Source organism: Asticcacaulis sp. (assembly GCF_051956075.1).
Taxonomy (GTDB): domain Bacteria; phylum Pseudomonadota; class Alphaproteobacteria; order Caulobacterales; family Caulobacteraceae; genus Asticcacaulis.
Genome location: NZ_JBQCGA010000003.1, coordinates 1 through 57,671 on the forward strand (window position 1 = coordinate 1; position 57,671 = coordinate 57,671).

The 57,671-nt window shown below is 60.9% G+C and carries 51 protein-coding genes and 1 other annotated feature (1 of these 52 running past the window's edge); of the genes, 19 read left to right on the top strand and 32 right to left on the bottom strand.

Annotated elements, in window-relative coordinates; all coding sequences use genetic code 11:
* The 3 genes from ACTHLA_RS00510 to ACTHLA_RS00520 form a co-directional block, all read right to left on the bottom strand.
* The coding region (locus tag ACTHLA_RS00510) for a glycoside hydrolase family 3 protein (RefSeq protein WP_440184037.1) at positions 1–1,371 on the bottom strand (1,371 nt) is incomplete at its 3' end.
* A gap of 153 nt (positions 1,372–1,524) precedes the next feature.
* Positions 1,525–2,124, bottom strand: a complete 600-nt coding sequence (wrbA, locus tag ACTHLA_RS00515; protein WP_440184039.1) for an NAD(P)H:quinone oxidoreductase — start codon at positions 2,122–2,124, stop codon at positions 1,525–1,527.
* A gap of 47 nt (positions 2,125–2,171) precedes the next feature.
* Positions 2,172–3,035: a pirin family protein gene (locus tag ACTHLA_RS00520; protein WP_440184041.1), complete on the bottom strand. Its 864-nt coding sequence runs from the start codon at positions 3,033–3,035 to the stop codon at positions 2,172–2,174.
* Positions 3,036–3,122: 87 nt separating this feature from the next.
* Here ACTHLA_RS00520 and ACTHLA_RS00525 point away from each other — a divergent pair, with 87 nt between their 5' ends.
* The 6 genes from ACTHLA_RS00525 to ACTHLA_RS00550 all read left to right on the top strand — a co-directional run bounded on the left by ACTHLA_RS00525 (position 3,123) and on the right by ACTHLA_RS00550 (position 7,943).
* The gene (locus ACTHLA_RS00525; protein WP_440184044.1) at positions 3,123–4,037 is read left to right on the top strand and encodes a LysR family transcriptional regulator; all 915 of its coding nucleotides are present in this window, start codon (positions 3,123–3,125) and stop codon (positions 4,035–4,037) included.
* A gap of 80 nt (positions 4,038–4,117) precedes the next feature.
* Positions 4,118–4,312: a hypothetical protein gene (locus tag ACTHLA_RS00530; RefSeq protein WP_440184046.1), complete on the top strand. Its 195-nt coding sequence runs from the start codon at positions 4,118–4,120 to the stop codon at positions 4,310–4,312.
* A gap of 11 nt (positions 4,313–4,323) precedes the next feature.
* On the top strand, positions 4,324–5,193 hold the full coding sequence (locus ACTHLA_RS00535; protein ID WP_440184049.1) for an SPFH domain-containing protein: 870 nt from the start codon (positions 4,324–4,326) through the stop codon (positions 5,191–5,193).
* 3 nt (positions 5,194–5,196) lie between these two features.
* Positions 5,197–5,373, top strand: a complete 177-nt coding sequence (locus ACTHLA_RS00540; RefSeq protein WP_440184052.1) for an Arc family DNA-binding protein — start codon at positions 5,197–5,199, stop codon at positions 5,371–5,373.
* A 298-nt stretch (positions 5,374–5,671) separates the two neighbouring features.
* Positions 5,672–5,726 (top strand) — a sequence feature (sul1 is cis-regulatory element that is thought to sense ions involved in sulfur or methionine metabolism; They are found in Alphaproteobacteria).
* A 74-nt stretch (positions 5,727–5,800) separates the two neighbouring features.
* Positions 5,801–7,282 (top strand): SulP family inorganic anion transporter, encoded by a 1,482-nt coding sequence (locus ACTHLA_RS00545; RefSeq protein WP_440184054.1) that lies wholly within the window; start codon positions 5,801–5,803, stop codon positions 7,280–7,282.
* A 133-nt stretch (positions 7,283–7,415) separates the two neighbouring features.
* Positions 7,416–7,943, top strand: coding sequence for a low affinity iron permease family protein (locus ACTHLA_RS00550; RefSeq protein WP_440184056.1), 528 nt, complete (start codon positions 7,416–7,418; stop codon positions 7,941–7,943).
* Between the two features lie 34 nt (positions 7,944–7,977).
* Here ACTHLA_RS00550 and ACTHLA_RS00555 read toward each other — a convergent pair whose 3' ends face one another.
* Complete coding sequence (locus ACTHLA_RS00555; protein ID WP_440184058.1) at positions 7,978–9,714, bottom strand: SLC13 family permease; 1,737 nt, start codon at positions 9,712–9,714, stop codon at positions 7,978–7,980.
* Positions 9,715–9,887: 173 nt separating this feature from the next.
* Positions 9,888–10,343, bottom strand: coding sequence for a hypothetical protein (locus ACTHLA_RS00560; RefSeq protein ID WP_440184060.1), 456 nt, complete (start codon positions 10,341–10,343; stop codon positions 9,888–9,890).
* Between the two features lie 575 nt (positions 10,344–10,918).
* Between ACTHLA_RS00560 and cyoA the strand changes: the two genes are divergently transcribed.
* From cyoA to cyoD, 4 genes are read left to right on the top strand one after another with little or no spacing between them, the layout of a single operon-like run.
* A complete protein-coding gene (gene cyoA, locus ACTHLA_RS00565) occupies positions 10,919–11,878 on the top strand; it encodes a ubiquinol oxidase subunit II (RefSeq protein WP_440184063.1) in 960 nt (319 codons plus the stop codon).
* A 5-nt stretch (positions 11,879–11,883) separates the two neighbouring features.
* Entirely contained in the window at positions 11,884–13,878 is a 1,995-nt protein-coding gene (gene cyoB / locus ACTHLA_RS00570; RefSeq protein ID WP_440184066.1) for a cytochrome o ubiquinol oxidase subunit I, read from the top strand.
* 3 nt (positions 13,879–13,881) lie between these two features.
* Positions 13,882–14,511, top strand: coding sequence for a cytochrome o ubiquinol oxidase subunit III (cyoC, locus tag ACTHLA_RS00575; RefSeq protein ID WP_440184068.1), 630 nt, complete (start codon positions 13,882–13,884; stop codon positions 14,509–14,511).
* The gene (gene cyoD / locus ACTHLA_RS00580; RefSeq protein WP_440184071.1) at positions 14,511–14,882 is read left to right on the top strand and encodes a cytochrome o ubiquinol oxidase subunit IV; all 372 of its coding nucleotides are present in this window, start codon (positions 14,511–14,513) and stop codon (positions 14,880–14,882) included. The genes cyoC and cyoD overlap by 1 nt, the downstream gene beginning before the upstream one ends.
* 113 nt (positions 14,883–14,995) lie before the next feature.
* On the opposite strand, the gene ACTHLA_RS00585 is transcribed toward cyoD, so the two are convergent.
* From ACTHLA_RS00585 to ACTHLA_RS00605, 5 genes are all read right to left on the bottom strand, one after another.
* Positions 14,996–17,938 (bottom strand): TonB-dependent receptor, encoded by a 2,943-nt coding sequence (locus ACTHLA_RS00585; protein ID WP_440184074.1) that lies wholly within the window; start codon positions 17,936–17,938, stop codon positions 14,996–14,998.
* A 590-nt stretch (positions 17,939–18,528) separates the two neighbouring features.
* Positions 18,529–19,284, bottom strand: a complete 756-nt coding sequence (gene kduD / locus ACTHLA_RS00590) for a 2-dehydro-3-deoxy-D-gluconate 5-dehydrogenase KduD (protein ID WP_440184077.1) — start codon at positions 19,282–19,284, stop codon at positions 18,529–18,531.
* Between the two features lie 29 nt (positions 19,285–19,313).
* Positions 19,314–20,177 (bottom strand): 5-dehydro-4-deoxy-D-glucuronate isomerase, encoded by an 864-nt coding sequence (gene kduI, locus ACTHLA_RS00595; protein WP_440184080.1) that lies wholly within the window; start codon positions 20,175–20,177, stop codon positions 19,314–19,316.
* Between the two features lie 120 nt (positions 20,178–20,297).
* Positions 20,298–21,725, bottom strand: coding sequence for a glucuronate isomerase (gene uxaC, locus ACTHLA_RS00600; RefSeq protein WP_440184083.1), 1,428 nt, complete (start codon positions 21,723–21,725; stop codon positions 20,298–20,300).
* Positions 21,726–21,882: 157 nt separating this feature from the next.
* The gene (locus ACTHLA_RS00605; RefSeq protein WP_440184085.1) at positions 21,883–23,004 is read right to left on the bottom strand and encodes a LacI family DNA-binding transcriptional regulator; all 1,122 of its coding nucleotides are present in this window, start codon (positions 23,002–23,004) and stop codon (positions 21,883–21,885) included.
* Positions 23,005–23,231: 227 nt separating this feature from the next.
* Between ACTHLA_RS00605 and ACTHLA_RS00610 the strand changes: the two genes are divergently transcribed.
* From ACTHLA_RS00610 to ACTHLA_RS00635, 6 genes are all read left to right on the top strand, one after another.
* Entirely contained in the window at positions 23,232–24,752 is a 1,521-nt protein-coding gene (locus ACTHLA_RS00610) for a UxaA family hydrolase (RefSeq protein WP_440184088.1), read from the top strand.
* Complete coding sequence (locus ACTHLA_RS00615) at positions 24,749–26,194, top strand: mannitol dehydrogenase family protein (protein ID WP_440184091.1); 1,446 nt, start codon at positions 24,749–24,751, stop codon at positions 26,192–26,194. The genes ACTHLA_RS00610 and ACTHLA_RS00615 overlap by 4 nt, the downstream gene beginning before the upstream one ends.
* Before the next feature lie 76 nt (positions 26,195–26,270).
* Complete coding sequence (locus ACTHLA_RS00620) at positions 26,271–27,611, top strand: pectate lyase family protein (RefSeq protein ID WP_440184093.1); 1,341 nt, start codon at positions 26,271–26,273, stop codon at positions 27,609–27,611.
* Positions 27,612–27,841: 230 nt separating this feature from the next.
* On the top strand, positions 27,842–28,843 hold the full coding sequence (locus tag ACTHLA_RS00625; RefSeq protein WP_440184096.1) for a DUF2254 domain-containing protein: 1,002 nt from the start codon (positions 27,842–27,844) through the stop codon (positions 28,841–28,843).
* Entirely contained in the window at positions 28,836–29,102 is a 267-nt protein-coding gene (locus tag ACTHLA_RS00630) for a hypothetical protein (protein ID WP_440184099.1), read from the top strand. The genes ACTHLA_RS00625 and ACTHLA_RS00630 overlap by 8 nt, the downstream gene beginning before the upstream one ends.
* A gap of 266 nt (positions 29,103–29,368) precedes the next feature.
* Positions 29,369–31,342 carry a methyl-accepting chemotaxis protein gene (locus tag ACTHLA_RS00635; protein ID WP_440184101.1) on the top strand — a complete coding sequence of 658 codons (1,974 nt, stop codon included), beginning with the start codon at positions 29,369–29,371 and terminating at the stop codon, positions 31,340–31,342.
* A 19-nt stretch (positions 31,343–31,361) separates the two neighbouring features.
* Here the strand turns inward: ACTHLA_RS00635 and ACTHLA_RS00640 are convergent, their stop codons facing one another.
* The 11 genes from ACTHLA_RS00640 to ACTHLA_RS00690 form a co-directional block, all read right to left on the bottom strand.
* Positions 31,362–31,964, bottom strand: a complete 603-nt coding sequence (locus ACTHLA_RS00640) for a hypothetical protein (protein ID WP_440184104.1) — start codon at positions 31,962–31,964, stop codon at positions 31,362–31,364.
* Complete coding sequence (locus tag ACTHLA_RS00645) at positions 31,961–32,977, bottom strand: L,D-transpeptidase family protein (protein WP_440184107.1); 1,017 nt, start codon at positions 32,975–32,977, stop codon at positions 31,961–31,963. Before ACTHLA_RS00645 ends, ACTHLA_RS00640 begins: the two co-directional genes overlap by 4 nt.
* A gap of 20 nt (positions 32,978–32,997) precedes the next feature.
* Positions 32,998–33,486: a murein L,D-transpeptidase catalytic domain family protein gene (locus ACTHLA_RS00650; RefSeq protein WP_440184109.1), complete on the bottom strand. Its 489-nt coding sequence runs from the start codon at positions 33,484–33,486 to the stop codon at positions 32,998–33,000.
* Positions 33,487–33,735: 249 nt separating this feature from the next.
* Positions 33,736–35,238, bottom strand: coding sequence for a hypothetical protein (locus ACTHLA_RS00655; RefSeq protein ID WP_440184112.1), 1,503 nt, complete (start codon positions 35,236–35,238; stop codon positions 33,736–33,738).
* Between the two features lie 196 nt (positions 35,239–35,434).
* Positions 35,435–38,434, bottom strand: a complete 3,000-nt coding sequence (locus ACTHLA_RS00660; RefSeq protein WP_440184115.1) for a beta strand repeat-containing protein — start codon at positions 38,432–38,434, stop codon at positions 35,435–35,437.
* Between the two features lie 212 nt (positions 38,435–38,646).
* Positions 38,647–40,245, bottom strand: a complete 1,599-nt coding sequence (locus ACTHLA_RS00665; protein WP_440184119.1) for a carboxylesterase/lipase family protein — start codon at positions 40,243–40,245, stop codon at positions 38,647–38,649.
* Positions 40,246–40,255: 10 nt separating this feature from the next.
* Entirely contained in the window at positions 40,256–41,851 is a 1,596-nt protein-coding gene (locus ACTHLA_RS00670; RefSeq protein ID WP_440184121.1) for a glycoside hydrolase family 28 protein, read from the bottom strand.
* Between the two features lie 144 nt (positions 41,852–41,995).
* Complete coding sequence (locus tag ACTHLA_RS00675; RefSeq protein WP_440184124.1) at positions 41,996–42,466, bottom strand: hypothetical protein; 471 nt, start codon at positions 42,464–42,466, stop codon at positions 41,996–41,998.
* 247 nt (positions 42,467–42,713) lie between these two features.
* The gene (locus ACTHLA_RS00680) at positions 42,714–43,127 is read right to left on the bottom strand and encodes a DUF1398 family protein (protein WP_440184126.1); all 414 of its coding nucleotides are present in this window, start codon (positions 43,125–43,127) and stop codon (positions 42,714–42,716) included.
* Between the two features lie 76 nt (positions 43,128–43,203).
* Positions 43,204–43,659, bottom strand: coding sequence for a MarR family winged helix-turn-helix transcriptional regulator (locus ACTHLA_RS00685; protein ID WP_440184129.1), 456 nt, complete (start codon positions 43,657–43,659; stop codon positions 43,204–43,206).
* A 78-nt stretch (positions 43,660–43,737) separates the two neighbouring features.
* Entirely contained in the window at positions 43,738–45,060 is a 1,323-nt protein-coding gene (locus tag ACTHLA_RS00690; RefSeq protein WP_440184132.1) for an MFS transporter, read from the bottom strand.
* 196 nt (positions 45,061–45,256) lie between these two features.
* Here ACTHLA_RS00690 and pelA point away from each other — a divergent pair, with 196 nt between their 5' ends.
* From pelA to ACTHLA_RS00705, 3 genes are all read left to right on the top strand, one after another.
* Entirely contained in the window at positions 45,257–46,561 is a 1,305-nt protein-coding gene (gene pelA, locus ACTHLA_RS00695; protein WP_440184135.1) for a pectate lyase, read from the top strand.
* 159 nt (positions 46,562–46,720) lie between these two features.
* Positions 46,721–47,149, top strand: coding sequence for a c-type cytochrome (locus ACTHLA_RS00700; protein WP_440184242.1), 429 nt, complete (start codon positions 46,721–46,723; stop codon positions 47,147–47,149).
* A 2-nt stretch (positions 47,150–47,151) separates the two neighbouring features.
* On the top strand, positions 47,152–47,838 hold the full coding sequence (locus ACTHLA_RS00705) for a cytochrome b/b6 domain-containing protein (protein ID WP_440184138.1): 687 nt from the start codon (positions 47,152–47,154) through the stop codon (positions 47,836–47,838).
* A 130-nt stretch (positions 47,839–47,968) separates the two neighbouring features.
* Here ACTHLA_RS00705 and ACTHLA_RS00710 read toward each other — a convergent pair whose 3' ends face one another.
* The 11 genes from ACTHLA_RS00710 to ACTHLA_RS00760 all read right to left on the bottom strand — a co-directional run.
* Positions 47,969–48,094 carry a hypothetical protein gene (locus ACTHLA_RS00710; RefSeq protein ID WP_440184141.1) on the bottom strand — a complete coding sequence of 42 codons (126 nt, stop codon included), beginning with the start codon at positions 48,092–48,094 and terminating at the stop codon, positions 47,969–47,971.
* 22 nt (positions 48,095–48,116) lie between these two features.
* The gene (locus ACTHLA_RS00715) at positions 48,117–48,344 is read right to left on the bottom strand and encodes a HipA domain-containing protein (protein ID WP_440184144.1); all 228 of its coding nucleotides are present in this window, start codon (positions 48,342–48,344) and stop codon (positions 48,117–48,119) included.
* A gap of 80 nt (positions 48,345–48,424) precedes the next feature.
* Positions 48,425–49,042 carry a GTP cyclohydrolase II gene (ribA, locus tag ACTHLA_RS00720; protein ID WP_440184147.1) on the bottom strand — a complete coding sequence of 206 codons (618 nt, stop codon included), beginning with the start codon at positions 49,040–49,042 and terminating at the stop codon, positions 48,425–48,427.
* On the bottom strand, positions 49,036–50,310 hold the full coding sequence (locus ACTHLA_RS00725; protein WP_440184150.1) for an ATP-grasp domain-containing protein: 1,275 nt from the start codon (positions 50,308–50,310) through the stop codon (positions 49,036–49,038). The genes ribA and ACTHLA_RS00725 overlap by 7 nt, the downstream gene beginning before the upstream one ends.
* Before the next feature lie 3 nt (positions 50,311–50,313).
* Positions 50,314–51,342: a formylglycine-generating enzyme family protein gene (locus ACTHLA_RS00730; protein WP_440184152.1), complete on the bottom strand. Its 1,029-nt coding sequence runs from the start codon at positions 51,340–51,342 to the stop codon at positions 50,314–50,316.
* Complete coding sequence (locus tag ACTHLA_RS00735) at positions 51,339–51,962, bottom strand: NADPH-dependent FMN reductase (protein WP_440184155.1); 624 nt, start codon at positions 51,960–51,962, stop codon at positions 51,339–51,341. The genes ACTHLA_RS00730 and ACTHLA_RS00735 overlap by 4 nt, the downstream gene beginning before the upstream one ends.
* The gene (locus ACTHLA_RS00740) at positions 51,944–53,665 is read right to left on the bottom strand and encodes a WD40 repeat domain-containing protein (protein ID WP_440184158.1); all 1,722 of its coding nucleotides are present in this window, start codon (positions 53,663–53,665) and stop codon (positions 51,944–51,946) included. The genes ACTHLA_RS00735 and ACTHLA_RS00740 overlap by 19 nt, the downstream gene beginning before the upstream one ends.
* A gap of 65 nt (positions 53,666–53,730) precedes the next feature.
* Positions 53,731–54,108 (bottom strand): hypothetical protein, encoded by a 378-nt coding sequence (locus ACTHLA_RS00745; RefSeq protein ID WP_440184160.1) that lies wholly within the window; start codon positions 54,106–54,108, stop codon positions 53,731–53,733.
* Between the two features lie 371 nt (positions 54,109–54,479).
* A complete protein-coding gene (locus ACTHLA_RS00750; RefSeq protein WP_440184163.1) occupies positions 54,480–55,316 on the bottom strand; it encodes a 2-keto-4-pentenoate hydratase in 837 nt (278 codons plus the stop codon).
* Between the two features lie 10 nt (positions 55,317–55,326).
* On the bottom strand, positions 55,327–56,493 hold the full coding sequence (locus ACTHLA_RS00755; RefSeq protein ID WP_440184166.1) for a glycoside hydrolase family 88/105 protein: 1,167 nt from the start codon (positions 56,491–56,493) through the stop codon (positions 55,327–55,329).
* Positions 56,490–57,671, bottom strand: partial view of a glycoside hydrolase family 28 protein gene (locus ACTHLA_RS00760; RefSeq protein WP_440184168.1) — the 3' portion only. Its footprint extends 363 nt past the window's final position; only the last 1,182 of its 1,545 coding nucleotides appear in the window; its start codon lies off the right edge, out of view — the gene reads right to left on this strand; the stop codon is at positions 56,490–56,492. The genes ACTHLA_RS00755 and ACTHLA_RS00760 overlap by 4 nt, the downstream gene beginning before the upstream one ends.

The following is a 57,671-nucleotide window of genomic DNA, read 5'->3' on the forward strand; positions in this document are numbered from 1 at the left end:
ACTGATCTTCGCCTTGGGCAGTTCGGATTTCAGCGCGGCCAGCGGCGCGGACGCCATCCAGATCGCCGAGCCGGGCCAGCCTTTTTCCACCGGCAGGGCGCTGCCGCCGACCGGATGCACGCCCGACGAGCCGCCGCCGGACAAGACGCCCTTGTCGGCGTGGCCGCCGATCACGGCCAGGGTTTTCACCCCGGCCAGCGGCAGGAGGCCGCCGTCGTTCTTCAAAAGGGTCAGCGACTGGTCGGCGGCGTTGAGCGACACTTGCGCATCGGCCCTGAAGTCGATCGGACCGGCCTTGACCGGATCGTCGATGACGCCGTACTTGAACAGGGGCCACAGGACGCGCGTCGCCATGTCGTCGATGCGCTCTTGCGTGATCTCACCCGCCTTGAGCGCGGCCTCGATGCGCGGCGCATTATAATAGGGAACCTTGTCGCCGCAGCACGGCCAGCCGGTCATCTGATCGAGGCCGCCATTGACCGCATCGACGGTCGAATGCACTGCGCCCCAGTCGGACATGACATAGCCCTTGAAGCCCCAGTCGTGCTTTAAGACCTTGTTTTGCAGATATTCGTTTTCGCAGGCCCAGCGCCCGTTGACCAGATTGTAGGAGCACATGACCGAGCCGGGATGGCCCTTTTCATAGACGAATTCGAAGGCCAGAAGATCGGACTGGCGCGCCGCTTCGGGCGAGATGGTGGCGTCAACCGTGGTGCGCTGGCTTTCCTGATCGTTGATGGCGAAGTGTTTCATGGTCGAGACCATGTGGGTCGATTGGATGCCCTCGATCAACGAACCGGCCATCTGGCCCGCCAGCCACGGATCTTCGCCGACATATTCGAAATTGCGCCCGTTGCGCGGCTCGCGCGCCAGATTGGCCCCGCCCGCCAGAAAGGTGTTGAAGCCCGACAATCTGGCCTCATGTGCGATCATCACACCGCCCGCATAGGGCACGGACGGGTCGAACGAGGCGGCGGTGGCGAGCGACGAGGGCAGGGCGGTGCGCTCCATGCCTTCGACGCGCACGCCGATCGAGGCGTCGGTCTGCCACTGCGACGGTATGCCAAGGCGCGGCACGCCCGGCACATAGCCGGCGGCCCCGTCAATGGCGTGGGCGGCGACATCGGCCTTCAACGCGGGCGAGACATCGGCGTCGGACTGCTTGGCCAGGCTCTTGGGGTCGGTATAGCCCATGATGAGCGAGAGCTTTTCGTCCTCGGTCATGGCCGCAACGGCGGCCTTGGCGCGATCCTCGGCGGATCTGGTCTTGTCCATCCAGGGCTGGCCGGTCGGAGCCTGACTCGTTTGGGCTTGAACGCCGCCCGCGATCAGGGCCAGGGCCGCTGTCGCCAGAAGAAGGGACGCTTTCATGAGATTTCCTCGCTGTTTTTATGATTGGGGGCAGATTAGGCCGAAAGCGCTTCCAAGGGAAGAGATTTGGTTGCAGGCGCGGGCTGTAAAAAGCGTAAAGCCGCCACCCTCATATGAGGGCGGCGGCTTTTCGTGCAGCGGGATAAGGGGCGTTTAACCGTGCAGCTTGATGGCCGTTTCGGCGATCTTGCGGCCCTGATAGCGGGCGCCGGTCAGTTCGTTTTCGCTGGGCATGCGCGAGCCGTCGCCGCCGGTAATGGTCGAAGCGCCGTAAGGGGAGCCGCCGGTGATCTCATCCAGCGTCATCTGGCCCGCATGGCCGTAGTCGAGGCCGACCACCGTCATGCCGAAATGCAGCAGCGAGGTGATGATCGAGAACAGGGTGGTTTCCTGACCGCCGTGCTGGGTCGCGGTCGAGGTGAAGGCCCCGCCGACCTTGCCATGCAGCGCGCCGCGCGCCCACAGGCCGCCCGCCTGATCCCAGAAGGCCGCCATCTGCGAGGCCAAACGGCCGAAGCGCGTGCCGACGCCGACAATGATGGCGTCGTAGTTTTCAAGGTCGGCCACGGTCGCGATGGGCGCTTCCTGATCGAGCTTGAAATGCGCGGCTTTTGCGACCTCAAGCGGCGCGGTTTCGGGCACGCGCTTGATGTCCACCGTGGCGCCGGCTTCGCGCGCGCCCTCGGCGACGGCCTTGGCCATCGCTTCGATGTGACCGTAGGAGGAATAATAAAGAACAAGAACCTTGGCCATTGTCGTAATCCTTTGGCGTTAGGGGGAGGGGAGGAAGATGAGAAAATTCAGAGGATGCGGCCCATGCGGCCCGCCGAATAGTCGCGCACCGCCTGTTCCAGCTCGCTGATCGTGTTCATGACGAACGGGCCGTGGCGCAGAATCGGCGCATCGAGCGGATCGCCGCCGATCACAAGCGCCTCCGTGGGCGCATCGGCGTCGAGCGCAACCGCATCGCCCGGCGTCAGCCGCGCCAGCCAGCCGTTTTGTACGTTCTGGCCATGGATGGCGACGCTACCCGTCATGACATAAAGGGCCAATTCGGCGGCGTCGGCCTTAATCTCAATATGCCCGCCGGATTGCAGCGAGACATGGGCGACGAACGGATGTCCGAAACTGGTCAGCGGGCCTTGCGCTTCGCCGGAGCGACCGGCCACCAGGCGCGCAAACGCCTTGTCGCCTTGCAGGTGCGGAATCTCCTCAGCCTTGATGTGGCGATAGATCGGCGCATCGTGCTTGTGGCCTTTTGGCAGGTTGAGCCAGAGCTGGACGCCGTGATTGCGCCCGCCGGTGCGGCGCATCTGCGCATCCGGGCCCTCGTCATGAATAATGCCGCGACCGGCGCGCATCCATTGCACCTCGCCGGGTTGCATGACGCTTTCATTGCCGAGGCTGTCCTTATGCACCGAGCGGCCTTCGAGCAGCAGGGTCAGGGTCTCTATGCCCGCATGCGGGTGCGCCGAAGCGCCTTTGGCCTCACCCGGAGCGACCTCGATCGGGCCGAACTGGTCGAGAAAGATGAAGGGGCCGATCGCCTCATAGGCGTTCGACGGGATGGCGCGCGCGACCTCGAAACCGTCGCCTTCGAGCGTATGAAACGCCTGATGCGTCGATTGGATCGTGCGGGCTTTTGTTTCGGTCAAAGTGGACATGGTGTGTCTCCTTAACCCGTCTTATAGGCGTGCTGGCGTTTTCATAAAATCCGTATAATATCGAACAAAAATTTCAGGAATTTCGATATGTCAGATGTCGGCGCGCCAACCCTCGACCAGTTGCAGGTGCTTCTGTGTGTCTATGAAACGGGCAGTTTCGCCGCCGCGGCGCGCCGCCTCGGACGGGCGACATCCGCTATAAGTTACGCCATCGACCAGTTGGAGTTTCTCTTGGGTGTGACGCTTTTCGAGCGTGTCGGCACGCGCAAGCCGCAACTGACCGATGCGGGGCGCGCCGTCCTGGCCGAGGCGCGGCTGATCGGCCATGGCGTCGATGTCTTACGCGCGCGGGTGCGCAGCCTGAAACAGGGGCTGGAGGCCGAGGTGTCGGTGGCGGTCGATGTCATGTTGCCGACCGCACGGCTTGTCGATGCCTTGCAGGCGTTCCAGACCGCCTTTCCGGCCATTCCCCTGCGCCTGCATGTCGAAGCGCTGGGCGGCATCACCCAGCATGTGCTGGAAAAGGCGGCGGTGATCGGAGTGTCCGGGCCGCTCGATCTCAATGTTGAGGGGCTGGACCGCCGCCATCTGGGCATGGTGCGGCTGATCCCGGTGGCCGCGCCGTTTCACCCGCTGGCGCGAACAGGACGGCATGCGCCGGGCGAGGCGCGCCAGCATGTGCAGCTCGTGCTGACCGACCGTTCGCCCCTGACCGAGGGCCGCGATTTCGGCGTGATCGGCATGAAAAGCTGGCGGCTGGCGGACCTTGGCTCCAAACACGCCCTGCTGCTGGCCGGGATCGGCTGGGGCGCCATGCCGGAATTCATGGTGCGCGGCGATCTTGACGCCGGACGGCTGGTGCGGCTGGACCTGCCCGACTGGAAGGACGCCCATTATGAGTTCAACGCCATATGGCGCACCGATACGCCGCCCGGCCCCGCTGCGAACTGGCTGATCGAGCGCTTTGCTATGCAGGTCGAGGGCGCAGGTCATCAGGACTGAGCCGGTCTCCCGGCGCGCCGAAATCTCTTGTTGAGCTGCGGCAAAAGTGATATCACTTTGATATAGGTAAGGAGGGTGTCATGGATGACAACCAAAAACCCCTGAGTGATCTGGTGGCGCAGGGATGGGAGATTTTGCACTACGCTTCATCCCACGACGCCAGCGGCATGGTGGTGGAAAATTTCCTGCTGCGTAAGCAGAAGATGCACCGCATTCTCAGCCTCAGGCCGAAAATGCTGGGTAAGGGCTATAACGTCAAAGAACAGGATGTTTAAAGGAGGCTGACATGACAGATCGCACCATCAACAGCACACGTGAGACGCCGGGCGCGGGTCAGAGCGGCGGCCTGTTCCTGCTTATCCTTCTGGGTCTGTTCGCCGCGGCGGTCGTCCTGGGGATTTTACGTCAGCCGTTTCTGGCCTTTCCTCTGGCCCTGGTGGCCTTTTTCATCCTGCCGGGCTTTTACACGGTGCAGCCCAACCAGTCGATGGCGCTGATCGTGTTCGGCAATTACAAGGGCAGCGACCGCACGACGGGCCTGCGCTGGGTGCCGTTCTGGTACGGGCGCAAAAAAGTGTCCTTGCGCGTGCGCAACGTCACCAGCGAAGCGCTCAAGGTCAATGATCAGCGCGGCAATCCGATTGAGATCGCGGCCAATATCGTCTGGCGCATCTCGGATTCGGCCCAGGCCCTGTTCGATGTCGATGACTATGCAGCCTTCGTCACCATCCAGATCGAGACGGCCCTGCGCGAAACGGCGCGTCAATATGCCTACGACCACGGCGATGACGGTCAGCCGACCTTGCGTGACGACGCCGAGATTGTCGGCCAGAGACTGAAGGCCGATTTGCAGGCGCGCGTCGATGTCGCGGGTGTGACGGTCGATGAGGCGCACCTGATGCACCTGGCCTATGCGCCGGAAATCGCCGGTTCCATGCTCAAGCGCCAGCAGGCCGAAGCCGTGATCGCGGCGCGTCAGAAGATCGTGGCGGGCGCGGTCGGCATGGTCGAGCAGGCGCTGGAGCAGTTGTCGGCGCGCGGCGTGGTGCGGCTGGATGAGGAGCGCAAGGCGGCCATGGTGTCCAACCTGCTGGTCGTCTTGTGCGCCGACCGCGAGGCCCAGCCGGTCGTCAATACCGGCACGCTCTACGGTTAAGCCGTGGCGTCGCCCGGCAAAAAAGCCTATCCCTTGCGCCTGCCGCCGGAGGTGCTGAAGGCGGTCGAGCGTCTGGCCGCTTCGGAATTGCGCTCGACCAACGCCCAGCTTGAAATGCTGTTGCGCGAGGCGCTGGCGAAACGCGGCGTGCGGCTGACGAAGCCCGGCGACGCGGACTGACTTAAGCAGGAACCGCGGTCCCCAGCGCCCAAACGGGCGTCGGCGACCCTTCGCCGCCCCCGCGGAGCCGGCGCGCAGCGCATCGGCGTGAGCGAAGAAATGGAGGCCTGCCCTGGAGTTGAACCAGGCTGAACAGGGGTTGCACCCCCTGTTGCGTAAACGCTCCGCCAACAGGCCGGGGCCGAGAGTAAATATTGATTTGAGTCGAATTGCGCCGCGATTGTATCCGGTGTGAAACAATCGCGGTCTATTTGCATTTGCACAATTTTTTCGCGCATGCGATAGGTTGCCGTTGAAATCTGGACCCGCATTCGCGCGGGTGGCTATTCCGGGCGCCGATCCCCCGGATCACGTACCTTCTGGTTTCGACGTCTGCAGAGCTGTTGCGCCTGCGTCGATCCGGCCTCTTTTCGCTCAAGGATAATTCATGCTATCTGTAGCCGCGTTGAAACGCGACTGGCTGGGCCAACCGCGCGCCGATCTTTTGTCCGGCACGCTGGTGGCCCTGGCCCTGATCCCCGAAGCCATCGCCTTTTCCATCATCGCCGGGGTCGATCCGGCGGTCGGGCTGTACGCCTCGGTCGTGATCGCCATCACCATCGCGATTACGGGCGGGCGTCCGGCGATGATCTCCGCGGCCACCGGTTCGATGACTCTGCTTATGACCGGGCTGGTCAAGGCGCATGGCCTCGATTACCTGTTCGCGGCCTCGATCCTGACCGGATTGCTTCAGATTCTGATCGGCGCGCTGGGGCTTGCGAAACTGATCCGGTTCGTGTCGCGATCCGTCATGACGGGCTTTGTCAACTCACTGGCGATATTGATTTTTCTGGCGCAAATGCCGCAGCTTATTCATGTGCCTTACGTCACCTATGCGTTGATTATCGCGGCGCTGGCCATCATCTATCTGCTGCCGCGTCTGACTAAGGCCGTGCCGTCGCCGCTGGTGGCGATTATCGTCATCACGATCATCACCCAGCTCATGGGGCTGAAGGTGCATACGGTCGGCGATATGGGGCGGCTGCCGACCGCTCTGCCGAGCCTGCATCTGCCGCATGTGCCGCTGACGCTTGAGACGCTCGTCATTATCGGGCCGATCTCGGCGACCCTGGCCTGCGTTGGTCTGCTGGAGACGCTGCTGACCGCCAATCTGGTCGATGACGTCACCGACACGCCGTCGAACAAGGACCGCGAGGCGCGCGGACAGGGGATCGCCAATATCCTCGCCGCCCTGTTCGGTGGCATGGCGGGTTGCGCCATGATTGGCCAGACCATGATCAATGTCACTTCCGGCGGGCGCGGGCGGCTCTCGACCTTCTGGGCGGGGCTGTTTCTGCTGATCCTTCTGCTCGTGCTGCAAAAATGGGTGGCGATCATCCCGATGGCGGCGCTGACCGCGGTGATGATCATGGTCTCGGTCGGCACGTTCGACTGGGGCTCGATCCTGCGGCTGAAAACGACGCCTGTGTCGTCCAGTGTCGTCATGCTGGTCACCACGGTGACCGTTGTCGCCACCCACGATCTGTCGAAAGGCGTCATTGCGGGTGTCATCCTGTCGGCGCTGTTCTTCGCGGGCAAGGTGGCGCGGCTCCTGTCTGTGCAGCGCATCGACACCGGCGATGAGCGCCGACGGCATTATGTGGTGCGTGGCCAGTTGTTCTTCGTCTCGTCCGATTTCCTCAAGGCCAGTTTCGAGTTCCACGGTCACCCTGCCGAGGTCGAGATCGACCTCAGCGAGGCGCGCATCTGGGATCTGACGGCGGTTGCGGCGGTGGACTCGGTCGTCTTCCGCTACCGCAAGAGCGGCGCGCAGGTGCATGTCATCGGCATGAGCGAGGCCTGTCGCGGCCTGGTGGCGCGCGTCGGTCAGCATGACAAGACGCATTTGCCTGAGAGCGCTGGCCACTGAAATACGCCCATCATGCCGCGCTTATGAAAAGGGCCATGGTTTCGCATTTCGCTTCGCTTCTGGACGGCCTTATCTGACCGGTCAGGTCCGTCCCGAAAGCGGCGCGGACTTTCGGTTAAGGACGCGCAAGGTCATGACAAAACACAAAAACGCCCCGCAAGCCAAGGCTCAGAAACTGGGGTTTACCGAGTTCGCCCGCATCACCTCGGTCTGGACCGGCAGCCCGATCGCCTTCGGACTGGCGGCGGGGGTCATTGTGGTCTGGCTGGTTTCGGGGCCGATTTTCCGTTATTCCGACACCTGGCAACTGGTGATCAACACAGGCACCACCATCGTCACCTTCTTGATGGTGTTCCTGATCCAGAATTCGCAAAATCGCGACGGCAAGATGATCCAGCTCAAGCTGGACGAACTGATCCGCGCCGTTGAAGGCGCGGAGACGCGGTTGATCGATATGGACGATATGTGTGAGGACGATCTGGAAGCGCTGCGGATGCGCTATCTGGAGCTGGCGCAAAAGGCCGGTCGCAAGCTGAAGCCTGAAGACCTGAAAGGCGAGAACGAAAAGCTTGCGGTTTCCGCCAGATCTCAAGCCAAAACGCGGAATCAGCGCGCATCGTCAAAATCGCGTCCGGCGAAGACCACGCGCGCAACAGCTTGAGCTTGAGTAAGGCGCAGTTAGCGCTGAGCAAACCCTAGCGGTAGAGCGCCGCCAGAACGACGGCCGAAACGACAATGACGATCAACGACAGACCGGCGCCGGCGCGCGCATAGTCGCTGAAGCGATAACCGCCTGGCCCCATGACCAAAAGGTTGTTCTGATGCCCGATGGGGGTCAGAAAATCGGATGAGGCGCCGATCAGAACAGCAAAGAGAATGGCGTCAGGCGCGACGCGCAAAAGTTCGGCGAGTTGAATGGCCAGAGGCCCCATGATCAGCGCCGTGGCGACATTATTGAGCATGATGGATAACAGCAGGGTCATGGCGCAGACGGCCATCAGCACGACGACAAGCGGAGCGCCCGTCAAAGCCTGGGCCGCGGTCTGGGCGACGAGCCGCGCTGCGCCGCTGGCCTCAAAACTGGCGCCGACGGGAATCATCGCCGCCAAGAGGACGATAATGCTCCAGTCAATGCTTTTGTAGATTTCGCGTGGCGATATCAGGCGCAGCGCGCTCATGGCGGCGGCGGCCGCCAGAAAGCTCAACGCGGGGGGCGCGCGAAACGCGACCACAGCGATGACGGCGGCGACGAAGACGCCGAGTGTGGCGACGGCCGAGCGCCACTGCATAGGGGCGGGGTCGCTGCGGTCGATTTCCAGAAGACGCTCGCGCGCGGCGAAGGCGGCGATGTCTTCAGGCGCGCCGCTGAGAAAGAGCTGGTCGCCGGTCTGGAAGGTCAGGCTGGATAAGGACTGCCTCTGTAATGCGCGACGCGGCCCCATGCCTGTCAGGCGCACCGAGCCGCCGCCGCGCTGGTCGATGGCGTCGTAAAAGCCACCGACCAGACCCGAACCATGGCTGACCACCATGCGTGCGGTGACATCCTCCGGATCGGGCGTCGGCGCGATGACGGCGCATGGCAGGGCCTGCGCCGCCTCCTGCGGTCGTGCGCGTGTCAGCACAAGAAGCTTGTCGGCGCGCTTCAGACGGTCATCTTCAGGCCAGGCGATGGCGTGATCGCGTCGTATGAGCGCCAGCAGGCGGGTGGTGGTCTTGCGCAGGGCGCGTGAGACTGCGGCGCGCGAGAGGATCACTGCTTCTGTCAGTTGCAGTTCGGCCACCCGCCAGGGCTTTCGCTCGCTCCTGCCGCCCCGACGCTGCGGCAGCAATCGCCAGCCTATGAGCGCCAGATAAACCAGCCCGGCGGCGCAGACGGCGACGCCCGGCGTCGTCATGGCGAAGAAGCCAAAACCCTTTCCTAAAGTTTCCTGGCGCACCGAGGACAAAATCATGTTGGCGGGCGTGCCGATTAGCGTCGTCATGCCGCCCAGTATGGTGGCGAAAGACAGGGGCATCAGCACGGCGCCTGCGGAGCGCTTCTGGTTGCGCGCCAGCTCTGTCGCCAGCGGCATGCAGATAACGAGCGCTGCGATGTTGTTGACAAAGGCGGACAGGACGGCGCCGATCAGCATCAGGATCGCCAGTTGCACGCTGAAGGCGCCGTCGCGCGGCAGGGCCAGACGCGCCAGGCGGGCGGCCAGACCGCTCAGCTCCAGGGCGCGTCCGACCACCAGAACCGAGGCGACAGCAATAACCGCAGGATCGGAAAAACCTTTCAGAGCGTCCGATGGTCGGACCAGCCCGGTCGCCAGGCATGCAAAGAGCGTGATCAGAGCGATCAGATCGTGGCGTAGACGCCCAGAGATGAAAAGCCCAAGCGCCGCGACCAGAATCAAGGCGCTGACGAGAGGGGGAGGTAGACCGAACGTCATAAGGGCTCCCGTCGCGAATAATATCGCGTTCAGGTCGTCACGTAGCGACTCTTCATGCAAATCAAGCTGGAATCACAATTGTGTGGGGATGCGAAAGAAAAGACGGACGTCCAAAGACGCCCGTCTTTTCTTTCGCGCGGCCAAAAGGTTTGGCCCCGGCTATCATTGTATGCCTATCCCTGCGTCGGGACGTTTTTCATCCAGCGATTCAGCGCGTCGTCGGCGCGGCCCAGCACAGCGATGTGCAGCTTGTTGAACGGCTGGCCATAGACGCGCAGGATGACGGAGAACATGCCAAAGCGCGGTTCGGGGCGCAGGGCGTTCTGAATTTCCTGCTTGCGGATGGTGCGGTCGATCAGCAGGCCGTGATACTCAAGGTGTTGCTTGTACAGCACCAGCTTGCAGCGCCACAGGGCGGGCACGACGATCAGAGCGCCGATGAAGGGAATGATGCTGAACGCGCAGCCTGCGAACTGCGCCATAACGGTGCGGCCATTCAGATAAGATTCCGCCGTGCCCCAAATCCCCAGCGCGATCAGGGCCAGGGCGCCGACAACCAGCAGCGCCTTGAATCCGACGCTGAATTCGTAGGTGTGCGGGTAGGTGCGAACGGCTGTACGCTTGGTCATGTTTTTACTCCACGGTCAAAATGGCCTCAACGCGTAACGCTGCTTTTTGTCACATGCGTCAATAAGTCTCAAGTTATCGCTTATTTTGCGGAGCGCAAGAGGGATAACGCAATTTTTTATCGCGTCTGCAAAGTAAAAAAGCGGCAAGATAACGGCGCTTTTTTACGCATGTGCGAAAATTAATTTCGCATGTGCGACAATCTGTCCCTTGCCATCGGGTATGAATTGTCATTAAAGGCGCTTTAGCCGCAGGTCGGACTCTGCATTTTTTAACCGCCCGCGCCGTTCAGGCGCGCCCGCGGTTAATTCTGTTCTATGAATGCATTTAGTATTCGCGAAAACGGATTAGAGGCCGCTGCTGTTTTGGGAGGTTCGCGTCACGTAATCGCAGGCGCGAGTCACATTTCGTTACTTTCCGTGCTTTGTCGCGGAGTTGCGCATATTCTAAGGATTGGCGATCTGATTTGCCGAGACTTTTGTGTGTGACGCGAGGTTCTATAGTGCGTAAGCAAAAACCATCATCTTTGTCGGCGACTGCAAGCCGCCAGACAATAAAAGAAGCTCCACGAAAAAACATGCTGCAACGCAACATAAAAAGCGTCGGCGTCGGCCTTGCTGCGCTGGCGGCGATGAGTCTGTCAGGCTGTAAGATGGCGCTGATGGACCCGATGGGACCGATCGGCGCGCAGGAAAAAGACCTGATTATCTTATCGACCGCGCTGATGTTGCTGGTTGTGATTCCGGTCATTCTGATGACGATCTGGTTTGGCTGGCGCTACCGCGCTTCGAACAAGAAGGCGACCTATGCGCCCGACTGGGAACATTCGACGCGCATCGAAGCCGTGGTCTGGGCGATTCCCTGCCTGATTATTCTGGGCCTGGCCACGATCACCTGGATTTCGACGCACCAGCTCGATCCATATAAGCCCCTGACCACCGCCAACAAGGCCAAGCCGGTCGAGGTCGAAGTGGTGTCGATGGACTGGAAGTGGCTGTTCATCTATCCCGACTACGGCGTGGCTTCGGTCAATGAACTGGCCATGCCGACAGGCACGCCCGTGCATTTCAAGCTGACCTCGGCGACGGTGATGAATTCGTTCTTCGTGCCGCAGCTCGGCACGCAGATCTACACCATGAGCGGCATGCAGACGCAGTTGTCGTTGATTGCCGACAAGCCGGGAGCTTACGATGGCATTTCGGCCAACTATTCCGGTCCCGGCTTCGCTGGCATGAAGTTCACCGCTAAAGCCATGAGCGACGCCGACTTCGCCGCCTGGGTCGCCAACGCCAAAAAAGCCCCGGCGCTGGATGCATCGGCGTACAAGGTTCTTGAGCAACCGACGGATAAGCTGCCGGTCGCCTATTATGGTTCGGTGGCGCCGAACCTTTATCATGATATTCTCAACAAGTGCGCTGACGGCGGCGTCTGCATGGACGCCAATATGGGTACGATGGCGCAGGGCGCCCAGTGCAAGCCAGGCGATAGGGTCGCATCGACCGAAGCCGCCCTCAAGCCGCAAGCGCGCCGGAGCTAAGTCACATGGATCTGCAACATCTCATCTTTGGTAAGCTGACGATCGACTCGGTGCCGTGGCACGAGCCGATCATCATGGTCGCTGGCGGCGGCATGGTCGGCGCGGCGGTCCTGGTCCTGGGCCTGACCACCTATTTCAAGGCGTGGCCCTATCTCTGGAAAGAGTGGCTGACCTCGGTCGACCATAAGCGCATCGGGGTGATGTACATCATCCTGGCCCTGATCATGCTGCTGCGCGGCTTCGCGGACGCGCTGATGATGCGCGGCCAGCAGGCGCTGGCGTCTGCGGGCGGTCACGGCTATCTGCCGCCGTCGCACTTCGACCAGATCTTCTCGGCGCACGGCGTCATCATGATCTTCTTCATGGCCATGCCGTTCATCATCGGTTTGATGAACATTGTCATGCCATTGCAGATCGGCGCGCGCGACGTCGCGTTTCCGTACCTGAACTCGATGAGCTTCTGGCTGACGGCGTCGGGCGCTATTCTCGTCAACGTCTCGCTGGTCATCGGCGAATTCGCCCATACCGGCTGGCTGGCCTATCCGCCCCTGTCGGAGCTGGCCTATTCACCGGGCGTCGGACAGGACTATTACATCTGGGCGCTGCAGATTTCGGGTCTGGGCACGCTTTTGTCCGGGGTGAACCTGATCACCACCATCTTCAAGATGCGGGCCCCGGGCATGAAGATGATGGACATGCCGATCTTCACCTGGACGACCCTGTGCGCCAACGCGCTGATCTGCGCGGCCTTCCCGATCCTGACGGTGACGCTGGCTCTGCTGGGCGCGGACCGTTACATCGGCACGCACTTCTTCACCAATGACGGCGGCGGCAACGCCATGATGTACATCAACCTTATCTGGGCGTGGGGCCACCCGGAAGTGTACATCCTTGTCCTGCCCTGTTTCGGCATCTTCTCCGAAGTCGTCGCGACCTTCTCGTCCAAGCCCCTGTTCGGTCACAAGTCGATGGTCTATGCGACGGTCTGCATCACCATCCTGTCCTTCATGGTGTGGCTGCACCACTTCTTCACCATGGGTTCGGGCGCGGACGTCAACGCCTTCTTCGGCATCACGACCATGATCATCTCGATCCCGACAGGCGTGAAGATCTTCAACTGGCTGTTCACCCTCTATCGTGGGCGCGTGCGCCTGGAGATACCGATCCTGTGGACCCTGGCCTTCATCATCACCTTCGCCATCGGCGGCATGACCGGCGTTCTGCTGGCGGTGCCGGGCGCGGACTTCGTGCTGCACAATTCGGTCTTCCTGATCGCCCACTTCCATAACGTCATCATCGGCGGCGTGGTGTTCGCGGTCATGGCCGGCATGAACTACTGGTTCCCCAAGGCCTTCGGCTTCAAACTGCACGAAGGTCTGGGCAAGGTGTCGGTCTTCTGCTGGGTCGTCGGCTTCTACATCGCCTTCATGCCGCTCTATGCTTTGGGCCTGATGGGCATGACGCGCCGCCTTGACTATATGAACAATCCGGTCTGGCACATCTATCTGATCGTGGCCGCCGCCGGCGCGCTGATCATCTTCGTCGGCATCCTGTCCACGATCGCGCAGATCGTCGTGTCGGTCATCCAGCGCGACAAGCTCAAGGACGTCACCGGCGATCCTTGGGGCGGGCGCACGCTGGAATGGGCGACCTCATCGCCGCCGCCCTTCTACAACTTCGCCGAACTGCCGCCGGTTACGGGCCGCGACGCCTGGTGGACCATGAAGGTCAAGGGCGAGGCGCATAAGGCGCCTGCGCATTACGCCCCGATCCATATGCCGCACAACACCCCGACGGGCTTCCTGATCGGCGTGGTGTCGGCGGGGCTGGGCTTCGGGCTAACCTGGCACATCTGGTGGATGGCGGGCGGCGCTCTGCTGGTCATGATCGGCCTTGGCATCGCCCACAGCTTCAACGAAAACCGCGACTACTACGTGCCGTCTGAAGAGGTGGCGCAAATCGAAGGCGCGCATCTGCAACGTCTCAAGGTGGAGGCCTGATCTATGAGCCATCCCGCGACTCTCGGCGAAAGCCTCGAAACACAGGCGCATGGTGAGCATCACCATGAGCATCACGACGAAGCCCCCAAGGTGACCCTGGGCTTCTGGATCTACCTGATGACGGACTGCATTCTGTTCGCCTCAGTGTTCGCCACCTTTGCGGTCTTGCGCAATTCGACCGCAGGCGGCCCGACGGGCAAAGAGATTTTCGAGCTGCCCTATGTGGCGGTCGAAACTGCTCTGCTGCTGGTCTCGTCCCTGACCTACGGTCTGGCCATGATCGCGATGGAGGCGAACAAGCTGAAGTCGGTCTTCACCTGGCTGATCCTGACCGGCCTGTGCGGTCTCGGCTTCCTCGGCATGGAAGTCAACGAGTTCGCCAAGCTGATCCATGAAGGCGCGGGCCCCGATCGCTCCGCCTTCCTGTCCTCCTTTTTCACCCTGGTCGGCACGCACGGCCTGCACGTCACCTGTGGCATGATCTGGCTGATCACCATGCTGGCGCACTTAAAGCGCCGCGGCCTGACTGCCGCCAACCGCATCCGTCTGATGGAGCTGAGCCTGTTCTGGCACTTCCTCGACATCATCTGGATCGGCGTATTTACGGTCGTCTATCTGATGGGAGTTGCCTAATGAGCGACAATCACCACGACAATCACCACGGGCATGACGAAAGCGGCGCCGCCCACGGCACGGTCGGTTCCTATCTGTTCGGCTTTGTTGTCTCGGTCGTGCTGACGGCCATTCCGTTCGCCCTGGTCATGACGCACGCCATGCCCGCGTCAACGCTGATTCCGGTCATCGTCGTCATCGGCGTCGTGCAGATCATCGTGCATCTGATCTATTTCCTGCACATGAACACCTCCTCGACGCAGGGTTGGAACAATCTGGCCTTCTTCTTCACCCTGGTGATTCTGGGCATTCTCATCCTTGGCACGCTCTGGGTCATGTACCATATGAACGCCAACATGATGCCGGGCATGATGCCGACCAATATCGGCTAAGGGTCTGCGACATTGAAATTAAAAGAGGCGGCTCCTGATGGGGCCGCCTTTTTCATATAAAAAAGACGCCGCCTTTTGAGGGGCGGCGTCAAGTCACGGGGAATGAAGGCGGCTCAGAACTTGTAGCGCGCCCCCAGGTAGTACTGCGTGCCGGACTTGAGGTACTCAAGTATGGCCGCAGGATCGGTATTGCCGAAGTCGGTGTTGTAATAGTCGAACGAGTCGTTGGCGTTATTGGTCAGGTTGATCGCCTTCAGCGTGATCTGCAGATGCTTGTTGATCTTGTAGCTGGCCTGGGCGTCAAAGTCGGTCAGACCCTTCTTGCCCTGGAAGGCGGCGCCAGACCCAGGCATGAGCTTTTGCAGATAGTCGTCGCGGTGCGAAGCGCTGATGCGGGCGGAGAAGACGCTGTTCTCATAATAGAGCGTGGCGTTCCACGAGTTCGGCGACATGCCCAGAAGGTTGTCCTTGATCACGCCCTTGGTGGATGAGGCCGAGGTGTAATAGCTGATCTGCGAGTCTACATGGGTGTAGTTGAAGATGCCGCCGAACTTGTCGAAAGGCGCGGGCAGGAAGCTGAACGTGTCCTGCATGTTGAACTCCCAGCCGCGTAATATGCCGCCCGGCGTGTTGACCGGGTTTTTCACCGTCACCGAAGTGCCGCCGTCGAAGCCGTCATACTGGCTGGGATCGAGGCCCAGCGCATCGAGCGTCGAGGTATAGCTCAGGGTCTGGATGTAGGAGGTAATGTCCTTGTAGAAGAAGCCCGCCGAGATCAGAGCGTCCTTGTTCGGATACCATTCGACGTTGAAATCGTAATCGGTGGCGCGGATTGGGTTGAGGTATGGGTTGCCGCCCGAATAGGTTGGCGTCGAGGCGGTCAGGTCCAGTGTCGCGTTCGGCACCAGCGACTGCATGGTCGGACGCGCCATCACCTTGGAGGCGGCGAAGCGCACCAGGAGGTTGTCGATCGGCTCTGCGGTGACGTTCAAAGAGGGCAGGGTGTCCTTATAGGAGCGGCTGACGCTGACCGGCGTGAATTCCGTGCCGGCCTTATTGACGTCGATGCCAGTCACCCGCTGATTGGTTTCGACCTGGCGCACGCCGACATTGCCGCGGAACGGAATGCCGAACAGATCGTGCTTGAAATCGACCTGTACGAAGGCCGAATTGTCCTTTTCGCGCGCCGACTGGTTGAAGGGCGCAGCCTTGGCCGAGTCCTCCAGGAGGCGGAAGTCGCCGTAGCCATTCACACAGTTGCAGGTGAAATGGATCGCATTGTCGATCTTACCCAGATCCGGCATCAGCCAGGTCGTGCCGAACGCGCTGATCGACTGCGAATAGGCGTCGATATTGCCGCTGATCATGGCGGCGGCGGCGTCGCTGGTCAGGGCCTCCTTGGAATCCATGCTGCGCGCTTCGCGGGTGTGGAAGTCGTAGGTCTTGGTCTGGACGCCCGCCTGCAATTTTAAGCCGTTGAAGAAGTCATAAACGCCGCTGAAGGAGGCGGTGTGGAAGTTGTTGCGCGTCTGGTTCGGACGCTGGCGCACCAGTGAGGCGTCGCCCTGCGCGGTCGAATCCGACATCGACCAGTAGCAGGCCTGATTGACGTCGCAGCCATTGCTTTTGCCGTAGGTAAAGGCAGGCGCATTCTGATTGGTGAAGTCGTAGGAATAGCCCTGCACGTCATAGGCGTCGAAGGACAGGGTGGTCTGCACCGGATTGTTCTGCACCGAACGCGACGCTCCCACATAGCCTTTGAGCTTCAGATGGTCGCCGATTTCCTGATCCCAGGTCGTGGCCAGTTCAGCGAACTGGGTGCGCAGTTCGTCGTGGCGGTTTTCGGTGCGGATATCGACATTGTTGAAGCTGCCCTTGATCATGTCGCCCATGTCGTTGATCGTGTAATCATAGACATAGGTGTTGGGCAGGCCCGCGCCGGAGCGGCTGAAGGAAATAGCTTCCAGATACTGCTCGTCGCGATTGGCCTGGAAGTCGGAATAGAGGCCGTCAATGGTGATCAACGTGCCGGGGTTCGGCTTCATCTGGAACGAGGTCGTCATGCCAAGGCGTTTCTGGTCATAGGTCAGGCGGCCATAGCGCGGAATGCGCGGGTGGAGGGCCGAGGTGACGGCCAAGGCTTCGCCGGACAGGTCGGATAGATCCTTGTCAGCGGTCGATTTCTGCTTGGGTTGCGGAATGTCGATAAAGGTCGCGCCGCCATCAGTCGAGTAGCCGGCGAAGCGGTGCGCGGAGGTCTGGGCGTTATAGGCGCCGTTTTCCCAGCGTGTCGTGGACGGACCTTCCTCATACTGGGTCTTGGTCGAGGACGACACCGAGAACAGCCAGCCCAGCTTGCCGTCATCCCAGCGGTTCGAGATCAGGAAGGAGCCGCGCGGACTGGAATTTTTGGACAAGGTGTTATAGCCCTCCTCCAGCGAGGCGGCCATGGCGAAACCCTTGTAATCGAAGGGGTGCGGGGCTTGCAGATCGACCGTGGCCCCGAGGCTGCCTTCCTCAGTGGATGCTTCAGGCGCCTTACGCACCGTCACCGACTGGAACAGTTCGGCGGCGAAGACGTTGAAGTCAAAGCCGCGGCCGCGATTGGCGCCGCCTGACGAATCCTTGCCGCCGGACGTGGCCAGCGCTTCCATGCCGTTCAGGCGCACGCGGGTGAAATCGGGGCCTAAGCCGCGCACCGTGATGGTGCGGCCTTCGCCGCCGTCGCGGTCGATGGCGACGCCCGGAATGCGTTGCAGGGCTTCGGCGAGGTTGTTGTCGGGGAATTGCGCGATGTCTTCGGACTTGATCACATCGACAATGCCGTCGTCGCGCCGCTTGGCCGACAGGGCCGATTGCAGCGAGCCGCGGAAGCCGGTGACGATGACGAGCGTGGAGTCGTCATTGGCGGCGGGCGATGTCGTGGCTTGAGCGGCCTTATCCTGCGCCAGTGCGGCGCCGGAGGTCACGCATAAAATCGCGCCTAATGAGGCGCCCAGCAGCAGGCGGCGGTGGAATTTGGACGCACCTATGGCGTAAACGGAATCGCGGTTCATGTTTTCTACTCCCTGTTATCTTTGCCAATGACGCCGATCTTCCTGAAGGCGGAACCCGGTTGCTTATAAAGCCGCAAGAGCCCGCAAAGCGCTTACGACGGCCATTGTTTGACACCGGTGTCAATACTCTAAAGACAGAACAAGACCCGGATTTTCATAAATAGGACATAGAAATGTCGGAAGTTCAACCCCGGAATCGCGAAAAAAGACACCGGTGACATCAAGCAAAAATTTTAGAAGCGCGAGTAAATTTAAGTTTATTTACATTAAAGGCACACTTTATTTAAAAAATAACACTTTTACTTGCCTGGCCGATGTGATGGGGCCGCTTGAGCGACGGCCTCAAGGTTTCAGGTCAGATCGAAAACAGAAAACAGGTCGGTTTTTGCTTGCCAACTGGTTGGACCAATTCTTGACGGCAAGATGTGCAGGCTGAAAAAGCATCGCCGTGGCAATGAAAGACGCGCAGGTCCGTAAGCAAAAAAATCCGTCGAATGGACGGGGCGGTGCGAAAACGGACGCGGACGACGCAAAAAAACCCTTCGGGCAAAGGCCCGAAGGGTTTTGATTCGCACAGTAGCGCGGGAGGCTTATCGGGCCAGCCAGCCTCCATCTACGGGGATGACGGCGCCGTTGACGTAGTCGGACGCTGTAGAGGCGAGGAAGACGGCGGTTCCGCCCAGATCGGCGGGGGTTCCCCAGCGACCGGCGGGAATGCGGTCGAGGATGGCCTTTTCGCGCGCCTCGTCGGCGCGGATCTGGGCGGTGTTGTCGGTGGCCATATAGCCGGGGGCGATGGCGTTGATATTGACGCCCTTGTTCGCCCATTCATTGGCCAGAAGGCGCGTAATGCCCGCAATGCCGGACTTCGAGGCGGTGTAGGATGGCACGCGGATGCCGCCCTGGAAGGACAGCATGGAGGCGATGTTGATGATCTTGCCGGAGCCCTGTTCGATGAAGTGACGGCCTGCGGCCTGCGACATGAAGAAGGCGGACTTGATGTTGACGTTCATCACGTCGTCCCAGTCCTTTTCGGAGAAATCGACCGCGTCCTGACGACGGATCAGACCGGCGTTGTTGACAAGGATGTCGAGCCCGCCGAGGCCGTCGAGCGTCTCTTTCACGATGCGCTCGACCGGTTCGATGGTGATCAGATTGGCCTCGATGTTGAGGAAGCGACGGCCCAGCGCGCGGACCTTCTCGCCGGTCTCCTCAGCGGGAACGATACCCGCGGCGGCGATATCGGCGCCCGCTTCGGCCAGAGCCAGAGCGATGCCCTGACCGAGGCCGGTATTGGCGCCGGTGACGAGGGCGACCTTGCCCGAAAGATCGAAAGAAATAGCCATGAAGATGTCCCTTTTTCTTATCCGCGCGATCAGGCCAGTTGGCAGATGTCCAGCACGTTCATGTCGGTATAGTCGAGATTCTCGCCGCCCATCGCCCAGATAAAGGCGTAGTTGGAGGTGCCGCAGCCCATATGGATCGACCAGGGGGGCGAACAGACGGCTTCGTTATTCTGCATGACGATATGGCGAGCCTGATCGGGTTCGCCCATGAAATGGAAGACGCGATCATTCTCGCCGAGGCCGAAATAGAAATAGATCTCCGAGCGGCGGTCGTGCAGGTGCGGCGGCATGGTGTTCCACACCGAGCCGGGGGCCAAAATGGTCAGGCCCAGCAACAACTGGCAGGACTTGGCCGTCGAGGGCACGATATATTGGTAGATAACGCGCTGATTGGACTGCTCCAGCGAGCCGCGCTCCAGAGGTACGGCCTTGTCGATCGAGATCTTGACCGTCTCGTAAGCCGCGTGGGCGGGCGTCGAGGTGATATAGAACAGGGCCGGATTGGCCGCGTCGTCGGAGGCGAACAAAACCTCCTTCGTCCCCATCGGGATATAGAGGCCGTCCTTCTGCGCCAGATCATAGACCTCGCCATCGACGGTCACCTTGCCGGCGCCTGCGCCGACATTGATCACGCCCAGTTCGCGGCGTTCCAGAAACGGATGGCCCGCCGCCGAGGCCGGTTCGGTCTGGTCCGGCAGCTTGAGCGTACCCTTGACAGGAGCGGCGCCGCCGATGACGAAACGCTCGAAATGGGTGTAGTTCAAAACGACCGCGTCGGGCTCGAACAGGCCGCCGACCAGATATTTGTCGCGCAAATCCTGGTTGCTGACATTCTGCATCATGTCGGGATGGGTGGCGTGGTAGGTCTTCTTGTAAAGCGAGGTCTGGCACATGGCGCGAAATATCTCCGTCAGCGAGCGTGAGCCCTTTAATCAAAATGGCTCAGTTTCAATCTCTTTAGAGCAATGCGACTGACAAAGGAAAGGCCTTTGCGGTCAATATTTTTTGACAGCCTACAATTTGTAGGCCGCCTTGGGCAGGTTATAGGTCAGATCCTTGATCACCTCGGCGGCCTCGTCGAGTTCGAGACGATGCTCGGCCACCAGTCGGGCGAGAAAGTTGGCGTCGATGCGGCGCGCGACGTCGTGGCGCGCTGGTATCGACAAAAAGGCGCGCGTATCGTCATTGAAGCCGACCGTGTTGTAAAAGCCCGCCGTCTCGGTGACCTGTTCGCGGAAGCGCGTCATGCCTTCGGGGCTGTCGTGGAACCACCAGGACGGGCCAAGTTTGAGGATCGGATAGTGCCCGGCCAGCGGCGCCAGTTCGCGCGCATAGGCGGTCTCGTCCAGGGTGAACAGGATGACGGTCAGGTTTTTCTCATTGCCGAAGGCGTCGAGCAGCGGCTTCAGTTCCTCGACATAGCCGGTCTGCATCGGAATATCGCAGCCCTTATCGCGACCGAAGGCGTCGAAGACAGCCTTGTTATGGTTGCGCCAGGCGCCAGGGTGGATTTGCATGGTGAGGCCGTCATCGAGCGACATGCGCGCCATTTCGGTCAGCATCTGGGCGCGGAACAGTTCGGCGTCCTCCGGCGTCACGTCCGCTCGCAGCACACGCTTGAACAGGCTTTCGGCTTCGGCGCGCGACAGATTGGCGGTGCGCGCCGTCGGGTGGCCGTGGTCGGTTGAGGTCGCCCCCATGGTCATGAAAACGTCGCGACGCTTGCGGTGCGCGGCCAGGTAGCCGCTCCAGTCGCGCACGTCCTCGCCGGTCAGGTCAGCGAACAGATCGAGCTTGGCGTGGAAGTCCTCGTGCTCCGGGTCGATGACCGGATCGGGACGGTAGGCGGTGACGACGCGGCCTTTGAAAGTTCCATTTGGCCAGCCCGACGCCCTGATTTTCGCGTGATGCTCCAGCGTGTCGGTCGGGCCTTCGGTCGTGGCCAGCAGTTCGATATTGAACCGCTCGAACAGGGCGCGCGGCTTGTAGGCGTCAGACGCCAGAAGTTCGCCAATGCGGTCGAAGTAAAGATCGGCGGTGTCCTCGCCAAGCTGCACCTCAAAGCCCATGATTTTATTGAAAACGTAGGACATCCACATCGCGGTCGGCGTGCCGCGAAACAGGTGCTGGTTGGCCGCGAAGATGCGCCACGCGGCGCGCGGATCGGCGCTGGATGGACCTGCGCGCCCGCCGACGCCGACATCCTCCATCGCAACGCCCTGCGAATAGAGCATCCGGTAGATGTAATGGTCGGGCGCAAGGAACAGCTCGGTCGCATTGCCGAAGTTGTTATTGTCGGCGAACCACTGTGGATCGGTATGGCCATGCGGCGACAGGATCGGATAATCCTTCACCAGCGCGTAAAGCTCGCGCGCGATCCCGCGCTGCGACGGATCGGATGAAAACAGGCGGTCCTCGTGAACGAGGAGGGGCTTGGCCATGATGCAGTACCTGATAGATGAACGCTAAAACCGGGACGCCGACGCGTGTGTTCCACACGCTTTGAAGCTACGTTTCCTTCGCCCTAGGTAACCGGTGTCACATCTTTTGACAAGAGGCTGTCGAGAAAAACTCCGGTGGCGGTTTATGGCGCGAAGATCAGGCGGGAGCGGCGGTCGATCCGCGCACGATCAGGCTGGACTCCAGTTCGACCAGACGCTCATCCTCATCGCTTAACAGGCAATCGGCGGCGGAGCGGCCCATATCGGATATGGCCATACGCACTGTGGTCAGGGGCGGGGAAATCCACGAGGCGATCGGGCTGTCGTCAAAGCCAATCAGGCTGAGATCGCCGGGAATCTTGAGGCCGCGCTCCAGCGCGGCGCGATAGACGCCAGTGGCCATTTCGTCATTGGAGGCGAAGATGGCGGTCGGGCGTTCCGGCAGAGCCAGCAACTGACACGCGGCCTGATAACCGGAATCGAACGTATAGGCGCCTTCAAGCCTGTAGGCGCCGGGAAGCTCGATGCCCGCAGCCTTCAGGCCTTCAAAAAAGCCCGCCTTGCGCTCCACGGTCGACGCATAGCCCGCCGGACCGGAAATGAAGCCGATGCGCTTATGGCCAAGCGCAATCAGATGTTCGGCGGCGGCGCGGCAGCTTGGGCGATCTTTTGAGACGACCTGATGCCCTTCGGCCAGCGACGTGCCAGGATCGCCGGGGCGTGCGGTGATGCGCACAAACGGCGTCTCATATTCCTCCATCAGCGACAGAAGTTCGGCGTTTTCCGACAGGGGCGGCAGAATGATGGCCCCGAGCGGGCGCTGAACCTCGATGAAGTCGCGCAGGCCTTGCAGGAAGTCCGGGCTCTTGCGATCGCAGGGGTGGACGACCAGTTCGATGCCCGTGCCGCGCAGACGCTCCAGCACGCTGGCCTGCATGGTGACGATATATTGCGCATTGGGGTTATCGTAGATCATCGAGACGATAAACGATTTGCGGAAGGCCAGGCTGCGCGCTTGCGGCGTGGGTTTGAACTTGACGCGCTCTATCACGGCGTTGACGCGCTCGCGCGTGTCATCGCGCACATTGGGCGAATCGTTAATGACGCGCGAGACGGTTTTTTTCGACACCTTGGCCAACCGCGCGACATCATTGATGGTGGCGCGTTTGCGGCGTTGTTCAAATTCGGCGAAGGCGGCGTCGCTGAGGGTGGGCGCGCCCGGATCCGCGGCGGAGCGCAAGGGCGCGGCGATGGTCCGCAAGGGGCGGTGTCCCTTCATTAGGCGTCTTTCATCCCGTTGGCTTTATTGGCCGTTGGCTTCACTGGCTTTTGCGTCAGGCGCATAGCCCTATGTAACCTATGTTGATATCTTGTCACGCCGATTTGCGCCCGCTGATAAAAAGACGGCTTGCCAGACGGGGGCGATTGGATTTATGACACCGGTTACCATAGCTGGCGTCCGGCGTCGGCGCAAGTGTTCAGTTTTGACCTGACAGGGTGCGTAATATGTCTGCTATCTCCGTTGATTCCCGCGCAGGCGGCCATCTGGCCGTGCGCGTAGCCGCCGCCGATCAGGTCGCGGTCGCTTTGGAGGATTTGCAAAGCGGGCAGACGGTGCGCGTGGGCGGCTTCGACCTGGTCCTGCTTAATAATGTGCCCAAAGGGCATAAATTCGCGGTGATCCCGATCAGGTCTGGCGAGGCGGTCAACAAATATGGCTTCCGCATTGGGACCGCCAGCGCCGATATCCAGCCCGGCGAGCATGTGCATACGCATAATCTGAAGACCGCTCTGGAGGGGGTTGAGGATTATCGCTACGCGCCCGTAGCGCCTGCGCATGGCGAAGGCGCCCAGGGGACGTTTCAGGGCTATCGTCGCGACTGGGGGCGTTCCGGCGGCGCGGTCGGCATTCGCAATGAAATCTGGATTATCTGCACGGTCGGTTGCGTGGCGCGCACGGCGCAGAGACTGGCGAAAGAGGCCGATGCGCGTTTTAAGGGCCGCGTGGACGGCGTGCATGCCCTGACCCATCCGCTTGGCTGTTCGCAACTGGGGGACGATCTGTCGCATACCCGTGACGTACTGGCGGCCCTGGCGTCGCATCCGAACGCCGGGGCGGTGCTGATCGTCGGTCTGGGCTGCGAAAATAACCAGTTATCCGAACTGATCAAGGGCATAGACAGACCGCAGGAACGACTGGCCTATTTCGCCGCGCAATCGGTCGATGACGAGCTTGAGGCGGGCATGGCGGCGCTGGAAAAGCTGGTCGCGGCCATTGAAAATGACAAACGCGAGACGTGCGACGTGTCGGATCTGGTGATCGGCGTCAAATGCGGCGGATCGGACGCCTTTTCAGGCCTGACCGCCAATCCGGTGGTCGGGCGCATTGCCGACAAGGTCGCCTTTGCGGGCGGCAAGGCGATTTTGAGCGAAATTCCCGAAATTTTCGGCGCGGAACGTCTGCTGATGGCGCGCGCGAAGGATCGCGACACCTTCGAGGGCGTTGTTGCGGTGGTCAACGACTTCAAGAGCTATTTTCTCGACCACAAGCAGCCGGTGTCTGAAAATCCATCCCCAGGCAATAAGGCGGGCGGCATCACCACCCTGGAGGAAAAGTCGCTCGGCGCCGTGCAAAAAGGTGGCACAAGCCCCCTCAACGGCGTGCTGCGTTACGGCGAGCGCGTGCGTGAGGCAGGACTGAGCCTACTCGAAGCGCCGGGTAATGACGCGGTGTCTTCGACGGCGTTGACGGCGGCGGGGGCGGTGATTGTGCTGTTCACGACGGGACGCGGCACGCCGCTGGGCTTTCCGGCGCCGACGCTCAAGATCGCCTCGAACTCGGCCTTGGCGGCGCATAAGCCGCACTGGATCGACTTTGACGCCGGGATCGCCCTCGATCAGGGTATCGAAGGCGCCGCCGATGCGCTAATGACCACCATCCTCAGCGTCGCCAATGGCGCGCCGACACGCAATGAAATCAATGATGAGCGTGAAATCGCCATCTGGAAGAACGGAGTCACCCTGTGACGCAACTGAACCTTTCCGCCCTGTCGTCTCTGTCCGCCGCCGTGACTGGGCCGGCCTATGATCCGGCTGCTGTCGAGGTCGGGATCGTGCATTTCGGACCGGGGGCGTTTTTCCGCGCGCACCAGGCGGCCTATGTCGACGCGCTTCTGGCCAAGGATGCGCGTTGGGGCATTTGCGGCGTGTCGTTGCACTCGTCAGGGGTGCGCGATGCGCTTATCTCCCAGGACGGGCTCTATACGCTGGCCGTATTGGACGAAGAGATCAGCTACCGCGTGATCGGGGCCTTGCGCGAGGTTCTGGTGGCGCCGGAAGACCGCGAGGCGGTGTTCGAGCGCCTGACGCGGCCCGATGTGCGCGTGGTCACCTCGACCGTAACCGAAAAGGGTTATTGCCTGGCGGCCGATTTCACGCTCGATTTTTCCCACCCCGACATCGCGCACGATCTCGCCCATCCGCAGGCGCCGAAAAGCTTTGTCGGCTATGTGGTCGAGGGTTTGCGCCGCCGCAAACAGAACGGCCAGACGCCGTTCACCCTCATTCCGTGTGACAATCTGCCGGATAACGGCAAGCGTCTGAAGGCGGCGGTGGTCGCTCTGGCGGCGAAACAGGATGCGATGCTGGCCGACTGGATCGCGGCGCATCTGACCTGTCCTTGCACCATGGTGGACTCGATCACTCCGGCGACGGACGACGCCTTGCGGACACGGGTGAGCGAGGCGACGGGGCTTGACGACAATTGGCCAATCCAACGCGAAGCCTTCACGCAGTGGGTCATCGAAGCGCACGCTTGCGAAGGCGGCCCCGATTGGGCCGGCGTCGGCGTGACCTTGACGGATAATGTGCCGGCCTTCGAGCGCGCCAAACTGCGACTGCTCAACGGGCCGCACTCAAGCCTGGCCTATATCGGATCGCTCAAAGGGTATGAGACGGTTTACGACGCCATGCAGGACGCTGAACTGGCCGGGTTCGTGCGCACCCTGATGCTGGAGGACATCGCGCCGCTGCTTGAGGCGCCGGCCGGGATGGACCTGCCCGGCTATTGCGAAGCCATCCTCAAGCGTTTTCGCAATCCGGCCATCCGCCATCTGTTGTCGCAGATCGCCTGGGATGGGTCGCAGAAGCTGCCGATCCGCATCCTGGCCTCGCTGTCCGAAGCCTTGGCGCAAGGTCGCGACATCAGCCGGTTCTGCCTGCCGCTGGCGGCGTGGATGCGCTTTGTCATCGGCAAGACGCGCCGCAATGAGGCGATCACCGACCCCTTGGCGGGCAAGCTCAGCGATATTGCCCGCACCTGTGACGACAGCGCCGGGGATGTGACGAAATTCCTGACCCTGGGCGAGGTGTTCCCCGCCAGCCTCGTGGCGTCCGCCACGTTCCGCGCCGGGCTGGAAGCGGCCTATGATCAATGCCTGACATTCAACGCGGAGGCGGCGACGGCGTAAGCCGCGCCGTCTTTGGCGGCGCAGAAATGATACCGGTTACCTAAATATAATTCATATAAATACAGGGAGTTATGAAATGCTGAAATCCATCTCCATGCTGGCGCTTGTCGTCGCACTGGCCACGCCCGCCGCGGCGCAGGGCGTCGATCCGAACGATCATCTCAACCGTTCGACCTATGACGTGCTGGGCTGGGCCAGGGACACGAAGGGCGGCAAGGGCGGGAGGATCATTCGCGTCACCAACCTGAACAAGGACGGTCCCGGCTCGTTCCGCGCGGCGGTGGAAGCCAAGGGGCCGCGCATCATCGTGTTCGAGGTCGGCGGCGTGATCGACCTCGATTCCGATTCGATCAAGATCACCGAACCCTATGTCACCATTGCCGGTCAGACGGCGCCGTCGCCAGGCGTCACCTTCATCAAGGGTGAGTTCAACGTCGAGACGCACGACGTTATCATTCAGCATATCATGGTGCGCACCGGCGAGGCGGGCCACCCGAAAAAAAGCGGCTGGGAGGCGGACGGCCTGTCCACGCGGTCGGCCTATAATGTCATCGTCGATCACTGCTCGTTTTCATGGGCGACCGACGAGAACCTGTCGACCTCCGGCCCGCGCTTTGACGGCAAGGATGTAAACGAATGGCGCCAGAACACCTCGCACAACATCACCTACAGCCACGATCTGGTCTATGAGGGCCTGCGCAACTCGACCCACGGCAAGGGCGAGCATTCCAAGGGCGGGTTGATCCACGACAACAATACCGGCATTCTTCTGTACGCCAATCTCTACGCCTCGAACGAGGAGCGCAACGCCCTGTTCAAGGGCGGGGTCCACGCCGCCGAGATCAATACCATGATCTACAATCCAGGGCAGAAGGCGGTGCATTACAATCTGATCGGGCACGAATGGGAGACGCATCCATTTGAGACAGGCGTGATCACCTTGATCGGCGATGTTTATCGTCAGGGGCCGGATTCGCGCGCCGACCTTCCTTTGTTCACTCTGGGCGGCGATGGCGATGTCGATCTTTTCATGCAGGACAATATCGCGGTCGATATGTACGGCAATCCGTTGCCGATGACCGGAACCTATACGACCGGTTCGGCGAAGATCGTGGCGGCGAAAACGCCGTACCTGCCAGAAGACATCAAGATCATTCCGGCGAATAAGCTGGAGGACGAGATCTATGAATCCGTCGGCGCCCGCCCCTGGGATCGCGACGACGTTGACTTCAAGATACTGTCCGACGTCGCCGAAGGTCGCGGTGAGATCATCGATTCCGAGGCGCAGAACTATTACGGTTATCCGAAGTATAAACCGACCAGCCAGCCTTTCGTCGAGTCCGACTGGAACCTTTACGATATGAGCCCAAAGGCCGGCTGGGCGTCGCTCTATGCCCATTCCTATCCTAAACACTGACATCGTGAGCCTTTTCGCTCAAGATCAGATGTATGGCGCGCCTATTGCGCCCAAGGGGGCCTCTCCCTGGGGGCGCAATAGGCGTTCAGCATAAGTTTTTTATGCCCTCCCCGGTAAGTTGACGCCTCAACAGGGCGGGGTTGGTCGAGCCTCGCCGCTGGCGCCGCCGTATTGGCGGCGCGCATCGGGCTTACGATTCGGAGGCAAAAAACATGGATCTTGGCGCCTCTATGATGTCCCGCTGGCAGTGGCTGTTGACTCAGGTCGGCAAACGAATCTGGGTGCGGGCGGCGCTGTTCAGCCTTCTGGCCGTCGTCACTGCATTTCTCGGCGTCGCCTTCAGCCCTTACATATCGGACGATCTGCAAGCGCGGATCGGCGCCGACGCCGTCGATCATATTCTTGGCATTCTCGCCGCCAGCATGCTGTCGGTGACGACCTTCTCGCTTGGCATCATGGTCTCCGCCTATTCGACCGCGACGAACAATGTCACGCCCCGCGCGACCCAATTGATCATGCAGGACGCGACGACCCAGAACGTCCTGTCGACCTTCATTGGCTCGTTCTTGTATAGCCTGGTCAGCATCATCGTCCTGAGCACCGGCGCCTATGGCGACCACGGTCGCGTCATTCTCTTTGCGGTGACCATCGCCGTCATCATTCTGATCATCGTCACCCTGTTGCGCTGGATTGATCACCTGTCGCATCTTGGGCACGTCACCGAAACGACGGCGCAAGTCGAACATGCGGTCCTCGCCGCCATGCGGCGCTGGAAAACGCATGGCTGCTCCAGCCACAAACAGACGCCGCCGCCAGCGGGTCAGGCGACATGCATTTTTGGCGCGAGGATCGGCTATGTCCAGCATATCGACGTCAAGACGCTGGCCAAACTGGCCAAAAGCGCATCAGCGCCGATTTATGTCGCGGTCCTGCCGGGGGCTTTTGTGACACCCGCCGAGCCGCTAGCCTGGATGTCGACGCCTGTTTCAGACAAGGAGGCCGATCAGATTAGGGCGTGCTTCGCCATCGAAGATACGCGCTCTTTCGACCAAGATCCGCGCTTTGGCGTCTCGGTGCTGGCGGAAATCGCCTCGCGCGCCTTGTCGCCCGGCGTCAACGATGCTGGCACGGCGATAGATGTTATTGGCAGGGCCATACGTATTTTTCGCCGCCTGGGCCGACTCCGCAGAGGACGGCAGAGGGGATCTTACGCAAGATGTGGTCTTGCCTGAACTCTGTGACGGCGACCTGTTTGACGATATATTTATCCCGATCGCCCGCGATGGCGCGGGTGTGGTGGAAATTGGCATCCGGCTGCAGAAGGCCTATCGCGCCCTCGGTCAAATGCAGGCGGGGCGCTTTGTTCGCGAGGCGGCGCGGCACGCCGGTATGACTCTGACCCGCGCCGAGGCGGCGCTTGCCATCGAGGAAGACAGGGCGAGGATTCGCGAATTGGCGAGGCAGACTCTGGCGATTCAGGCAGAGCGCTGAGGCGAACAGGTCGTCGCCCTGGGCTCTTTGGCGTGTATGCGGTCGTCGCTCTGGCGGAATACTTTTCTTGAGCGTGACGTCTGCAGATATCGCCCTGATCGAGTCTTGGCGCGTCAAAATGACGCATATTGCGACACATGTTTGGCGCGCGTCTATAGTGTTAAAGCGACGTTTAACCTTGGAAAAACGTGTGACTGAACCTGAAATGCAACCCGTTATTAACGATGTGTTCTTAATTTTATCTCGCTTAGCGCGGGGATTGCATAATGACACAACAGGTAAGGAAGCCGGTGGCGGCGACTCAAAGACTATCCGGTCGCGATTTGGAAGCCTTCATAACGCCAGTTGGACTGGCTGCGGCGGAAACCCGTCAGGTATGGTCCGCTCTGGAGCCGGCCATGCCGGATATTCTGCGCGCATTCTACGACGCGATTGCAAAGACGCCCCAGGTCAGCGCCAAGCTGGGCGACCGCGCGCATGAAGACAGGTTAAAATCGGCGCAGCTCAACCATTGGCGTTATATCTTCAATCACGATCTGGACATCGAGACTGAAGGTCAGGCCATCAAGATCGGCGAGGCTCATCTGCGCGTCGGCCTTGACACGGTTTGGATGATCGCGGCTTTCGGTCGGTTGATCAATGAGGCCATTCCGGTCGTCACCGCACGGCATCGCTTCAGCCGGACGAAGATGAACGCAGCCCTGCAAGCCATGGTTTCGCGCTTCTTCGTCGATCTGGCCTTATCGCAGTCGGGATTCGAGCAGGCCCATATCCGGCACAAGCTGACCAGCGAATCGGAGGCGTCAAACTTTCGCAGTCTGCAAAACGTCGCCACTTCGGTTAGCGACATCAACCAGATCGCTGTCAATATGGCGGTTCTGGCGCGCAATACGCGTCAGGCGACCAATGGGGGGCAGGGAATATCTGCGGCGGCCGCGCAACTGGTCAGCTCAATCGAACAGATCGCAACCAATAGCGATGGCGCGGCGCGTGAAGCGGAGGCGACCAACGACGCCGCCATGCAGGGCTTGAGCGCCATGTCGGCGGTGTCGCAGGCGATCACTCACATCGCGCAGACTTCCGAAGAAGCCGCGCGCAGCCTGGCCGAACTCAACAGCGCGTCAGAACAGATCAGCGAATTCCTGGCGGTGATCGAATCAATCGCCAGCCAGACCAATCTTCTGGCGCTCAACGCAACGATCGAGGCGGCTCGCGCCGGCGAATCCGGGCGCGGCTTTGCGGTCGTGGCCTCGGAAGTGAAATCCCTGGCCAGTCAGACGGCGAAGGCGACGGAGGATATTTCGCGTCGCATTGCCGCCCTGCGCGAAGGCATGACAACGATCCAGACGGCGATGACCAGCGCGCGCGATGCGGTTACGCAGGGACAGGGCGCGATCGACGGCGCCAATCACCTTATCCAATCGGTTGGCGATCAGGTGTCCACGGTGTCGGCGAGAATGCAGGAAATTACCGGCATCCTGCAGCAACAGAAGGCCGCCAGCGCCGAGATCGCCGCCAGCACGGCGGCGGTCGCCGGCATCGCCAATGAGAACGAACGGCGTTTGATGGCGGTCAGCGATACGCTGCAAATGAGCAATGATAAGTTTTCCGATAACGCCAAGACATGGTTTCAGGCTGACTCGGCGCGGTCCCTGTGCCAGATGGCTAAGATCGACCACGTTCTGTTCAAGAAGAAGGTGGTCGACACCTTGCTGGGCCGCGTCAACTGGCGGGCGGACGAGGTGCCGGATCATCATCACTGCCGACTTGGCAAATGGTATGACGCCATCACCAATGAGGACATTCGTCGCCATCCGGCCTTCAAAGCGCTGGAGGCGCCCCATCTGAATGTACACGCAGCGGCGAAGGCTACGCTGAGCGCCCACGCCGCGGGCGACTATGAAGGCGCCTTCAAAGCGGTCATGGATATGGATCTGGCCAGCCAGCGCGTTCTGCAAAGCCTCGATGCGCTTGCCTCCGCTCTGTCCGATGAGCTGGCCGACGCCGACAAGCGGCGCGAGGCGCGTCAGAACGTCGAGGGCGTCGCAGATCTGCGCGGCGGCGACGCGACGCGTCAGGTGCGTATCGTGAACAGATCGAACGGCGGCCTCGGCGCTGAAGGCATACAGAAGGAGGATGTCGGCCGCACTCTTGGCGTGGTGATTGATGGTGCGGAGCGTCTGGGCGAAGCGGTCTGGTCGGACGGCGCGCGCGGCGGCATCCGCTTTCTGACCGGCTGAGGCGTCACGGGTGCGCGTCCTAGCGGCGGCGGGCGCCAGGAACAAAGCCTGCTGAGGCTGCGGGCGGAGCGCAGTTGCGCGCCTGGCCTACGCCTTTTAAAAAGGCGCGCCGAAGCTGACCGGCGGTAATGGCGGCGTCGACTATCTTCTGATGACGTTCGGCGCCGGAGAGCTTGCGCACCCAACCGCGGAATGGAACAAGGCTGGTGGTCGCCGAACGCACCGTATCGACCGTGACATCGCCTGCCGTCTCGCGCGTCTTGTCGTCGGGCGTCACAGGCGGCGCGGGAAGGGCGTCGATATCATCTCCCAGTATGTCGGTGAGCCGGGCGATTTCGCTCGCCAGAGCCGGGCAGGTCTTAAGCCCATCGAGACGATAGGGATGCGCCACGGCGTCGCTTAGTATAGGCGGAATGGTCTGATCGCGCAGGTTAAGATCGTCCATGGGCGCCGTAACCGCCGCGCCGATCGTCTTGTCCTTCTGTCGCGCCGCCCAGTCGGCGTCCTTATCCTGACTGGATGGTGGTTTTGTCGGCGCAGGCACAAAATCCTGGGCGCGCACAGCGGTTGCGCCAAGAGTAAGCGCGAAAATGGCGAGACTGAAAGCCCTGTTGCGGGTCATGGCGCGGGCCCGGCGGGCTCCTGGCTGCCCTCCAGCACGGTCAGGTTCTCGCCGCTTGTGTCAGGCGTCAGGCTGGCGGAGGTGATCAGCAGGGTCGCGCCTGGGGTCAGTTCGGGGCGAACCGCCTGCAGAAAGGCGGGCGGGACATGGACGCGGCCATGGGCGTCGGTGGGAACCGCCTGACCCGCCAGATCGCTGTGACCTGGGACGTCAACATAAACCCAGACGCCAACGCCCTTGTCGATCCGGCTCAAGGTCAGGACGCGGGTTTCGTCGCTGTCTTTTGGGATTTCGGCGTTGGCGCGGCCGATGACGACGCCGTTGCGCAGGACCGTGACCTGCTGGTCGGCGCGCGACAGGATGATGGTCAGCGGACCTTTTGGCGACAGGTCGGGATACCAGAAGGCGTCGGCGCCTTGCGGTATCTCATGTACGCCGGGCGTAAAGGCGTCGGGCGTTAACAGGTCGCCGGGCGCGGCGAGGGCGGGTTGTCCGGCGGCGCCGGCGATGATCACCGTCGCGCCCAGGCTCGTGACCTTGAAAAGCGCCTGCGCGAACGCATAGGGCAAATGGATGCAGCCGTGGCTTTCCGGGTAGCCGGGCAGGCCGCCCGCATGCAGCGCCACCCCGCTCCAGGTCAGGCGCTGCGTAAAGGGCATGGCGGCGTTGTCGTACTTGTTGGAATGGTGATCAATGTCCTTTTGCAGGATGGTGAACACTCCGGTGGGCGTGTCATAGCCGGGCTTTCCGGTGGACACGGTTGTAACGCCGATGCGCACGCCGTTACGGTAGACGCTGGCCAGTTGCCGCGACAGGTCGATATAGATCAGCAAAGGCCCTGAGGGCGCGATCTGCGGCGCCCATACCCATTGGCCGGGCTTCAGCGCATCGGCGCGCTGCGCCAGTTCGATGGCCGAACTGACCTTGGCGCCCTGCGCGTGCGCGCAGATAGGCGCCATGACGATAGACAGGCTGATGGCGAGCCGGGCGATGGCATGAAGGTTTCGACGCACAGTCTCCCCCATCTTCCGCGTCAGGTCTTTACAGCGACCAGCAGACGTCCCGGACCTAAGAGATCCATGACGTCGGCAAGGTCGCGTTCGGAGACGGCGAAACAACCCTGCGAGCGGCCTAGCTGTCCCTTGGCGGCCATGTCGGCGCTGACATACCAGGCGCTGTGGATGACAATGGCGCGCGACAAGGCGTTGGAATTATCGCCGTCAAGGCCGATCAGGCGACGCGACAGACCGTGCTGACCGGTGTAGGTCTCCCCCGTCAGATAGGCGCCGCGCGAGGTCGCCTCCGAGCCCGGCGCGTTGGAAAAGCTTTGCAGCCAGCCAGTATGGGCGGGATCGGAGCCCTTGCCATGCGCGACCAGAAAATTTCGCGCCCGTCCACTTGCAAGTTCGAGAATGTGGAAGCGGGCTTTCGTTGCGTTCAGCGAAAAATCGGCAATGGCGATGCGGTCTTTAAAAGTGATGGCGTCCGCGTGCCGGTCCAGCGCCTTGCGCGCAAGGCTCAAAGCTGCGGGCGAGGGCCCTATTGGAGACGCGTCCGCCCGCGGGCTTTGCGCATGTGCGCTCTTCGCCAGGCCGCAGGCCGCCGCAAGGCCCGCGCCGCTAAAAAGGATGCTACGTCGATTGATCATAGGTATCTTCACGCCAGTTGCCCGCCGTCGCCCGTCATAAGATAGGCGCACTCATGCAAAAACGCCATAAGCGCGGGCCAAAACACGAGGTCTGCATCGAAATATCGCGCCTTACGAGCCAGGCTAAGGGTTGATCTTATAAAGTCGCGCAAAGCCCGCGTCGCGCACCAGCCGCGTGCCGGGTATGGCCGGGACCTTGCCTTGGTCTGCGTTGAGCAGAAGGATAAAATCAAAATTCTGGCGCCAGTGCGGCAGATAGGCGGCGGCCAGGACATGGTCGTGCAGGAGGTCGTCCGGCGTCGCCAGAAGGCCGCCGCTCGCCTCGTTATTGGCGCTGAACGGCGCAAGCACCTTCAGAGGCTGCTTACCGGCTTCTGCGAATATGGTCGGCGTGTAGTCCTGCCTTCGCATCACGGCAAGCGCATCCAGATGCGTCCAGGTCGGGCTCACATCCCCCACCCAGCGACCGAGAGGCGCCGCGTCGTCATTATCCGGAGCGATCGCCAGCGGCATTAGCCGCACCCCTATTGGCGCTGCGTCCAGCGCAATCTGCACGGCCTGCGCGTCAGATTGGCGCGCTCGCCAGACAACCAAGAGCCAGGTCGAGCGCCCGGCAAGGACAAGAAGCGCCAAAGCGGGCAGAGCTGCGCGAAGGCGTGGGTTTAGGTCAAGTCGCGGGAAGACCGCGATGGGCAGGATGAAGAGGGACATTGTCCATAGCCGGACGTCAACCATGCTGGTGTCTCCGACGCCCTGAGGGCAAACAACGCCGAAGGCGAAGAGGGCGAGACCGGTCACGGCAAGGCCCATGTGCACGCTTAGCCGCCGTGCAAAACCAGCTATAAGGACGGGTAGCCACAGCAGCGCGACAAACAGGAGATCAACGCTGAGCGCATAACTGCGCAAGGGGCCGACAAACGCCTCGAAAATGTGGTCTGGGCTCAACTGACTGGGCCATGGATCATACCAGTAGAATTTCGGCCAGGTCAGATCAGCGCTATCGCCCTGGCCAAACAGAAGAATGCGCGACCCAAGCAGGCCCAACGCGATCACGAACGGCGCAATGAGGAGGCCAAGGTTCAGAGCGCTCGTCTTCCAGGCGCCATGACGATAGAGCGCGCTAAAATCCCTCACATCAGCGCTAAGAAAGGCGCCCAGTCGCAGAACTGCGTAAAACAGGGCGCCGAAAGGGTGGATGAGCAGCAAGGTCAGCGCCTGGACGGTCTGTCTGCAAATGCGCCAGCGCAGCGACTGGACGAGCTCCAGGTCGAGCCAAAGACATATCATGGCAGCGCCATAGGCCAGACTAAGACTCATAAAACCGGTCAGGAGCGTTAAGGGCCAGGCGATGAGACCGCACAAGATTTGCCAAAACGACCATCGTCCATAGAGGTTTCGCGAGACAAGCGCCGCGCCGAGCGGCGGCAGGAGAGCTGAGAGGATCAGGATGACATGACCGGCGATCGAGGCGGAGGTCATGCGCGCAATCGCTACAGCCGCGACGTCCATGAGGATATTGCTCGCCGTGCGCAGCCAGTCTGTCGCGTAGAAGCCAGAAAGCGGCGCATGACGATCGCCGCCGCTCAGAAGCCAGAATCGCGTCAGGTGATCAGGATAATCAACCAACGGCGGCAGGCTTGTGATCAAGGCCGGTAAGGCAAGGATCAGGAGGGCGGTTAGTCCGGTGAGAACAAAGCGCGGACGAGCGTTGCGAAGGCGTGCGAACATGCCGTGTGATGACGCAAAAAGCGGCTATGATCAAGACGGCCAGGAGGGGCGAGGCGTTTGCCAGCCAAGAGGCGAGGTCGCCCGCCCCGTCCGATCAGCCAGAGCCGGTGAGCCGGGCCAGTGCGGCCTGATAGTTAGCGATCTGATTGGTCAGATAGGTTGGGACCGCGCCGCTCGTATTGCCGCTGGTTTTGCTGCTGGACGCCTGCGGGTCGCCGTAGCGCAGATAGGTGTAGATCTTGTGGACATTGCCGATGGTGGTTTTTAACGAGGCGAGCGCGCTGGCGATATTGGCCGAAGAATTCAGGTTCAGCGACGAGTTAAAGTCGAGTCCCATCAGTTTCTGGGATTTTGTGTAATTGGACGATGACGAATTCATCGTGGCGTCGGCGGCGTTGCTGACGAGGCCGGCTGACAGGCCAAGACCTGCAAGCGCGTCCTGACCGGCCGGTCCGGACAGGAACTCCATCTGACTGGAGCCGTTGGCCGGTTTGATGGTGAGCTGATCTTCCTCCTTGCCCAGAACCTTGGTCACAGTCACGTTCAGATTGTAGCTGGAGGCTCTCTGGATCTTTTGGGACAGGGTGGCCATGGTCTCATTGGCGTCGATCGTGATGGTCTTTTTCACGCCGGTTGACGGGTCGATCATGTAAAACTGATCACCCGCGCGGACGCTGGAATTGGCGGTAATCAGGTTGGTGTCGGTTTGCAGCACGCTGCCCTGCGGCAGGCCCAGGCGGTCCAGAACGCTGGAGCCGCCGCTTGCGACCGCAATCGAGGTGGCCGCGACCTTGCCATCCGTACCGGAATTGCGCGCCTGCGACAAAACCTGGCCGGTGGCGACGTCGAGTTCGGCCAGATAGCCGTCCTGCGATCCGATCTTGGTTGTGCCGGCGATGTCGCCATTGGTCTGGCCCGCGATCCAGGCCTTGCCGTTGGAAAAGGCGACCTGGGCGTTCTGTTCGTTACCGGCGCCGCCATAATAGGCGACCGTGTCGGATGCGGTGCTCGACAGATTTGCGCTCACTGAGAGCGCAAATGCGTCGTAACCGCCCGAAGCGGCCTTGGTGACATTGGCGGTTGCGCCGATCAGGCTGGCGTTTGAGGTCGAACCGCCCAGATAGACCTGGCCGTTATAGACTGAAATCCCGCTGATATTGCCGCCGCCTATGCCCCCCAGATCGCGCGAACCGGTTTGCACGGGCGCGCCGGACGACAGGTCGTAGCTGGTCAGAACGATCTGGTTGTTCTGCAAGGCGGCGACATACATGTTCGAGCCGTCCATCGCGATCTGGGCGGTGGAATCGCTGTTGGCCGTGCCCGTTTGCTGAACGAAGGTTTTCTGACCCGTGGCGGAAAATCCGACCACATAGGCGTCGTTGCCGCCTGCGGCGCTCGCGCCGGATCCGGGCATGACGCTGGCCGTCTTGCCGCCAACATAGACGGCGTCGTTGCTGCCGAAGGCGATTGTCGTCGGCTGGTCGCTGGCGCTTGCGGTCAGACGTTGCGTCCAGTTTTCCGTGCCGTCGGCGTTGAAGACGGTGACGAAGGTGTCAGGCGTGGACGGATCCGATCCGCTCAGCGGCGCCGTGGAGTTAGCGACGCCGGTGGCCACGGGCAGGCCGTACTGGTTAAGCGTTGTGGACGGGTTGTCGATATTAAGCGCCCCGGTGACCGTGCCCGTGATCGCCACCTTGCCGTCATTGGAGACGGCCAGGGCATAGCCGGACGCTGTGTCGGAGGCGCCCAGCATGCGCGTATAGACCAGATTTCCAGCGGAATCGTACTTCATCAGGGCCACGTCCTGGGATCCCTTGATGCTCTGATCGCTCGTGGTTCCGTTGACATTGGCCAGGACATAGAGCGATCCGTCGCTGCCGGCGGCGGTCGCGACGGCGTCCTGGACGGTGTTGGTCGACTGCGTCGTCCCCTTGTTCACGTCGGCGAGCGTCGCTGGAAGCTGGGTTTGGACCGACTCGCCCGCCACCCAGTAGGTGTCGCCGACCTGGGACTTGGCCGGCGCCAGGGCGGAGCCGGTTGCGTTGTCCGTCGTCTGGAATTTGAGCAACTGGGACGTGACGTCGGTCTCGGGCGAGGTCGAGCTTGTCGACGATGTCGAACTGGTGGAGGTCGACGAGCTTGAAGAGGTTGATGAGGTCGATGACGACGTGCTGGTTGGCGTCTTGGTCGGATCGCCGGTCGTCTGCGTCACATAGACCGAATCTGCGCTTGAGGCGGCGCTAAAGCTTAATTGTTCGTAGGAAACGCCGTTGATCTTGAGGCCGTAAGAGGTCTGGCCCTGCGACAGGGTCTTGGTGACGCCGTTAAAGGTCGTGGTGATCGGATCAGAGGTGGTCGAGTTAACGGCGAAGCGCGTGCTGAGCCCGGCCGCCTTGAGCTGATCGTTGATGTAGCTGACCACATTGGGCATGGAGCGCGTCGTTGCGCCCATATCGGCCAGATTGATATTGACCGCGATCGGGGTCTTCGTGCCGGTCTTCTGGGCCGTAATGGTGAACTGCACGTTGCCCGCGAAGGCTGAGACAGGGCTGTTCAGAGAGGCGGTGGAGATATTTTGCGCGACATAGGTCGAATTCGTGCGCGCCGTGCCGACAGTATTTTGCAGATCGCTGGTCAGAACGCCCGATGTCAATTGCACGTGGTTATAATTGGTCCCGGATATATAGCTCTGAACTTCCGTCAGCCCCTGGGTGAAGCGGCGTTGATAGGCGGCGAGCTGATTCGGCGAGACGTTCTTGGCCTGGGCCGCAGTGGCGATCTGCTGAAGGGCGTCGAGGCCCTGATAGAGGGCGAACAGCTTTGTGTAGTCCGGATCGGCGTTCAAGACGTCAGAGGTCACGCGGCTGGTCTTGATGAAGGCCTGACCCTGCATAACGTCGTTTAAAAGCGTCGTGTCCTGAGCGGCGGCGTCGCTGGCGTTCCACGGCGCGCTCGGGCCCGTATCGGTTCCTGTCGGAGAGTTTGATTTTGTCGGGCCGGTGGGCGAACTTGAGCTGCCGCTAGTCGAACCGGACGTCGATCCGGTGATGCCCGCCTTGGCGTTGAAATAGTCGGTCAGCAGGGTTGTGTCCATACCCGAGCTGCCCGAGGACGCGCCAAAAAGCGACAGTGCTACAGAAGCGTTGTTGATGTTCATGGCGGCCAGCGAGGAGTATTCTCTTTCATTCTGTCGCCAAGGCGCTAATTTCAGATTAACGATTATAGTTAACGCCTTGTCGGGAAGGCGGTTGAGTGAGTTGTTATAGAAGATGAAAAGTATTGCGATAATATTTCAATGCTGAAATATCAGGTTCCCTGCTGAATAAATGGAACCGTGCTGAACAATTTTCGCTCCTCGCCGCGTGGATCATAAGCGAGACGCGGCGCGACATCCATTAACATGGTTTCGCGCCTCTCAAGCGAATAGGGCGTCCAGACCGGCAGGGCCGGGGTCTGAGGCGAACCGGTGCGCGCAAAGGCGATGAAGGCGTCTGAGAACAGATCGGCCATGCCCCGCGCCTCCGCGCCGTCGCCCGATAAGGAGCCGGGAACGGCGGTATTGCGAAAGACCAGAGGGATGTCGATCATATGCTGGGCGCGATACTTGCCGCCGTCGCGCGGGGAGCCGAAATCGACCTGATAGGCGAAGACGGGCGCGCCTTGCCGGGCGCGCGCCTCGTCTTCCTCAATAGCGCCGCGCCACGAACGGCCCGCCGTGGTGGCGGCGAAGAACAGATCGGATGGCGTGATGCCGGGATAAAGGCGGCGATAGGTCGCGATGACCAGATAGGGGTCGATATCGACGCGATAGGCGGGCGGCAATTTGGCGGGCAATTCGTCCCAGGTCAGCTCGAAATTGTGCGGATCAATGCCTAAGAAGGCGCGCGTTTCGTCGTGGGTATTGCCGATCATCATTGGAATGTCGCGCGACTGCTCCGGCGCGTCAGGCCAGAATGGATGGCGGAACAGGATCGTCTCGTCCAGCACCGGGCCGAAATAAAGGCCGCCGGAACCGATGACCGGATCGGTGGCGTGCAGGGCCTCAGTCAGGGCGGCGACCGGCAGGGTTTGCAGCTTCGCCAGTCCGCCCGCGTCGTCGTTCAGTTTCAACGCCTTCAGATAGGCCTTTGCGCGTAAGGTGGCGTTGCCGGGGCCGGAGGCGGTGACCTGCTGGCCGCTCATGGTGGCGGCGCGGTGGAACAGCCCTTTTGCGGCGGGCGTCGCCATCATGGTGGCGATCTTGGCGCCGCCACCGGATTGTCCGAACACTAAAACGCAGTTCGGATCGCCGCCGAAGGCCGCGATATTGTCGCGCACCCATTCAAGCGCCAGATGTAAGTCCATCTGACCGACATTGCCGGAATATTGCAGGACGCCGGGCTGGCCATGGTTCGCCAGTTTTTCGAGCCGCGCGCCGTAGACATAGCCGAAGCTGTTGAGCCTGTGATTGACCGTGATCACCACCACATCGCCGCGCAGGGCGAGATTGGTGCCGTCATAGAGCGGATCGGAGCCGGAGCCGGAATTATAGGCGCCGCCGTGAATGTAGACCATCACCGGACGCTGTCTAGCCCGACTGGCTTCGGGCGTCCAGACATTGAGGAACAGGCAGTCCTCCGACTGCGCACAGGCGTCGGGCCTGCCGGACTGGGGGGCGGTGTTCCCGTAACGGTCGGCGGCGATGATGTCGCGCCAGGGTTCCGGCTTTATCGGCGGCTGAAAGCGCGCGCGGCCCGTATCCGCACCATAGCGCAGACCCAGAAAAGCGTTGACGCCGCCCTTGAACTGGCCCTGTACGCGGCCATAGGTGGTCGTCACGACAGGCGCAGCGGTCTGAGCGAGAGCGGGCGCGGCCACGACGCTCAAGGACGCCGACAGGCCGATCAGGGTTTGGCGACGGTTCATGGCCCTTCTCCTAGATTGGTGAATCGGCAAGCACGTCCGATAGCTTCGGGAAGGCCGCAGAGCAGTCGCGTGGCGCGGCGCTGCCTGTGCGTTCGTCGGTCACCGTCACATGCCGTTCCGACGACGGCGCAATCAGGTCGGCGAAGCTGACGGGGCCGGGCCCGAACACGACGTGCGTGGCCACGGGTTCGGGGCCGTCCTTGGGGTTATGATTGCCGACAACGAGCGGCGCATCGTCAAACACGACATTATCGAAGCGCACGCCCAGCGGCAGATCCTGCCCGTGCTCGATAAAGCCGCGCAGGACAATGCGTTGCTGGCCTTTGAACGCCGCGCTGCCGAGATCACGCACATTGCGCAGGGTGATATCGGCGAAGTCGGGGTAGGCGTTCCCCATTTTGTCGGCATAGGCGGTGTCCAGCACGATCGGATTGAGCTGGCCGCGCATACAGACATCCTCGAACACCACCTTGTCCACTCTGCCGCCGCGCGAGGCGTCCGACTTGATGCGCAGGCCGTTGTTCTGTGCGCTGTCCATCCCGTCCAACGACAGGTCATAGACATGGATGTCGTGATCGCCGGAATCCGTCTCCGAGCCGAGCGACATGCCATGGCCGTAATAGAAATGGTTGTGCGCGATCGTGGTCAGGCTGGCGGCGGGCGATCCGTGCGCCTTGATGGCGACATTGTCGTCGCCGGTCGAGATATAGCTGTAGGCTAAAAGCACATGGTCTGACTGGCCCGGATCGAAGCCGTCTGTGTTTTTGACGGTTTCGGGGGTGAAGCAGGTGGCAGGCGTCGTCTTGTCCGGCGTCGTGCCTTCCGGGCAGGCGTAAGCAGGCTTTGTATAGACGATCGAAGGCGACAGGATGCGGATGCCCCAGGCGGTAAAGCCGCTCAGGCCGTTAGAGACGATGTGAAAGTTCGGGCTGTTCTCGAAGGTGACGCCGTGCAGGGTGAAGTCCTTGCCGCCGTCGATCTGCAAAAGGCGAAAATTGTGCTGGGTCAAGCCCTGCTTGGTCTGCCAGGCGACGTCCCACCATGAGCGCTTGCCCGCATTGGGGCCCGATAGCAGCAGGGAGCCGCCGCGTCCGTCGATCTTGCCGCCGCCGACAATGCCGGCGTGATCAGCATTCTTCGTCCAGATCAGCGATGTGCAGGACTTTTTCTTTTCCTTATTGGCCGTGCCGCAATCGCCCGGACCATTGTCATAGTCCCTAGGGTCGCGCGAGGCGAACAGGGTCACGCGCGCGTCGATCCATAAGGTGACGCCGGTTTTGAGCTGAATCGGCGAGGTCAGAAAGGCGTCCTCGCCATGTGCGCCTGCGACCAGTTTGACTGCGCCGTCATGGCAGGCGTCGATGGCCGATTGCAGCCGCGCCCGATCGGGATGGGTGGTTTCGCCGTCGGCGTCCACGGCGTCGAGCGAGCCGTGATCCGAGGTCAGGGCGGCGGTCAGCGTGGCGCAGACATGGCTCGGCATGGCGGGCTCGCTGACCAGACCCCATTGGGTTTGCACCGGAGCGTCAGCAGCGTGGGCCGCGCCCGCCAGCAACACGGAGCCAGCGCAGGCGCATATCAACTTGATTTTGGTAACCGGTGTCATTCAGCTTTGTCCCTGCTCGCCCATGGAATTTTGCTTTGGATTTGGGGCGAATGTCCACCTTTGTGCGACCAGACCGCCGGGCTTGTCAATCCCGTGCAGACGAGAAAAGCGAAGCTGAACCTGTCGAGAACCAGCGGCTACGACCTACATACCGCGGTTGATCTGTTGAAGTTCCTGATAGGTGACCTTGCCGTCATCATTGGCGTCCGCTTCAAGATAGTTCAGCTTGCCAAAATTCATGAACTCGTTGCGGGTCACGATCCCGTCGCCATTGCCGTCCATGATGCGAAAGCGTTCCGTCTTACGCTCTTGCGCGCGCGACTGCATCATCGTCTGGCGCGAGGGATTTTGCGCGCCATAAGGCCCCGGCCCCAGATGCGCGGCCAGATAGGCCTGCAAGGTCAGGCCTTCGCCATTGGGAGACAAGGCTGAAAAAGTATCCGTCTGTAAGCTATTATACTCGTCGGTCGAGATGAACCCATCCCGGTCGCGGTCTTGATCGCGCAGGCGGCTTTGCGCGCCCAGATAAAGCGTATCGCGATCCTGGATCCGGTCGCGTTGCAGAAGGCCTGAGCCGGCGCTGTCGCCTGAACCCTGTTTTTGACCGAGTCCCATGCCCTGGCCAATTCCCTGGTTTTGGCCCTGGCTTTGGCCCTGGTTCTGGCCCTGGCCCGTATTTCCGCCGCCGCGTTGACCCTGGAACGGGTCCGATGCAGCGAATGCAAGCGCAGGCATCAGGCTTGCTGCGAGCGCCAGATGGAAAGCGAATGAGGTAAACCGCGTCTTCATAATCGTCTTGACCTGTCTGAGAATGAAACCGAGGAAAAATTAACACACCCTGACGCTTAGGCCTTGACGCGCGTCAAGTCTGCGCGGGGAAATGTTCGACGCAGGTTTCGCCGCTGCGGCCCATATAAACGGCGCGGCGGCCCAGCAGACTGACAACATAGGCGCAGCACCCGGCGGCGGCGATGCGTTCGCAGAAGGCGGCATAGTCGATGCGCTGCTGCTGGATGTCGATGATGGCCGCCTTGACGCCATCGGGCGAGAAGAGGTCGGCGACCGCGTGATGGCTCAGGCGGCTGGCGAAACTGCGCGAGCTTCCGTCTGGCAGGAAGAAGATGCGCTCGCAGCGGCGCAAATCGGCGGAATAGGATTCGACGCCCACCTCGGCCAGCCGTTTCAGCACCTCCGGAAACGTCATGCGGCCGGAATCTGAGCCTTCGACCGTGGCGGCCATGGCGTCGAGAACGGACGAGGGCAGGGGGTTGGACATAGGATGATCCTTTCGGGCATGGGGCTGCGATCCGCCGGAGATGACGGTCGTCGGGACAGGTTTGGGTTGAGACGTCTTAGTCGATCGGGACGCCGGACAGGCGTCGTCGTTCGACCACGCCGCGCAGGACGCGCTCGATGGCGGCGCGCTCGTCAGGGCTTAGATGGTCGAAAAATTCGGCGTCGTTCTGATCGGCCAGACACGCGAGTTCAGGAACCAGGGCGCGGCCTTCATCGGACAGGTTCAGAAGTTGCGAGCGGCCATCCTTGGGATTGTCGCGCCGCTCGATCAACCCTTTGGCCAGCAGACGGTCGGCCAATTTGGTAATCGCGCCGCGCGTCATGCCGATCTGCTCGGCGATGCGCACCGGAGCTGCGTCGTCCGTGTTGTAAAGTTCGCGAAGCACAACCCATTCGGCGACGGTGACGCCGCGCGCCTCCACCTTGCGCGCAAAGGCCTGCGACACATGGTTGGAGACATAGCGCAGCCAGTAGCCAAGATGCGCGCTGAGGTCGGAAACGGATTCGGGCATGAGGGCTCCATATGTTGACTAGGAAGCTAAATTAAGCTTGCTTCCTAGTCAACAAAATAAAGCGTCCCTTCTTCGGACTCAGATCTTCGCCGCAGTGTATTTCGGCGTCAGGAGGTGGATGATCACCGCTGCGACCAGATAGGTGAAGGCGGCGATGGCGAAGATCAGCGTGTAGGAATGCGTGGTCTGCAGGATCCAGCCGACGAACAGGCTCATCAGCATGCCGCCGACCGCGCCCGCCGAACCGCCAATGCCCAGAACCGAACCCACGGCCGCGCGCGGAAACAGGTCCGAGGGCAGGGTGTAGATGTTGCACGAAAACGCCTGGTGGCCTGCGCAGGCCAGACCGATCAGGAAGACGGCGGGCCACAGCTCATGCACGTCGTGGATGAACAGGATCGGCACGGCGCAGGCGGCAAAGACGAACAGGGCGGTTTTACGCGCCACATTCACCGAAACGCCGCGATGAATCAGGGTCGAAGACAGCCAGCCGCCGACGACTGAGCCGATGTCGGCCATCAGATAAATAACGATCAGAGGCAGACCGAACGAGGCGATGTCGAGGCCGTAATTCTTGTGCAGGAAGTCGGGCAGCCAGAACAGCCACAGCCACCAGATGGGGTCGATCATGAACTTGCCCAGCGCGTAGGTCCAGGTTTCCTTCACGGTCAGGAGTTTGAGCCAGCTCACCTTTTCGACGTTTTCGACAGCGGACTGGCCGCCTTCGATATAGGCCAGTTCTTCCGCCGACAAGCGCGGCTGATCGCTGGGGTGACGGTACATGATGAACCACGGAACCAGCCAGATCAGGCTGAGCGCGCCGGTGAACATGAAGGAGCCGCGCCAGCCCCAGTCGAGGCCATGGAAAACGTGGCCGAACAGGTGAAATTCGCCCAGAGCGATAAACGGCACGATGGCGGCGGCGATCATGACCCCGATCGAGGTGCCAGCGTTGAAGATGCCCGCCGCCAGGGCGCGCTCCTTTTGCGGAAACCACTCGGCGATGGCCTTCAGGCTGGACGGAAAGGCGCCGGATTCGCCAAGGCCCAGCGCAAACCGCGCCGCGCCGAACTCGACAACGCCGGAGACGAGGCCTGTCGCCATGTGCGCGACCACCCAGACGACATAGCCGATGGCGTAGCCGATGCGCACGCCCGCCACGTCGAGAAAGCGCCCGAACAGCATCTGGCCGACCGCATAGGCGGCCTGAAACCAGAACACCATGCCGGCATAGGTTTCCTCATTCCAGTGCAGTTCGGTTTCCAGATCGCCCTTGAACAGGCCCAGCATCTGGCGGTGCGTGTAGTTGATGGCCAGAGCCGCGAACAGGAGGGCGATAATGCCCCAGCGGTAACGGCCTTTGGTGGACCGCATGGCGGCGGCGGGTGTTTCCTGTGTCATCTATATTCCTGTGGCCTGTTTATATCTGTATCGGCGCTCTTCCCCGGAGGCGTCGCCTTTGTAAGTCGGAATGGACCATATGCCAAACCTGACACCGGTAGCAACTTTAAAATAGGTAAAACCTATTTGTTTGACTCCACAATGACACCGGTGACATATACGTTGTCAGATTGAAAATAAGCGGACAGGGAAAACCATGACATCCTCCTTCTCACTGCGCGCGCTGGTATGCGCCACAGCTCTGAGTCTGATAACAGGCTCGGTCGATGCTGCGGTCGTCGGTCATAATCCGCCAGCCCTATCGCTGACGCAGGCGCGCATTGCGGACCTGTCGGGCGATCAGGCTGCGCTGTGGTCGGCCTATCTGGCGCGCTCGCTCGCGCAGGAAGCCGCCGACAAGGCCGCCTTGGCGTCCGAAAGAAGGGGGCTGGCGCAGATCCCACCGCCTCCGGCAGAGGGCCACGGCGAGACCATGCCGCTGGACAGGCCGGACGCCTGGTATGCGACGAAAGAGGCGCGGCATATCGCCGACGTCATCGTCTCGTTCCAGACGCCGGCGGGCGGCTGGGGCAAGAACCAGCGCCGCGACGGCGAGCTGCGGCAAACGGGGCAGGCCTATGTCGCTGACAATATCTCCAAATTCCTTGCGCCCGATGATTATGATACGCCGCATGATCCGCAGTGGAACTATGTCGGCACGCTCGACAATAACGCCACCACCACCGAAATGCGCTTTCTGGCGAAGGTCGCCGCACAGGCGCCGGGGCCGGAGGGAGATGCCTACCGCGTCAGCTTCCTGAAGGGTGTGCAATACCTTTTGAACGCCCAGTACCCGAACGGCGGCTGGCCGCAGGTCTGGCCGCTGGAGGGCGGTTATCATGACGGGGTGACCTATAATGACAATGCTGTGGCGCTTGCGGCCATGGTGCTGAGCGCGGCGGCGACCGGACAGGATGATTACGCCTTTGTGCCGCAGGATGTGCGTAAGGCTGCTGCGGAGGCGGCGGCGCGCGCCGTTCAGGTTATTCTCGCCACCCAGGTCAAGGCGGATGGCGTCGCGACGATTTGGGCGCAGCAGTACGATCCGCTGACCCTGCAACCGGAATCGGCGCGTAATTTCGAGCCGCCTTCCATCGCCAGCGATGAAAGCTCAGATGTTTTGATGTTTCTGATGCAAACGCCCGATCCGTCCCCCGCCGTGGTCACGGCCGTGCGTGACGCCGTCGCGTGGCTGAAGGCGCATGAGCTGCGCGATGTAGCGTGGACGCGCACAGACAAGGGCCGCGACCTGATCCCATCGCCGGGCGCGGGGCCGATCTGGGCGCGCTACTATGATGTCGACACCGGCAAGCCGGTGTTCGGCGACCGTGACAAGAGCCTTTATGACAATGTGGACGATCTCTCCTATGAGCGTCGTAACGGCTACAACTGGTTTGACGTTTCGCCGCAGAAGGTGCTGGACGCCTATACGATTTGGACGAAGGCTCATCCTGCAAAATAGTTTAACGACCAGGCGACTTCAGCGGTGTCTTGGCGCTTAAGGGGTCGCGCATGCATCAAGGCGTGGCCGACGCCGCGACGGAAATCGTTGCGGTGAGCGTTTACTGAGCAAATCGGATTATTAAGGATCGTTCTGATGTTGAAGCGCCTGACTGTCTCCATGGTGATTCTGGGTTTCCTAACCCCGGCGGCGCAGGCCGCGCCGACTGATCAGGTGAAGGCGCGTCAGGCCTATTTCCACAGCATAGGACGGTCAATGAAGGGGCTGAATGATCAGTTGCGTTCATCCTCGCCGTCCAAGGCTGAGATCCTGAAATATACTGCGACGCTGAACTCTGAGGCGCCTAAGCTCGTCAGCTATTTCCCTGCCGGCACCGGGTTAGATGCCGGCTTAAAGACAGGCGCAAAGCCGGCCATCTGGCAAAAGCCTGCCGAATTCAAGGCCGACGCCGAAAATTTTGCGGCCGCCGCCAGTAAGCTTGACGCCGCTGCGCATGGCGATGACGCCGCCGCTTTGAAAGCGGCTTTTGCCGCTACCGGCAACACCTGCCGGACCTGTCACGAGGCGTTTCGTAAGGAAGATCACTGAGCATGCGGCCAGCCAGACCCGCGCCGGTCAAGGTCTGGGACCTGCCGACGCGTTTATTTCACTGGTCGCTGCTTGCGCTTGTGCTTCTGGCGTGGCGCACAGCTGAGACGCGTGACTTGTCAATCCACCGGATCGCCGGCTCCTGCGTCGCCGGCCTTTTGACCTTTCGTATCTGGTGGGGCTTTTTTGGTAGCTCCACGGCCAGATTCGGCAATTTCCTAAAAGGCCCAAGGACGGTCCTGTCCTACGCCAAAGGGCTTTTCACAAAGAAGCCGGAGGCGCTGCCTGGCCATAATCCTATGGGCGGATGGAGCGTCGCGGCGCTTATCGTCTGCCTCATCGCGCAGGTCGTCGCCGGACTTTTTTCGACAGATACGGACGGCCTGGATTCGGGGCCTTTCGCCAACTTAGTCAGCTATGATCAGGGACGGCTCGCCTCCCATATTCACGCCTTTGCGTTCGATGCGCTTGAAGCGCTTGTCTGTCTGCATCTGGCGGCGCTTGCCTTCTATCACGTCTACAAGCGGCAAAATCTGATCGGCGCTATGATTTCAGGACGGATGAGATCGCAGGAGGCGTCTTTCAGGCCTGGACATTGGGCTTCTCTTCTGTTTGGCGTCGCCCTGGGCGGCGTGGTCGCCATCGGTCTGATTTGGCTAAGCGGCGATTTTTCGGGACCGTCATTCTAGAACGCCGCCCTTATCAGCCGGCTTATCCCTTGCAACGCCGCGCCCGGCCTTTTTATGCGTCAGTCCGCAGGGGCCTGTCAGGCTTCACCCATTGTGAAGCCGGGGCAAGCTGAGCGCCCAGTTGGTAACCTCATGAGTTTTGAGCGATATCGGCATCCTCGTGCTCGAAAGCAGGGCGATAGACCTCGAAATCCTCCCGCGTAATGCTGAGCTTTTGCCCCATGCCGCGCCAGCTTTGCCGGATCGTCGTCGCCATGAGCTTCAAAATCTCGGCGGCATCAGAGGGCGCATTGCTCCAGCAGGGGCGCGACGCTGGCGGTCGCGACTGAAATCTCCGATATCGCGGTCTTCAGTTCCTGGTGGCGGTCTGGAGAGGGATTGACGTCAACAAGAGCCAAGAGTCGCCACTGGCTATTGCCGGCATAAAGAAAGCCATGGTTCCTCATGTGATCGTCTGTGCTCGACACTAGGATCATACCGGCGATGCGCTTAAAGAGTTCGAGCAAGATTTATACGCAGCTTGCCAGTTCGAATATGTACCCCGTATTCGAAGAACGCTGAAATAACGTCAAGCCGCGTATTTACCTCACCTGTTGTAATGACCCATTCGGTCAATCTTGCTTTTCACATAGGCGTCGCGGGCCGGAGATGACCTTGCATAGAGCCCGCTTCGCGCAGCGACCTCAACGCCATGCCGCCTCAGTCCCTCGATCTTCTGAGGATTGTTCGTCAGGAGCTCGACGCGCCTTATCCCGGCGGCGAGCAGCAAATGCGCAGCCGTCTCATAGCTGCGCGCGTCATCGGGCAGTCCAAGTCGTCTGTTTGCATCGACCGTATCTGCGCCCAGCTCCTGCAGCCGATAGGCGCGGATCTTGTTGATAAGGCCGATGCCCCTGCCTTCCTGGCGCAGGTACACAATAGCCCCCTGGCCGCGCGCGACAATGGCTTTGATCGCAAGCTCCAGCTGTTCGCCGCAGTCGCATTTACAACTGCCGAAGACGTCGCCGGTCAGACATTCAGAATGAATGCGGGTCAGAACTGGAACTGAATCGTCGATCTGGCCGTAGGTCAAGATGACGTCCTCGGCGCCGTCATCTGATGAAAAACCGGAAAGCCTGAATTCACCCCAGCGCGTGGGCAGGGCGCATGAGTGGAGGTTTTTTGAACCGGTTTCAGACAACGCGTTTTCGAAAAGGTTTAACATGTAAGCGTGCTCTCTTGCGACGGACGCACCTCGACATCAATGGCGTCGACAAACGCCTGAGCCCGCCTGTCCGCTTCGTCCTCGGACGATCCAGTGGCGATGACATAGCCAAGACGATCGGCATTGTCGAACGGCGTGCGCACCTCATCGCCGGAGCTTTTGAACATAACAATACGCATAATGTGTTCCGGCGTTGATCGCGGCATGCCGATGCGCTCTAGGACGCCATTACGCGAGGCGGTGATCCACCGGGTCGTTGCGAAGGCTTGCGCGGCGCAGACGGGCCTTTTGGACAGATCCCCGCGAAGATGCAGATCGATGAGGTCCATATAGACAGAGCGACCGAGCGCAAAGGACATCTGGTAGGGTATTTGCGCGCTCACCAGTCGAGGATTGATTTCGATCAGCTGTGGTCCCTTCGGCGTGATGATCATTTCAATATGTGCGGCGCCAAAATCAAAACCGGTTGCATCGAGCGCCAGATTTGCGAATTGGATCGCGGCGTCGATATCGACTCTCTGAGAGGGAAAGCAGCTTCCCTTGATGGCGAAGGCTGGCGGATCGAACATCTTTTTTTCGTTGACGCCCAGGCAGAGGCTGAGCTTCGAGTCGCGGAAAATGTCGCAACCGACAAGGTCGCCTTGCAGGTAGGGCTCCACAAGGAAGGAGCCGCCGGCGTGGATTCCCAGGCCGTAATCGGTGGGCGCATCAATAAGCAACGCAAGGCGCTCGCGCGCCGCCTGCACGTCTTCGTGGCCGCCGAGATAAAGAATATTTTGCGATCCGTAACCGTCGCTAGGCTTTACAATAGCGGGGAAGCCCACTTCACCCAGGGCGCGCTCAAGATCGTCCGGATGGCTGATCGCCTGAAAGTTTGGTTGCGCAAGCCCGGCCGCCGACAGGACCGCGCGGACACGCGCCTTGTCGCGATAAAGGCGCGCAGATCTCGGGTTCAAAAAGGCGACTCCAAGCGCCGCCGCTAAGTCCGCGGCCGCGACGATGCAGATATCGACCATGCATATGACGGCGTCAATCGGCGAGGCGACATGAAGGGGCTGCAGGATTTTAAGAAGCTCAGCGCGTTCGAAACTTGCCGCCTCAATCAGGTGAGCGGCTCTTGCGAGAAGGTCTTTGGCCGCCGAGTTAAGGCGCAGATAGTGTCCGATATCGGCGCTCAGGATACTGACCTTGTGACCCATGGCCAGCGCATCTTCCATGACGCCGAAATCATTGCCGCCCGGAAATTCGACGAACAGGATATGCGCCATGCCCTATGCCTGGTCTTGGAGCGTCTCCGCCAGACGCAGGCCCATGGCGTAGGCGCTTGAGCGCGGATTATGGCCATGACGGCGACGCGTGCGGGCCAGGTCCCTGAAACGCGCAAAGGTTCCGCCACGGGCGATATGATAGCTGCCGTGGATTTGACTGAGGTGATCATCAATATAGGCGCCGCCCGGATAGGGCGCATATGTGTCGCTGACATACTCCTCGACATTCCCGGCCATATCGAGCGCCCCGCAAGGCGCCGCGCCGGCGGGAAACGCTCCGACTGGCGTGCTCGCATAGACGCCGCTTTCAAGGCAGTTGGCCTTCTCGCCATCAAAGACGTCGCCCCAGGGGAAATCGGCTTGCGAACCACCGGAGGCGGCGAATTCCCATTCGGCCTCTGACGGCAGACGAAACAAGCGACCGGTCTTCTGCGACAGCCATTGGCAATAGGCCTTGGCGTCTTCAACCTCAATCGAGTAGACCGGATGATTGGAGCGCTCTATCGGATAACGGCGAAAGCTCCAGCTTGTCGGGATGCCTTTGTGGCCAGTAGCTTCAAGAAAAATACGGTATTCGAGGTTCGTGACGGGATATTTCCCGATTGCGTAGGGTTTGAGCGTAACGGCATGGCGCGGCGCTTCCTTCAGGATCCAGGCGGGATCGAGCCCCAGATCGTCGTAATCGGACATGACCTGGTCTAAGGTGCGCGGCTCCAGTCCGATGAAGGCGTCTGCGCCATCGATTTGTATCATGCTCGGAGACAGAGGCGAAAGGCGCGGATCGCCAATGAGGGCAAGAAGGTTACCGGCGGCGATGCGTTCGCTCATCGTTGCGGCGGGGTCTTCGCAGCTTTGGACGAGATGGGCGACGTCGCGAGATCTGAGGCTTTCGAAGGCTTTACTGTAGTCGTCGAGCAGACGGTCGCGCACATAATGCTCAGGAAGGCCCAGCCGTTCGCGATCTGACATCTTCGCGCACAGAATTTCGAGGAATTTGGGTTGGCGCCAGAGATTGAGGATGTCGTGGCTCATCGGCTCATCTCCATCTGAACGGCATGCGTCGCGGCTTGGGGTTCGCAGGCCTCTACGAAACGTGCGGCCACGGCGGCGATATGGTCTTCGAAGGCTGGCTCAAAAGCAAAGCCTTCCGCCGAGCGCCAATGATCGGCGTCGCTGACACAGATCTGCTCAGCGCGCACAAGGCCGCCGACATAGGCGAGCAGAAGGCGCGCCTGGCTGAGCGCAAGCAGCGCGCCGCTCCAGCCCGTCGTCGCGCCTGCGAGGAGAACAGGCTTACCCGCAAATGCGCCTGACCCGGAATAGCGCGGATCAATGCGTGGCGGCCTTGAAAGCCAGTCGACCGTATTTTTCAGATAGGCTGAAACCTGACCATTGTGCTCAGGCGTGATAAAAATCACGCCGCTTGCGGCGCAAAAACGCTCGTATAGCCGCTCAAGGCGCGTCTTCCATGGTTCATCTTGCTCAATATCCTGATCGTAAAGGGGAAGATCGACATCCTTGCGCGTCACGATCTCGGTCTCGCAGCGAGCGCCGATCAAGGCCTTTAGGGTGACGGCGAGCGCGTGCTGATGGGAGTCTTTGCGCAAGCTTGCGGGGAAGAGGAGGATCGTCATCAGGCCGCGTCCTTGCATTGCGTCAACGCGGCCTCTGGCGCGGTCCTGACCGGGATCGGGTAGATGGATCCATCATAACTCGCCGCTAGAAAGCCCTGTGCGACGCCGTCCCAGGAAAGGCTCGATATGCCCGATGCGCTTGGCCGGTAAAAGGCGGTGAAAGCGCGTTGCTGCAGGTCGAAGATCGCGACCGTTCCGCTATAGGCGCCGCTGGCGATGAGGCGGCCGTCCAGACTGGCGCAAAGCGTCTTCACTGATCTGTTGTGGGGCGTATCATAGACGCTCGTCTCCTCTGCAAACCAAAGCCGTAAGGTGCGGTCGCGGCCGACGCTGGCGAAACCCTGGCCTTTTATGTAGCAGCAGGCGTTGGCGATCTTATCGTGGGTGTGATCCAGGCTTCGGCTTGGGCGCAAGGTCAGGATATCGATGATGGTCGCCTTGCGGTTGGCGCAGAGCGAGAAGATCTCGCGCTCGGAGGCGGCGAGGCCTTTGACGGCGTTTTCGAAAACGCGCTGCGCGGCGACGAGACGACATTGGCCGTCGCCGACATCGAAAACCAAGACCTCACCTGTATAGGCGCCGACCGCCAGGTGGGGGCGGCCATGGCGTTCGAAGGCGCATGCGCAGTTAAGGGGGGAGTCGTGCTGATATAAGACCTCGCCGGAGCGCGCGTCGTAGAGTTGGCCAAGATGGCCGCCGCTGAACAGACGCTCTGCCGCGGTCTGCAAGAAGTTGCATAGGCTGCGCATATCGCAGATCGCCCGACCGTTCTCCAGCAAAACGCCTGCGTCGCCAATAGCGTAAACCTGGTCTGCGGCGACGCATACTGCATTGAGGCTCCGATCTGGCTCGACGCCCTCAAGGTTCCAGGTCTGATTCAGAAGATCGTAGCTTGCATAGGTTGACCCAAAGACGCCGACGCCCAGTTCATGCGTGCTTAGCATGCAGGCGGCGCGGGCCCAGACCATGGGGGGGAGAGGAGCGCGATCAACAAGCGTGAGCGCGGCGCTCGATGAAAGCGACCAGACCGCCAGGGCGCCGTCATATCCCAGACTCAGCAGGCGACGGCTTGGCTCATGCCAGACAATTTTCTTGACGCCCGCGGCATGCGCCATAATCGCGTTGGCGCCATCATCGCGTAAGATCACGATCTGCCCGTTGTCATCGCCTGCGATAATGTCTCCGGCTTGGGTCACGGCGATTGTATCTGTGCGGACACCCTGCAGATCATATCGACGGCGCTCAAGGCCAGTCGCCACGTCCCATACTCTGACCGTGCCGTCGACGCTCGATGACATCACCGTTGTTCCGTCCGAAGCCCAGTCGAGGGATATGATATTGCCTTCATGGCCTTCAAAGACGCCAAGGCAATTTCCTTTTACGTCAAATATGCGCACCTTTCGATCGAGGGCGCAGGTGGCGATCAGGCTGTCGTCGGGAGAAAATGCGGCCATATCAACGTCGTCCTCATGACCGAACAGGCAGCTGGTCAAGCGCAGGTCAGGGACGCTCCATATGCGCGCCGAGTAATCGCTGCTTGCGGTGACGATGAACTCGCCGCTGTGGCTGAAAGAACAGGCGTTGATGAGGTGGTCGTGCAGGCCGCGCGCCAGAGCCTTGCGCGTCAACCGGTCCCAAAGAATAAGTTGATTATCGTATCCAGCGGTGGCGACGTAGTCGCCATGTGAGGCTATGCCGGCGATCGGGCCTTGATGTTTCACGATGATGCGTCTTTCCAAGTGAATGACGGGAAGCCCGGAATGTCTGGGGACATTCCGGGCCAGGACTACGCTTTGGTGTCGAGCATCGAACCGATCATAGCGTCCAGAATTTGAGACTGCGGCTTGGCGACTGTGAGGTTTTGCATCGACAGTTGCGTATTGGCGGCAGGCTTGGTTTCCTGGCTCGGCGGGATAGGTTGCGACATCATCACCGATGAAGCGCGACTTGCGGAAATCGACATCCCCATTGGCTTCTCCTTGAATTTAGGTCTCCAAAGCCGCGAAGCCTGGGGCGGCCTGCGCAGCTTTAAAGACCAGAGCGGACGCAAACTGATGTGAACGCCCAACGCCGAAAAGGACGGCGTCGACTGCATGACACCGAAGCGTGGGCAGATCCGTAAGTTAAAGCGAAATAAATGCCTCGAACAGGCCAGATTTCGCATATATTTCGCTCTTGTCGTATTGGTTAAAAATACGTAAGCAAGCAATGTGTGAATAAAATTATAGAAAGAAATTAAAATATTACTATTCCGTAATTTTTATGACAATTTATCTCCCCGTTTTGGCCTTACGTCGGAACAGATACACGCTTCCGGCAGACCTTTTTCGATTATGGCGAACGCGCCGATGAGGCGGACATGATCGTTTTGTCCATGGCGCTGACACCGGTGTCACGAACCTGGGTCCGATACGTGCGCCGGATGCGACATGATAGATAGGACATAGTTGCATCGCGCCTGCAAGTCGACGCGGGCAAAAAAAACCGGTAGCAAAACGCGCCACAATTGTGGCGTTTTTGCCATAGCTTTGGTGTTCAGCGTAATTCAGATCGTTCCGCGTTGAGCGCAACCGTATGCAGGCTAAGGGTTATGTCAGCGTGTCCGGGTTGCGAGAACTTCACGGACGAGGTCTGACCCGCAATGATATCATGAATGCCGGTCGTAGCGCCTGACGTGATCAGTTGCCCCGCCTTCAAGGGACGCCCGCGCGCGGCCAGGTGTCCGGCCAGCCAGGCGATGGCTTTCAAAGGCCCGCCGGGCATGGTGAAAAGACCGCCCTCGCCAACGACTGCGCCATCAATCTCGGTGACCGCGCGCCATTCGGCGAGGGCGCTCTCCTGAAAATCAGCGATCGGCATGTCAGGCGTCAGCGTCAACAGCCTCGGCCCAAGGATCAGGCCGAAATTGTTGCCGAAGTCGGAGACAACGACTGTAGGGCCGAGCTTGTTAATGGTGGCCAAGGGCGATCCGGCCATTTCGATCCCGGCGAACAGACCGTCAACCAGGGTCAGCGCTTCGGCCTCGTTATATTCGGTTTTGGCCGGATCGGCGTCCTTGCCGACGCGGAAGACATATTCAGCTTCAACGGCGGCGAATCCGCCGGTAAAGATGGGGATTTCGATATTGTCGCCGCCATCCTTGTAAACGGTGTCGAACACCGGTCCGGCCAGCCGTTCTGTGCCGTGCAACGGTTGTTTGTCGGGGGCCAGGCGGCCAATTTTCCAGCCGATCACGGGTCGGTTCCACAGCCTGATCGCCTGTTCCTGGATCGCGTAGGACTCGCTCAGCTTTTCAGGAATCCGCCCCGGATAGTCGGGCAGGGCCTTGGCGGCTCGACGGGCGGCGACGAACAGTTCGGCGATGGATGGCATTGTTGTTCCTTTATATTCTTAATCCCTCGGCCAGCGCCATCATCAGCGCGGCCACGCCCTTTGGATCGTTGGGCGTGATCTTTTCCGAGAGATAGTAATCAAAGCTGCCGTCGCGATACGGCGTATTGCCGAGCCCCGCAACCCCGCAAACGCCGGTCAGGCGCTGCGGCGAGACAAAACGCGCACAGGCGGTTTGCAAAGCCTCAAGGCCGAGCAGGCCATGGGCCTTCGGCAACGCGCCCAGACGCGCCCCCTTCATCAGCGCGCAGGCGATCATCAGCGAGGCCGAGGCTTCTTCGTAATTGCCCTCGCGCCCCCCTTGATCGACGACCTGATGCCAAAGGCCCGCGTCGGAGCGCATCTCGGTCAGCGCCTCCGCTGTGTCGAGCAGCAGACCTGCGATCTCAGCGCGTCCCACGGGATCAAGCCCTTCGGAAAGTTCCAGCACATCGGCCAGGGCCATGATCCACCAGCCCATGGCGCGGCCCCAGACGCACGAAGAGCGGCCCGTGTCCGGATCGGCCCAGCGTTCTGTGCGGCTTTCGTCCCAGCCGTGACGGTAAAGGCCGGTGGCCGGGTCACGCAAAGCCTGGCCCACAAAGCGAAATTGTGCGACCGTATCTTCGAACAGATAGGGACGGTCGGTGACGCGGGCATATTGCGTCTGGAAGGGTTGGGCCATGTAGAGACCGTCCAGCCAGATTTGATGGGGATAGATGTTTTTATGCCAATAATTGCCGGATTTTGTCCGTGGATGGCTCAATAATTGCGAAAATTGCGCACCCATTGCGCCCAGGAAGCGATCCTCACCCGTTCGCCGCCACAAGGGCTCCAGAACACGCCCGGCCTGCACGCCGTCGATATTGAACTCAGACGGATCGAAGCTCGGAATGCGCCCATCCGGCGTGACGCGCGCGCCGACCTCGTTATAGACGAAATCGAGCAGCGCCTTATCCCCGATGGCGGCATAGAGCGCCAGCGCGCCGGTCCAGACGCAGCCGTCCTCATAGTTCCAGAAATCCCGATATGGCGTCCAGACGCGAATGTAGGATTCGATGAAGACGGGGACCTGCGCGCCGAAACGCGACAGCGCGGTCAATGCCTTGTCGCTCAAACTGAAAGCGCGCTTCACTGGTGCGGTTTTGACGCTGTCCGGCACCCTGGGCAGCACAATCATGACACGTTCTCCAGATGGATTTTGTCGCCCGCCTGACCTTCGATGTCGATATGACGCAGACGGACATGGCGGGCGTTGACGATGTAGATTCCGCGATGCCATTCCGGCGGGATCGAGGCGGCCATGTCGGGCGGTTCCGGTTTGGCGTCCGCGTCGAAGCGGGCATAGAGGCCGTCAATCTCGACGCCAATGATCGGCTGTTCGGGCAGGCCAAGCAGATAGACGACCGCATTGCGCACCTTGTCGCAGCGGATGTTGGTCAGTTTGAATCCGCCCAGCCATGGCGTCAGGTCGCTGACCGGCTGCGGGTCGCGCGAGCGGACATATTCGGTTTTGGCGTCGGCGTCGACATCGTAGAAGCTGTTGACGACGAAGGCCGTGCCGACCCCATCCATCTCGATATTGTCGAACCAGGCGCCCTTGACGATGGCGTCCTTGCCGCGCCCGCGCCGCGTCTTGACGCGCACGCCGCGATCCGTGCCGGTGAAACGGCAGTCGCGCACCACGACGCCATAAATACCCGCCGCCATTTCCGAGCCGAGCGTGACGCCGCCGTGGCCGTCCTGCATCCAGCAGTTCGAGATGCGTACGCTACGCGTCGGGCGTAAGTCTTTGCGGGCCATCTCGATCTTGCCGGACTTGATGGCGATGCAATCGTCGCCGACCGTAAAATGGATGCCCGCGCCCACGACATTTTCACAGCTTTCCGGGTCGAAGCCGTCAGTGTTCGGGCTGTTGGCCGGAGCGGTGATGTTCAGGCAGGCCGCCGTCACCGTCTGGCAATGCAGGGGGTGAAGGTTCCACGATGGCGAATTGGCCAGGGTGAAGCCTTCAAAGGTCAGGTTCTGACTGTCCACGGCGAAGATCAGGCGCGGTCGCCAGCTTCCGGCCTGTTGCGTCTTCGGATGCGCCCACCAGGTGTCGAAGCCCGACTGGCCGTCGATCAGCCCTTCGCCGAACACGGAAACGTCCGTGGCGCCGAGGATGTTGATCAGGGCGGCGTGGCAACCCTGCGGTCGGCCTTCCCATGAGCCTAACCACGCGGTTTCTTTGCCTTTTTCATCATAGAGCAGGCCGGGCAGGATGGGCCATTTTTCGATGTCGCGCAGGCCAAGCAGCTTCGCGCCCTTAGCGACCTCCAGACCCATCCGACTTTTCAGAAATAACGGCCCGGTCAG

What these genes read in the sequence shown, in the direction of transcription:
- wrbA (WP_440184039.1), bottom strand. Translation starts at nt 2,124, where the DNA reads ATGGCCAAGGTTCTTGTTCTTTATTATTCCTCCTACGGTCACATCGAA.
- ACTHLA_RS00670 (WP_440184121.1), bottom strand. Translation starts at nt 41,851, where the DNA reads ATGACACCGGTTACCAAAATCAAGTTGATATGCGCCTGCGCTGGCTCC.
- ACTHLA_RS00530 (WP_440184046.1), top strand. Translation starts at nt 4,118, where the DNA reads ATGGATGACAACCAAAAACCCCTGAGTGATCTGGTGGCGCAGGGATGG.
- ACTHLA_RS00725 (WP_440184150.1), bottom strand. Translation starts at nt 50,310, where the DNA reads ATGGCGCATATCCTGTTCGTCGAATTTCCGGGCGGCAATGATTTCGGC.
- ACTHLA_RS00665 (WP_440184119.1), bottom strand. Translation starts at nt 40,245, where the DNA reads ATGAACCGTCGCCAAACCCTGATCGGCCTGTCGGCGTCCTTGAGCGTC.
- ACTHLA_RS00705 (WP_440184138.1), top strand. Translation starts at nt 47,152, where the DNA reads ATGCGGCCAGCCAGACCCGCGCCGGTCAAGGTCTGGGACCTGCCGACG.
- ACTHLA_RS00730 (WP_440184152.1), bottom strand. Translation starts at nt 51,342, where the DNA reads ATGAGCCACGACATCCTCAATCTCTGGCGCCAACCCAAATTCCTCGAA.
- cyoD (WP_440184071.1), top strand. Translation starts at nt 14,511, where the DNA reads ATGAGCGACAATCACCACGACAATCACCACGGGCATGACGAAAGCGGC.
- ACTHLA_RS00680 (WP_440184126.1), bottom strand. Translation starts at nt 43,127, where the DNA reads ATGTCCAACCCCCTGCCCTCGTCCGTTCTCGACGCCATGGCCGCCACG.
- ACTHLA_RS00710 (WP_440184141.1), bottom strand. Translation starts at nt 48,094, where the DNA reads ATGGCGACGACGATCCGGCAAAGCTGGCGCGGCATGGGGCAAAAGCTC.
- ACTHLA_RS00625 (WP_440184096.1), top strand. Translation starts at nt 27,842, where the DNA reads ATGATGTCCCGCTGGCAGTGGCTGTTGACTCAGGTCGGCAAACGAATC.
- cyoC (WP_440184068.1), top strand. Translation starts at nt 13,882, where the DNA reads ATGAGCCATCCCGCGACTCTCGGCGAAAGCCTCGAAACACAGGCGCAT.
- ACTHLA_RS00700 (WP_440184242.1), top strand. Translation starts at nt 46,721, where the DNA reads ATGGTGATTCTGGGTTTCCTAACCCCGGCGGCGCAGGCCGCGCCGACT.
- kduD (WP_440184077.1), bottom strand. Translation starts at nt 19,284, where the DNA reads ATGGCTATTTCTTTCGATCTTTCGGGCAAGGTCGCCCTCGTCACCGGC.
- ACTHLA_RS00745 (WP_440184160.1), bottom strand. Translation starts at nt 54,108, where the DNA reads ATGCGAAATCTGGCCTGTTCGAGGCATTTATTTCGCTTTAACTTACGG.
- ACTHLA_RS00585 (WP_440184074.1), bottom strand. Translation starts at nt 17,938, where the DNA reads ATGAACCGCGATTCCGTTTACGCCATAGGTGCGTCCAAATTCCACCGC.
- pelA (WP_440184135.1), top strand. Translation starts at nt 45,257, where the DNA reads ATGACATCCTCCTTCTCACTGCGCGCGCTGGTATGCGCCACAGCTCTG.
- ACTHLA_RS00550 (WP_440184056.1), top strand. Translation starts at nt 7,416, where the DNA reads ATGACAAAACACAAAAACGCCCCGCAAGCCAAGGCTCAGAAACTGGGG.
- ACTHLA_RS00750 (WP_440184163.1), bottom strand. Translation starts at nt 55,316, where the DNA reads ATGCCATCCATCGCCGAACTGTTCGTCGCCGCCCGTCGAGCCGCCAAG.
- ACTHLA_RS00690 (WP_440184132.1), bottom strand. Translation starts at nt 45,060, where the DNA reads ATGACACAGGAAACACCCGCCGCCGCCATGCGGTCCACCAAAGGCCGT.
- ACTHLA_RS00735 (WP_440184155.1), bottom strand. Translation starts at nt 51,962, where the DNA reads ATGCAAGGACGCGGCCTGATGACGATCCTCCTCTTCCCCGCAAGCTTG.
- ACTHLA_RS00560 (WP_440184060.1), bottom strand. Translation starts at nt 10,343, where the DNA reads ATGACCAAGCGTACAGCCGTTCGCACCTACCCGCACACCTACGAATTC.
- ACTHLA_RS00525 (WP_440184044.1), top strand. Translation starts at nt 3,123, where the DNA reads ATGTCAGATGTCGGCGCGCCAACCCTCGACCAGTTGCAGGTGCTTCTG.
- cyoA (WP_440184063.1), top strand. Translation starts at nt 10,919, where the DNA reads ATGCTGCAACGCAACATAAAAAGCGTCGGCGTCGGCCTTGCTGCGCTG.
- kduI (WP_440184080.1), bottom strand. Translation starts at nt 20,177, where the DNA reads ATGTGCCAGACCTCGCTTTACAAGAAGACCTACCACGCCACCCATCCC.
- ACTHLA_RS00605 (WP_440184085.1), bottom strand. Translation starts at nt 23,004, where the DNA reads ATGAAGGGACACCGCCCCTTGCGGACCATCGCCGCGCCCTTGCGCTCC.
- cyoB (WP_440184066.1), top strand. Translation starts at nt 11,884, where the DNA reads ATGGATCTGCAACATCTCATCTTTGGTAAGCTGACGATCGACTCGGTG.
- ACTHLA_RS00555 (WP_440184058.1), bottom strand. Translation starts at nt 9,714, where the DNA reads ATGACGTTCGGTCTACCTCCCCCTCTCGTCAGCGCCTTGATTCTGGTC.
- ACTHLA_RS00755 (WP_440184166.1), bottom strand. Translation starts at nt 56,493, where the DNA reads ATGATTGTGCTGCCCAGGGTGCCGGACAGCGTCAAAACCGCACCAGTG.
- ACTHLA_RS00640 (WP_440184104.1), bottom strand. Translation starts at nt 31,964, where the DNA reads ATGACCCGCAACAGGGCTTTCAGTCTCGCCATTTTCGCGCTTACTCTT.
- ACTHLA_RS00660 (WP_440184115.1), bottom strand. Translation starts at nt 38,434, where the DNA reads ATGGACACAACCCTGCTGACCGACTATTTCAACGCCAAGGCGGGCATC.
- uxaC (WP_440184083.1), bottom strand. Translation starts at nt 21,725, where the DNA reads ATGGCCAAGCCCCTCCTCGTTCACGAGGACCGCCTGTTTTCATCCGAT.
- ACTHLA_RS00685 (WP_440184129.1), bottom strand. Translation starts at nt 43,659, where the DNA reads ATGCCCGAATCCGTTTCCGACCTCAGCGCGCATCTTGGCTACTGGCTG.
- ACTHLA_RS00620 (WP_440184093.1), top strand. Translation starts at nt 26,271, where the DNA reads ATGCTGAAATCCATCTCCATGCTGGCGCTTGTCGTCGCACTGGCCACG.
- ribA (WP_440184147.1), bottom strand. Translation starts at nt 49,042, where the DNA reads ATGTTAAACCTTTTCGAAAACGCGTTGTCTGAAACCGGTTCAAAAAAC.
- ACTHLA_RS00610 (WP_440184088.1), top strand. Translation starts at nt 23,232, where the DNA reads ATGTCTGCTATCTCCGTTGATTCCCGCGCAGGCGGCCATCTGGCCGTG.
- ACTHLA_RS00535 (WP_440184049.1), top strand. Translation starts at nt 4,324, where the DNA reads ATGACAGATCGCACCATCAACAGCACACGTGAGACGCCGGGCGCGGGT.
- ACTHLA_RS00520 (WP_440184041.1), bottom strand. Translation starts at nt 3,035, where the DNA reads ATGTCCACTTTGACCGAAACAAAAGCCCGCACGATCCAATCGACGCAT.
- ACTHLA_RS00675 (WP_440184124.1), bottom strand. Translation starts at nt 42,466, where the DNA reads ATGGGACTCGGTCAAAAACAGGGTTCAGGCGACAGCGCCGGCTCAGGC.
- ACTHLA_RS00635 (WP_440184101.1), top strand. Translation starts at nt 29,369, where the DNA reads ATGACACAACAGGTAAGGAAGCCGGTGGCGGCGACTCAAAGACTATCC.
- ACTHLA_RS00545 (WP_440184054.1), top strand. Translation starts at nt 5,801, where the DNA reads ATGCTATCTGTAGCCGCGTTGAAACGCGACTGGCTGGGCCAACCGCGC.